Annotated in this window: 48 protein-coding genes and 1 pseudogene (1 of these 49 cut by a window edge); 13 read left to right on the plus strand and 36 right to left on the minus strand. The window is 68.2% G+C overall.

Annotation, left to right across the window (positions count from 1 at the left end):
• From gltB to miaA, 4 genes are all read right to left on the minus strand, one after another.
• Nucleotides 1-3,258 carry the 5' portion of a glutamate synthase large subunit gene (gene gltB, locus QM597_RS03355; protein ID WP_415003457.1) on the minus strand. Its footprint begins 1,284 nt before the window's first position, so 3,258 of the gene's 4,542 nt are visible here — the first part of the coding sequence; the start codon lies at nt 3,256-3,258; its stop codon lies beyond the left edge, outside the window.
• 132 nt (nt 3,259-3,390) lie between these two features.
• Nucleotides 3,391-4,848 (minus strand): GTPase HflX, encoded by a 1,458-nt coding sequence (hflX, locus tag QM597_RS03360; RefSeq protein ID WP_415003458.1) that lies wholly within the window; start codon nt 4,846-4,848, stop codon nt 3,391-3,393.
• On the minus strand, nt 4,770-5,606 hold the full coding sequence (gene dapF / locus QM597_RS03365; protein WP_415003459.1) for a diaminopimelate epimerase: 837 nt from the start codon (nt 5,604-5,606) through the stop codon (nt 4,770-4,772). Before dapF ends, hflX begins: the two co-directional genes overlap by 79 nt.
• A gap of 197 nt (nt 5,607-5,803) precedes the next feature.
• On the minus strand, nt 5,804-6,772 hold the full coding sequence (gene miaA, locus QM597_RS03370; RefSeq protein ID WP_415003460.1) for a tRNA (adenosine(37)-N6)-dimethylallyltransferase MiaA: 969 nt from the start codon (nt 6,770-6,772) through the stop codon (nt 5,804-5,806).
• Nucleotides 6,773-6,824: 52 nt separating this feature from the next.
• On the opposite strand from miaA, the gene QM597_RS03375 reads away from it, so the two are divergent.
• Both QM597_RS03375 and QM597_RS03380 read left to right on the plus strand, forming a co-directional pair.
• Nucleotides 6,825-7,040, plus strand: a complete 216-nt coding sequence (locus QM597_RS03375) for an antitoxin (protein ID WP_415003461.1) — start codon at nt 6,825-6,827, stop codon at nt 7,038-7,040.
• A 262-nt stretch (nt 7,041-7,302) separates the two neighbouring features.
• Complete coding sequence (locus QM597_RS03380) at nt 7,303-7,878, plus strand: hypothetical protein (protein ID WP_415003462.1); 576 nt, start codon at nt 7,303-7,305, stop codon at nt 7,876-7,878.
• 18 nt (nt 7,879-7,896) lie between these two features.
• Here the strand turns inward: QM597_RS03380 and miaB are convergent, their stop codons facing one another.
• The 17 genes from miaB to QM597_RS03465 form a co-directional block, all read right to left on the minus strand.
• Entirely contained in the window at nt 7,897-9,405 is a 1,509-nt protein-coding gene (miaB, locus tag QM597_RS03385; protein WP_415003463.1) for a tRNA (N6-isopentenyl adenosine(37)-C2)-methylthiotransferase MiaB, read from the minus strand.
• A 224-nt stretch (nt 9,406-9,629) separates the two neighbouring features.
• Nucleotides 9,630-10,088 (minus strand): hotdog fold domain-containing protein, encoded by a 459-nt coding sequence (locus QM597_RS03390; RefSeq protein ID WP_415003464.1) that lies wholly within the window; start codon nt 10,086-10,088, stop codon nt 9,630-9,632.
• Nucleotides 10,089-10,378: 290 nt separating this feature from the next.
• On the minus strand, nt 10,379-10,891 hold the full coding sequence (locus QM597_RS03395; RefSeq protein ID WP_415003465.1) for a regulatory protein RecX: 513 nt from the start codon (nt 10,889-10,891) through the stop codon (nt 10,379-10,381).
• Nucleotides 10,892-10,895: 4 nt separating this feature from the next.
• Nucleotides 10,896-11,996 (minus strand): recombinase RecA, encoded by a 1,101-nt coding sequence (recA, locus tag QM597_RS03400; RefSeq protein WP_415003466.1) that lies wholly within the window; start codon nt 11,994-11,996, stop codon nt 10,896-10,898.
• A gap of 168 nt (nt 11,997-12,164) precedes the next feature.
• Entirely contained in the window at nt 12,165-12,359 is a 195-nt protein-coding gene (locus QM597_RS03405; protein ID WP_415003467.1) for a DUF3046 domain-containing protein, read from the minus strand.
• Between the two features lie 173 nt (nt 12,360-12,532).
• On the minus strand, nt 12,533-12,823 hold the full coding sequence (locus tag QM597_RS03410; protein ID WP_415003468.1) for a helix-turn-helix domain-containing protein: 291 nt from the start codon (nt 12,821-12,823) through the stop codon (nt 12,533-12,535).
• Between the two features lie 89 nt (nt 12,824-12,912).
• Nucleotides 12,913-13,407 (minus strand): CinA family protein, encoded by a 495-nt coding sequence (locus QM597_RS03415; protein ID WP_415003469.1) that lies wholly within the window; start codon nt 13,405-13,407, stop codon nt 12,913-12,915.
• Between the two features lie 3 nt (nt 13,408-13,410).
• Nucleotides 13,411-14,070 carry a CDP-alcohol phosphatidyltransferase family protein gene (locus tag QM597_RS03420; RefSeq protein ID WP_415003470.1) on the minus strand — a complete coding sequence of 220 codons (660 nt, stop codon included), beginning with the start codon at nt 14,068-14,070 and terminating at the stop codon, nt 13,411-13,413.
• A 32-nt stretch (nt 14,071-14,102) separates the two neighbouring features.
• Entirely contained in the window at nt 14,103-14,546 is a 444-nt protein-coding gene (locus QM597_RS03425; RefSeq protein ID WP_415003471.1) for a hypothetical protein, read from the minus strand.
• Entirely contained in the window at nt 14,543-16,843 is a 2,301-nt protein-coding gene (locus tag QM597_RS03430) for a DNA translocase FtsK (RefSeq protein ID WP_415003504.1), read from the minus strand. The genes QM597_RS03425 and QM597_RS03430 overlap by 4 nt, the downstream gene beginning before the upstream one ends.
• Nucleotides 16,844-17,067: 224 nt before the next feature.
• Entirely contained in the window at nt 17,068-17,787 is a 720-nt protein-coding gene (locus QM597_RS03435; protein WP_415003472.1) for a sirohydrochlorin chelatase, read from the minus strand.
• 269 nt (nt 17,788-18,056) lie between these two features.
• Nucleotides 18,057-19,580 (minus strand): hypothetical protein, encoded by a 1,524-nt coding sequence (locus QM597_RS03440; RefSeq protein ID WP_415003473.1) that lies wholly within the window; start codon nt 19,578-19,580, stop codon nt 18,057-18,059.
• Nucleotides 19,573-20,268, minus strand: a complete 696-nt coding sequence (locus QM597_RS03445) for a hypothetical protein (RefSeq protein ID WP_415003474.1) — start codon at nt 20,266-20,268, stop codon at nt 19,573-19,575. Before QM597_RS03445 ends, QM597_RS03440 begins: the two co-directional genes overlap by 8 nt.
• Before the next feature lie 512 nt (nt 20,269-20,780).
• A complete protein-coding gene (locus tag QM597_RS03450) occupies nt 20,781-22,460 on the minus strand; it encodes a ribonuclease J (RefSeq protein WP_415003475.1) in 1,680 nt (559 codons plus the stop codon).
• A 13-nt stretch (nt 22,461-22,473) separates the two neighbouring features.
• On the minus strand, nt 22,474-23,379 hold the full coding sequence (gene dapA, locus QM597_RS03455) for a 4-hydroxy-tetrahydrodipicolinate synthase (RefSeq protein WP_415003476.1): 906 nt from the start codon (nt 23,377-23,379) through the stop codon (nt 22,474-22,476).
• A 31-nt stretch (nt 23,380-23,410) separates the two neighbouring features.
• On the minus strand, nt 23,411-23,830 hold the full coding sequence (locus tag QM597_RS03460; protein ID WP_415003477.1) for a type II toxin-antitoxin system VapC family toxin: 420 nt from the start codon (nt 23,828-23,830) through the stop codon (nt 23,411-23,413).
• Nucleotides 23,827-24,084: a FitA-like ribbon-helix-helix domain-containing protein gene (locus QM597_RS03465; protein ID WP_415003478.1), complete on the minus strand. Its 258-nt coding sequence runs from the start codon at nt 24,082-24,084 to the stop codon at nt 23,827-23,829. The genes QM597_RS03460 and QM597_RS03465 overlap by 4 nt, the downstream gene beginning before the upstream one ends.
• A 62-nt stretch (nt 24,085-24,146) precedes the next feature.
• On the opposite strand from QM597_RS03465, the gene QM597_RS03470 reads away from it, so the two are divergent.
• Nucleotides 24,147-24,938, plus strand: coding sequence for a thioesterase family protein (locus QM597_RS03470; protein WP_415003479.1), 792 nt, complete (start codon nt 24,147-24,149; stop codon nt 24,936-24,938).
• A gap of 298 nt (nt 24,939-25,236) precedes the next feature.
• Complete coding sequence (locus QM597_RS03475; protein WP_415003480.1) at nt 25,237-27,873, plus strand: DUF6351 family protein; 2,637 nt, start codon at nt 25,237-25,239, stop codon at nt 27,871-27,873.
• Nucleotides 27,874-28,132: 259 nt separating this feature from the next.
• Here QM597_RS03475 and QM597_RS03480 read toward each other — a convergent pair whose 3' ends face one another.
• Together QM597_RS03480 and QM597_RS03485 are read right to left on the minus strand one after the other, a co-directional pair.
• Nucleotides 28,133-28,645 (minus strand): dihydrofolate reductase, encoded by a 513-nt coding sequence (locus tag QM597_RS03480; RefSeq protein WP_415003481.1) that lies wholly within the window; start codon nt 28,643-28,645, stop codon nt 28,133-28,135.
• Nucleotides 28,642-29,436 carry a thymidylate synthase gene (locus QM597_RS03485; RefSeq protein ID WP_415003482.1) on the minus strand — a complete coding sequence of 265 codons (795 nt, stop codon included), beginning with the start codon at nt 29,434-29,436 and terminating at the stop codon, nt 28,642-28,644. Before QM597_RS03485 ends, QM597_RS03480 begins: the two co-directional genes overlap by 4 nt.
• Before the next feature lie 72 nt (nt 29,437-29,508).
• Between QM597_RS03485 and QM597_RS03490 the strand changes: the two genes are divergently transcribed.
• The 5 genes from QM597_RS03490 (at nt 29,509) to QM597_RS03510 (ending at nt 32,158) form a co-directional block, all read left to right on the plus strand.
• Nucleotides 29,509-30,003: a hypothetical protein gene (locus QM597_RS03490; protein WP_415003483.1), complete on the plus strand. Its 495-nt coding sequence runs from the start codon at nt 29,509-29,511 to the stop codon at nt 30,001-30,003.
• A complete protein-coding gene (locus QM597_RS03495; protein WP_415003484.1) occupies nt 30,000-30,542 on the plus strand; it encodes a GNAT family N-acetyltransferase in 543 nt (180 codons plus the stop codon). Before QM597_RS03490 ends, QM597_RS03495 begins: the two co-directional genes overlap by 4 nt.
• Nucleotides 30,539-31,225, plus strand: coding sequence for an AzlC family ABC transporter permease (locus QM597_RS03500; RefSeq protein WP_415003485.1), 687 nt, complete (start codon nt 30,539-30,541; stop codon nt 31,223-31,225). Before QM597_RS03495 ends, QM597_RS03500 begins: the two co-directional genes overlap by 4 nt.
• On the plus strand, nt 31,218-31,523 hold the full coding sequence (locus tag QM597_RS03505; protein ID WP_415003486.1) for an AzlD domain-containing protein: 306 nt from the start codon (nt 31,218-31,220) through the stop codon (nt 31,521-31,523). Before QM597_RS03500 ends, QM597_RS03505 begins: the two co-directional genes overlap by 8 nt.
• 77 nt (nt 31,524-31,600) lie before the next feature.
• Entirely contained in the window at nt 31,601-32,158 is a 558-nt protein-coding gene (locus tag QM597_RS03510; RefSeq protein WP_415003487.1) for a DUF937 domain-containing protein, read from the plus strand.
• A 67-nt stretch (nt 32,159-32,225) separates the two neighbouring features.
• On the opposite strand, the gene dapB is transcribed toward QM597_RS03510, so the two are convergent.
• From dapB to QM597_RS03550, 8 genes and pseudogenes are all read right to left on the minus strand, one after another.
• Nucleotides 32,226-32,981: a 4-hydroxy-tetrahydrodipicolinate reductase gene (gene dapB, locus QM597_RS03515; RefSeq protein ID WP_415003488.1), complete on the minus strand. Its 756-nt coding sequence runs from the start codon at nt 32,979-32,981 to the stop codon at nt 32,226-32,228.
• A gap of 163 nt (nt 32,982-33,144) precedes the next feature.
• Nucleotides 33,145-33,528: a type II toxin-antitoxin system VapC family toxin gene (locus tag QM597_RS03520; protein ID WP_415003489.1), complete on the minus strand. Its 384-nt coding sequence runs from the start codon at nt 33,526-33,528 to the stop codon at nt 33,145-33,147.
• Entirely contained in the window at nt 33,525-33,791 is a 267-nt protein-coding gene (locus tag QM597_RS03525; RefSeq protein ID WP_415003490.1) for a type II toxin-antitoxin system Phd/YefM family antitoxin, read from the minus strand. The genes QM597_RS03520 and QM597_RS03525 overlap by 4 nt, the downstream gene beginning before the upstream one ends.
• 48 nt (nt 33,792-33,839) lie before the next feature.
• Nucleotides 33,840-34,028: pseudogene (locus QM597_RS03530) on the minus strand (TM2 domain-containing protein); the annotation flags it as partial.
• Entirely contained in the window at nt 33,944-34,663 is a 720-nt protein-coding gene (locus tag QM597_RS03535; protein ID WP_415003491.1) for a DUF4339 domain-containing protein, read from the minus strand. The pseudogene QM597_RS03530 and the gene QM597_RS03535, both read right to left, overlap by 85 nt.
• Before the next feature lie 67 nt (nt 34,664-34,730).
• Nucleotides 34,731-36,947, minus strand: coding sequence for a polyribonucleotide nucleotidyltransferase (locus QM597_RS03540; protein ID WP_415003492.1), 2,217 nt, complete (start codon nt 36,945-36,947; stop codon nt 34,731-34,733).
• Between the two features lie 247 nt (nt 36,948-37,194).
• Nucleotides 37,195-37,485 carry a 30S ribosomal protein S15 gene (rpsO, locus tag QM597_RS03545; protein WP_415003493.1) on the minus strand — a complete coding sequence of 97 codons (291 nt, stop codon included), beginning with the start codon at nt 37,483-37,485 and terminating at the stop codon, nt 37,195-37,197.
• Between the two features lie 118 nt (nt 37,486-37,603).
• Nucleotides 37,604-38,551, minus strand: coding sequence for a bifunctional riboflavin kinase/FAD synthetase (locus tag QM597_RS03550; protein WP_415003494.1), 948 nt, complete (start codon nt 38,549-38,551; stop codon nt 37,604-37,606).
• Between the two features lie 147 nt (nt 38,552-38,698).
• On the opposite strand from QM597_RS03550, the gene QM597_RS03555 reads away from it, so the two are divergent.
• Genes QM597_RS03555 through QM597_RS03565 form a run of 3 tightly spaced genes read left to right on the plus strand, consistent with a single transcriptional unit; the run spans nt 38,699 to nt 41,192 of the window.
• Nucleotides 38,699-39,136 (plus strand): hypothetical protein, encoded by a 438-nt coding sequence (locus QM597_RS03555; RefSeq protein WP_415003495.1) that lies wholly within the window; start codon nt 38,699-38,701, stop codon nt 39,134-39,136.
• Nucleotides 39,137-39,141: 5 nt separating this feature from the next.
• On the plus strand, nt 39,142-40,530 hold the full coding sequence (locus QM597_RS03560; RefSeq protein ID WP_415003496.1) for a sensor histidine kinase: 1,389 nt from the start codon (nt 39,142-39,144) through the stop codon (nt 40,528-40,530).
• Nucleotides 40,527-41,192 carry a response regulator transcription factor gene (locus QM597_RS03565; RefSeq protein WP_415003497.1) on the plus strand — a complete coding sequence of 222 codons (666 nt, stop codon included), beginning with the start codon at nt 40,527-40,529 and terminating at the stop codon, nt 41,190-41,192. Before QM597_RS03560 ends, QM597_RS03565 begins: the two co-directional genes overlap by 4 nt.
• Nucleotides 41,193-41,349: 157 nt before the next feature.
• Here the strand turns inward: QM597_RS03565 and QM597_RS03570 are convergent, their stop codons facing one another.
• Complete coding sequence (locus tag QM597_RS03570; RefSeq protein WP_415003498.1) at nt 41,350-41,793, minus strand: hypothetical protein; 444 nt, start codon at nt 41,791-41,793, stop codon at nt 41,350-41,352.
• A gap of 158 nt (nt 41,794-41,951) precedes the next feature.
• Between QM597_RS03570 and QM597_RS03575 the strand changes: the two genes are divergently transcribed.
• Nucleotides 41,952-42,608: a response regulator transcription factor gene (locus QM597_RS03575; RefSeq protein WP_415003499.1), complete on the plus strand. Its 657-nt coding sequence runs from the start codon at nt 41,952-41,954 to the stop codon at nt 42,606-42,608.
• A 7-nt stretch (nt 42,609-42,615) separates the two neighbouring features.
• On the opposite strand, the gene QM597_RS03580 is transcribed toward QM597_RS03575, so the two are convergent.
• The 4 genes from QM597_RS03580 to infB all read right to left on the minus strand — a co-directional run.
• Nucleotides 42,616-43,854, minus strand: coding sequence for a phospholipase D-like domain-containing protein (locus QM597_RS03580; protein ID WP_415003500.1), 1,239 nt, complete (start codon nt 43,852-43,854; stop codon nt 42,616-42,618).
• Between the two features lie 73 nt (nt 43,855-43,927).
• Nucleotides 43,928-44,821: a tRNA pseudouridine(55) synthase TruB gene (truB, locus tag QM597_RS03585; protein WP_415003501.1), complete on the minus strand. Its 894-nt coding sequence runs from the start codon at nt 44,819-44,821 to the stop codon at nt 43,928-43,930.
• Nucleotides 44,818-45,243, minus strand: a complete 426-nt coding sequence (gene rbfA / locus QM597_RS03590; protein ID WP_415003502.1) for a 30S ribosome-binding factor RbfA — start codon at nt 45,241-45,243, stop codon at nt 44,818-44,820. The genes truB and rbfA overlap by 4 nt, the downstream gene beginning before the upstream one ends.
• A gap of 146 nt (nt 45,244-45,389) precedes the next feature.
• On the minus strand, nt 45,390-47,437 hold a 2,048-nt coding region (gene infB, locus QM597_RS03595), incomplete at its 5' end, for a translation initiation factor IF-2 (RefSeq protein ID WP_415003503.1).

Below are 47,437 nucleotides of genomic sequence, written 5' to 3' on the forward strand. Positions count from 1 at the left end.
GCGGTCGCGCAGCTTGTTGAGCAGCAGCGTCTGCTGGGTCTCGGCCAGACCCAACTCCCACGGGCCGCCGGCGTGCTTGAGCGAGGTGAGCGGCGAGGCCCCCGTGCCGCCGTCGTGGCCGGAGATCAGCACGACGTCGGCCTTGGCCTTCGACACGCCCGCCGCGACCGTGCCCACGCCGACCTCGGAGACGAGCTTGACGTGAATGCGCGCCTGCGGGTTGGCGTTCTTCAGATCATGGATGAGCTGCTTGAGGTCCTCGATCGAGTAGATGTCGTGGTGCGGCGGCGGGCTGATGAGGCCGACGCCGGGCGTCGAGTGCCGCGTCCTGGCGACCCACGGGTACACCTTCGGACCGGGCAGCTGGCCGCCTTCGCCGGGCTTGGCACCCTGGGCCATCTTGATCTGGATGTCGTCGGCGTTGGTCAGGTACTCGCTGGTCACGCCGAAACGGCCGGACGCGACCTGCTTGATCGCCGAGCGGCGCTCGGGGTCGTAGAGACGTTCGGGATCCTCGCCGCCCTCACCGGTGTTCGACTTCGCGCCGAGACGGTTCATCGCGATGGCGAGCGTCTCGTGCGCCTCGGCGCTGATCGAGCCGTAACTCATCGCTCCGGTGGAGAAGCGCTTGACGATCTCGGAGACCGGCTCGACCTCGTCGATCGGCACCGGCCCGCGGTCGCTCTTGAACTGGAACAGGCCGCGCAGGGTCATCAGCTTCTCGGACTGGTCGTCCACGGCCTGCGTGTACTGCTTGAAGATGTCGTAGCGGCCGGTGCGGGTGGAGTGCTGGAGGCGGAAGACCGTCTCGGGGTTGAACAGGTGCTCCGGCCCCTCCCGGCGCCACTGGTACTCGCCGCCGATCTCCAGCTCCCGGGTTGCGCCGACGATGCCGCTGACCGGGTAGGCCAGGTCGTGACGGCTGCGCACCTCGGCGTGCAGCACGTCGAGGCCGACACCGCCGAGCTTGGTGGAGGTGCCGGTGAAGTACCGGTCGACGATCTCGGCCGACAGGCCGACGCACTCGAAGATCTGCGCACCCGTGTAGGAGGCGACGGTCGAGACGCCGATCTTGCTCATCACCTTGAGCACGCCCTTGCCGAGGCCGTAGGCGACGTTGCGCGCGGCCTTGCCCGGCTCGACACCCTCGACATAGACGCCCTGGCGGGCCAGATCCTCGGCGGTCTCCAGCGCGAGGTACGGGTTGACCGCAGTCGCGCCGTAGCCGATGAGCAGTGCCACGTGATGCACCTCGCGCACGTCACCGGCCTCGACGATGAGACCGGCCTGGGTGCGCAACTTCTCGCGGACGAGGTGGTGATGCACCGCCGCAGTGAGCAGCAGCGTCGGGATCGGAGCCAGTTCGATGGTGGTGTGCCGGTCCGACAGCACGATGATCCGCGCGCCGCGGTTCGTGATGGCGTCGGCGACGTCGGCGCAGATCTCGTCGATCTTGGCCTCCATCGCCTCCGCGCCGCCGGCGACGTCGTACAGGCCGCGCACCACGTGGACACTGAAGCCCGGCATGTCGCCGTCGCGGTTCATGTGCCGGATCTTGGCGAGTTCGTCGTTATCGATCACCGGGAACGGCAGTTGCAGCATGCGACAGGACGCCGGCGACGGGTCGAGCAGGTTCTGCTCGGGGCCGATGGTGCTCTGCAGCGAGGTGACGACCTCTTCACGGATGGCGTCCAGCGGCGGGTTGGTGACCTGCGCGAACAACTGGCTGAAGTAGTCGAAGATCATGCGCGGGCGGTCCGAGATCGCCGCGATGGGCGTGTCGGTGCCCATCGAGCCGATGGCCTCCGCGCCGGTGCGCGCCATCGGGGCGATGAGCTTGCGCACCTCCTCGGCGGTGTAGCCGAAAACCTGCTGGCGGCGGGTCACCGAGGCGTGCGTGTGGACGATGTGCTCCAGGTCGGGCAGATCCTCGAAGCGGACCAGGCCGGAGTACAGCCACTCGTCGTAGGGGTGCTCGGCGGCCAGGCGGCCCTTGATCTCGTCGTCTTCGATGACGCGATGCTCGGCCAGGTCGAGCAGGAACATCTTGCCCGGCTCCAGACGGCCCTTGCGCACGATGCTCTTCGGGTCGAGGTCGAGCACGCCGGCCTCGGAGGCCAGCACCACCAGGCCGTCGTCGGTGATCCAGAAGCGGCCGGGGCGCAAGCCGTTACGGTCCAGGACCGCGCCGATCTGCGTGCCGTCGGTGAAGCAGACGCAGGCCGGGCCGTCCCAGGCCTCCATGATCGAGGAGTGGAACTCGTAGAACGCCCGGCGGGCCGGGTCCATGACGGTGTCGTTCTCCCACGCCTCGGGGATCATCATCATCACCGCGTGCGGCAGGGAGCGCCCGCCCAGGTGCAGTAGTTCGAGCACCTCGTCGAGCGAGGCGGTGTCGCTGCCCTCGGGGTCGCAGATCGGGAACAGCCGCGACAGGTCGCCGGGGATCTTGTCGCTGGCCAGCAGCGCCTCGCGCGCCCGCATCCAGTTGCGGTTGCCGCGGGCGGTGTTGATCTCGCCGTTGTGCGCGACGAAGCGGAACGGGTGGGCGAGCGGCCAGCTCGGGAAGGTGTTGGTCGAGAAGCGGCTGTGCACGATGGCCAGCGCCGACTCGATCCGCTCGTCGAGCAGGTCGGGGTAGAAGGCGTCGAGCTGCTCGGTCGTGAGCATGCCCTTGTAGACGAAGGTGCGTGCCGACAGCGACGGGAAGTAGACCTGCACTTCGTGCTCGGCGCGCTTGCGCAGGCCGTAGGCGTGCCGGTCGAGGTCCAGGCCCGTCAGGGAGCCGTCGGGCGAGGTGACGAAGAGCGTCGAGAAACTCGGCATCGCGCCGCGCGCCATCGACCCGAGGATCGACGGGTCGACCGGCACCTCGCGCCAGCCCAGGACGACGAGGTTCTCCTCGGCCGCGATCGCCTCGATGCGCTCCTTGGCCTCGCCGGCCGCGCCCGCCTCGGCGGGCAGGTAGGCGATGCCGGCGGCGTAGTGGCCGGCCTCGGGAAGCGCGAAGTCCGCGACGCCGCGCAGGAAACGGTCCGGGACCTGCAGCAGGATGCCCGCGCCGTCACCGGTGTCCGGTTCGCCGCCCACGGCACCGCGATGGTCGAGGTTGCGCAACGCCGTCAGCCCCTTGGCGACGATGTCGTGGCTCGCCTCACCGGTCAGGGTCGCCACGAAGGCGACACCGCAGGCGTCGTGCTCGTTGGCCGGGTCGTACAGGCCCTGGGCCGCAGGCAGGCTGGAGAACAGAGTGCTCACAGGTTTCCCTTCAGCGTCGTCAACAACAACTCTTCCGAGGACGACGTTGGCCGCGGCAGCGTTCCATCATCGCACGGAGCGGAGTTTCTCTACGAGTCAGGCTTACCTCACCCGGCGGCCCCCTCCCGCCGGTCAGAGGGTGTAGCGCGCGAGTTCGTGGGCGAGCTGGTCGCTCACGTGAGCGATAACGTGCGTGCCGTCCGGCTCATGGCTCAGCGACTCGATGTCACCGGTCGCATGGATCTGGTGCATCAGGTCGCCGCGGTCATACGGGAGCACCGCCGCGATCCGTACCTCCGGGCGCGGCAGGTCGGCCTCGATGGCCGCGAGCAGTTCCTCGATGCCCTCGCCCGTGCGCGCACTGACGACGACCGCGTGCGGCTCGCGCGCCAACAGCCCCGACAGCACGAGAGGGTCGGCCGCGTCGGCCTTGTTGACCACGACGATCTCGGGCACCTCGAGGGCTTCGATGTCGGCGAACACCTCGCGCACGGCGGCCAGCTGACCGGCCGGGGCGGGGTGGGAGCCGTCCACGACGTGCAGCACGAGATCGGACTCGGCCACCTCCTCCAGCGTCGAGCGGAACGCCTCGACCAACTGGTGCGGCAGGTGGCGGACGAAACCGACGGTGTCCGAGAGCGTGTACACCCGGCCGTCGGAGGTCTCGGTGCGCCGCGTCGTCGGATCGAGCGTGGCGAACAGGGCGTCCTCGACGAGGACCCCGGCTCCCGTGAGCCGGTTCAGCAGGCTCGACTTACCCGCGTTGGTGTAGCCGGCGATGGCCACCGACGGGACGGCATTGCGCCGCCGGTTGGCCTTCTTCGTGTCACGGGTCGTGCGCAGGTGGGCCAGCTCGCGCCGCAGTTTCGCCATCTTCGCCTGAATGCGCCTGCGGTCCGTCTCGAGCTTGGTCTCGCCGGGACCGCGCCCGCCGATGCCCTCGCCGCCAGCGGCGCGGCCGCCGGCCTGACGCGACAGGTTGCCGCCCCAGCCGCGCAGGCGCTGGGTCTGGTACTGCAACTGAGCCAGTTCGACCTGCGCCTTGCCCTCGGCGCTCTTGGCGTGCTGGGCGAAGATGTCGAGGATCAGCGCCACCCGGTCCACCACCTTGACCTTCGTGCGGTCCTCCAGGTTGCGCAACTGGCTCGGCGCGAGTTCGCCGTCGCAGATGATCGTGTCGGCACCCGTGGCCCGCACGACCTCGGCCAGTTCCTCGACCTTGCCCCGGCCGATGAAGGTCGCCGGATCGGGCCGGGTGCGCCGCTGGATCATCGCGTCGAGGATCTCCGATCCCGCTGTCTCGGCCAGGAGCTTCAGCTCGGCCAGTGAGTTCTCGGCGTCCTCGGCGGTGCCCTCGGTCCACACGCCGACGAGCACGACGCGCTCCAGGCGCAGCTGGCGGTACTCGACCTCGGTGATGTCGTCGAGTTCGGTGCGCAGCCCCGCGACCCGGCGCAGCGCCTGGCGTTCAGCCAACTGCAGGTCGACGGCGGCGTCGGCGTCGGTGTCGCTCACGCGATCCACTCCATCTCGCCGCGTGCCACGATCACGGCGGGGCCTTCCAAAATGAGGTGGTCGTCGGCGGTCCATTCGACCTGCACCGTGCCGCCGGGTACGTCGACCCGGTAGCGAACCGGCGCATCGGGCGTCGGGCGCACCTCGTCGGCGAGCGCGGTGGCCAGGCCGACCGCGCAGGCACCGGTGCCGCACGAGCGGGTCTCGCCCGACCCGCGCTCGTGGACGCGCATGCCGACGTGACGCTCGCCGCGACGTTCGACGAACTCGACGTTGACCCCCTCGGGGTAGACCGTGCGGTCGAAGCCGGGTGCCTCGGTGAGCGGCCCTGCCTCGTCAACGGAACCCACGAAGACGACCGCGTGCGGATTTCCGGTGTGGACCTCGCGGGCGGGCCAGCGGTGGCCGGGAACCGACACGTCGGAGTGCTCGCCCACGACGAACGTCCCCATGTCGACCCGAAGCCGGTCGCCGGCCTCCTCGATCACCTTCACGCCGTCACGGGTGGCGACGGGAATCGGCGCGGAGGCATCGACCAGCCCTTCGTCGATCAGGTGCCGGACGAAGACCCGGATGCCGTTGCCGCACATCTCGCTGAGCGAGCCGTCAGCATTGCGGTAGTCCATGAACCATTCGGCCTCACCGGCATCGGTGATGCCCGCCGCGTCGGCCCGGATGACGCGCATGACGCCGTCGGCGCCGATCCCCCGCCGCCGATGGCACAGCACCGCCACGAAGCCCGGGTCGAGGTCGCCGTGTACCCGGCCGTCGTGGTCGGGCAGCAGCACGAAGTCGTTCTCCGTGCCGTGCCCCTTGAGCCAGGTGAAAGTCATGCGGCAAGTCTAGGGAAGTGCTGATTTTATCGGTCGATACCGCTCATTGTCCCCCGCAAGCGGGAGGTGCCCCCAGTGCGTAGCGAGGAACGAGCGGAGCCTCGAAATACGCTACGGTTCGAGTCCCTTCGCCCTTCGAGGCTCGTCGCAAGCTCCTCGCACCTCAGGGACCGGCCACGGCACAGAACCCGAAGAGATCAGCACTTCCCCCAGGAGGTTCCGGCTGCGGGGATGCTGGTTGATACGCCCGAGCAGGGTTCCGCGATCACCGCGAGCGCGCGGCCCGTGAGGTCGGGGGCGTCATGGTCGAGCCAGACGATCCTCGGGTCCTTGCCGAACAGGCGCATCTGCCGGCGGGCGAACTGTTGCGTAGTCGAGATCGTCTGCGCCTTCGCCTCGTCCTCGGTGAGCCGGCCGGCCAGGAAGTCGAGCACCTGGGCGTAACCGAGGGCCCGCGATGCCGTGGGTGCCTCGGCCAGCCCCCGGCCCGCCAGCGCGCGTACCTCGTCGACGAAACCCGCCTGCCACATGGCCTCGACGCGCGTCGCGAGCCGGGTATCCAATCTCTCGCGGTCGACGCGCAGGCCGATCATCGCAACGGGGCCGACCACCGACTCGTGCGGCGGCATCGTCGCGCGAAACGGCCTGCCGGTCAGCTCGATAACCTCCAGGGCGCGTACGATCCGCCGTCCGTTCGAGGGCAGGATGTGGCCGGCCGCCTCGGGGTCGCGGGCCGCCAGCTCGGCGTGCAGCGCCTCGGTGCCGATCTCCTCCAGACGGGCCGCCCATCGGGCGCGCACCTGCGGCTCCGTGCCGGGGAAGTCCAGGTCGTCGATGACCGCGCGGACGTACAGAGAGGAACCGCCCACCACCACGGGCACCACGCCACGGGCACGGCAATCGGTTAGCGCCGCACGCGCGTCCGCCTGGAACTGCGCCACCGAAGCGGTCTGGCCGAGGTCGAGCACGTCGATCAGGTGGTGCGCCACGCCCCGCCGGTCGGCCTCGGGCGTCTTCGCGGTGCCGATGTCCATGCCGCGATAGATCTGGTAGGCGTCGGTGCTGACGATCTCCCCACCGAGACGCTCCGCCACCGCGACGGCGAGGTCGGACTTGCCCACCCCCGTCGGGCCTACGATGACCACGAGACGATCACCGGCTGCCATAAGCCACATTCTCGCATTAGGCTCGACCTCACTGCCCACACTAGGAGGACATATGAGCCTGTTCGACAAGCTGAAGAAGAGCACCCCCGAGGTCAAGGAGAAGGTCTCCGACCTCGCCGCCGAGCACGGCGACAAGATCGATGACGCCATCGACAAGGCGGCCGATCTGGCCGACAAGGCGACCGGCGGCAAGCACACCGACAAGATCGAGGGTGTTGCCGACAAGGCCAAGGACGCCGCCGGCAAGCTCGCCGGCGACAGCGAGTAAGAGGTTCCGCCTCCGGTCCCTGAGGTGCGAGCTTGCGAGCCTCGAAGGGACCCCCACCATCGCAGGGTTCGCCCTTCGAGGCCCCTCCTTCGTCGGGGCACCTCAGGATCCGGCTCGCTCGTTCCTCGCGGTCCCTGGGGTGTGCCGAGGCACGTCAGTCCTCGTCGCATCCCAGGGACCGCAGGCTATCGCGATCCCTGGGGTGTGACGACCCTCGGGACGCTTCACCCCGCGCTCGCCGACTGCGTGCCACGATGGAGCGGTGACCGACCCCCTGCCCCCGTATCCGCCGCGCGAAGACGCCTGGAGGTTCCCCCCTCCCCCGGTCTCGCCGCGCTGGCTCTGGGTGGCCATCGGAGCCGTCGTCACGACCGCCGTCACCCTCATCGCGCTCGTGGTGACACTCGTGACGATCTCCCTGCGAGACCTGCCCGCCTCGGTCGACGACTTCGAGTTGGTCGACGCCATCTCCGAGGGCTGCGATGCGCTGTACGACGGGGTCGAGTCCGTCGAGGTCAACAGCATCGGCATCGACCGCATCGACCGGCTGGAGCACCAGAACTCCGTCCTGCAGCAGGTGCTCGCCGACTGGCTGGCGCTCGACTCGGACCTGCGGGCCTCCGACGAGCCGTTCGACGAGTGGCTGGGCGACTGGCAGCTCCTCCTCGACGCACGCACCGCCTACATCGAGGAACTGCGGGGCAATCCGAGCGCCACCTTCGCCGAGCCGAAGGACGGCGACACCGTGATCGCCGAGCGCATGGACCGGGTCTCCACCGGATGCCTCGTGCCCGACTCGCTCCTGCACCCCGACAAGGGCATCGTCGCCCCGGCCTGAGGCATCGCCGAGGGACCTCTACGAGACTGCGGAGCAGGACGGTGCCGGGGGCAGCGGTGCCGGAACACCGATCAACGGCATCCCCAAACCGACGCTGCCAGGACGCACCTCGGTCCGGCCCTGGCGCGCCTCCCAGGCATCACCGGCGGCCGTGCGGCGCACCGACAGCGGCTCGGCGTCGCTGACCAGATGGTGTGGTGCGGCCTGCGTGACTTCGACCTCCACGACGTCGCCGGGGCGGACAGCCGCACCATGCGCGACACTCTGCCCCCGTTCGCCTGTGACAAAGTGGACGAGCCGATTGTCGCGGGCGCGGCCGGTCAGTCGCTCGGTCGTGTGGTCCTTCTTGCCGCTACTGTCGGAGACCAGCAGCTCAACCCGGCGACCGACGAGCGCGCGGTTCTCCGCCCAGGCGATGTCCTCCACTTCGGCGACGAGCCGCTGATAGCGGTCCTTGACGACGTCCGGCGGAATCTGATCGTCCAGGTCGGCCGCCGGCGTACCGGGGCGAGGCGAGTACTGGAAGGTGAAAGCGCTGCTGAACCGAGCCGCGCGCACGACCTCGAGGGTCTGCTCGAAGTCGGCTTCGGTCTCCCCGGGGAAGCCGACGATGATGTCGGTGGTGATGGCCGCCTCCGGCATCGCGGCGCGCACCCGGTCGATGATGCCGAGGTACTTCTCCCGGCGGTAGGAGCGGCGCATGCGCTTGAGCACGTCGTCGGAGCCGGACTGCAGGGGCATGTGCAACTGCGGCATGACGTTGGGCGTCTCGGCCATCGCGGCGATGACGTCGTCGGTGAAGTCCTTGGGATGCGGGCTGGTGAAACGCACCCGCTCCAGGCCCTCGATCTGCCCGCAGGCACGCAGCAGCTTGCCGAACGCCTGCCGGTCGCCGAACTCGACACCGTAGGAGTTGACGTTCTGACCCAGCAGGGTCACCTCGACCACGCCGTCGGCGACCAGCGCCTCGATCTCGGCGAGGATGTCGCCGGGGCGTCGGTCCTTCTCCTTGCCGCGCAGGCTGGGGACGATGCAGAAGGTGCAGGTGTTGTTGCAGCCGACGCTGATCGAGACCCACGCGGCGAACACCGAGTCGCGTTTAGTCGGCAGCGTCGACGGGAAGGTCTCCAGCGATTCGAGGATCTCGACCTGGGCCTCGGACTGGACGCGGGCGCGTTCGAGCAGCACCGGCAGCGAGCCGACGTTGTGGGTGCCGAAGACGACGTCGACCCACGGCGCGCGGTCGGTGATCGTGGCGCGGTCCTTCTGGGCCAGGCAACCGCCGACGGCGATCTGCATGCCGGGGTGCTCGGCCTTGAGTTTGGCGACGTGACCGAGGTTGCCGTAGAGCTTGTTGTCGGCGTTCTCGCGCACCGCACAGGTGTTGAAGACGACGAGATCCGGCGTGGCTGCGCTGGCTGGATCGGCGGGGCAGTAGCCGGCCGTCTCCAGCAGGCCGCTGATCCGCTCCGAATCGTGCACGTTCATCTGGCACCCGTAGGTGCGCACTTCGTACGTCTTGGTCATAGCCGCCTCAGGATACGGTCCTTGCTCCCGCCCGACCGCCCTGCCTTAGGGAGGCGCTGATTTATTCGGGTTACGTACCGCCGGCCGGTCATTGAGGTGCGTCCTTCGAGGCCGCTCGTTCCTCACGGGTCCTGAGGTACGAGAAGCGGTCCCTGAGGTGCGAGGCCGCTTGCGGCCGAGCCTCGAAGGGCACACTTCAGCCAGCGGGACTCTCCGTGAACCCCCTACTTCTTCGCGGTGACCCAGAGGTGGATGGTGCCCTGGACGACCACGGTGCCGTCCTCGCGGGTGGCGGTCACCGTGACCGGGACGTCCGGGCCGTTCTCCCACGCCTCGGGGGTCGACTCGGCCGTGCAGGTGATCGCAGAGGTGGACTTGGCGAGGTACTCGACCTCCATCCCCTTGGGCAGCCAACGCGAGTCCTTCGGGCAGGTGGCCTCGGCGAGCAGGCCCATCGCGGCCTCCAAACCATTGCACACCGCGATGGCGTGGACGGTGCCGATGTGGTTCTTCACGCCACGGCGCTTCGGGATCACCAACTGGCCGTAGTGCGGCTTCATCTCACGGACCTGCATGTGGATCGTGGAGAAGTACGGTGCCGCCTGGCCGTAGGCGAGGGAGAACAGACGCTTGCCCTGCGGCAGGCCGGCGGTCTTCGTGTACAGGTCGTGGAGCTTCGACATGCGCCAAGGCTACCAACGGGTAATAGGTCGGCACGGACGGTGACGACGTGACACAGGTCCCGGTCTACCTGGAGATGCCTTCGCGATATCACCGCTCAGCACCTATTGGCAGAATCTCTATAAGAGGTTCCGCAGATAGGCGGAGCCGGTCATTGAGGTGCGCCCTTCGAGGCCCCTCCTTCGTCGGGGCACCCCAGGATCCGCGCAGCACACCTCGAAATGACCCGCCACCACAGGCTTCGTTCCTCGCGGGTTCTAAAGTCTCGTAGCAGTTACCTATCTCGACCGTGCTACATCGACTCGAGGGGTTCGGCGTCGGTGCCGAGTTCGGTGCGAACCACCTCGTAGGCCAGACCGGGTGGGTAGCCCTTGCGCGCGAGCAGGCCGACGAGGCGACGGGTCTGGACCTGCTCGCCCAGGCCGCGCATCGAACGCAGCTTGCGCTGGACCAGCTCATGCGCGGCCTGCCGTTCGGCGTCGGGGTCGATCTCGGCCAGCGCGCGGCGCGCAACCTCGTCGTCGACGCCCTTGCTACGCAACTCCGCAGCCAACGCTCGTGACGCCAGCCCTTTGCCGCGCTGCCGACCTTCGATCCACGACCGGGCGAAGACCTCGTCATCGACCAACCCGGCAGCCTCGAAACGGTCCAGGACCGCCGCCGCCATCTCGGCGGGCACTCGCCGCTTGGCCAGTGCCCGCTCGAGATCGGCGCGGCTGTGCGAACGTTCGGCCAGACGGTCGTACACGACCTTCTTCGCCAGCACGTACGCCTGCTCCGGATCGAGTTCGGCGGCCTCGTCCATCGGCCTAGAAGTCGACTTCCGTGACCGTGCCACCCTCGTCGGGCTGCTCCTCGGCGGCATCGACACCCACGCCCAGATGCTCCTTGATGCGGGTCTCGATCTCCACGGCAAGGTCGGGGTTGTCCCGCAGGAAGTTGCGGGCGTTCTCCTTGCCCTGCCCGAGCTGATCGCCCTCGTAGGTGTACCAGGCACCCGCCTTGCGGATCAGGCCCGCGTCGACACCGACGTCGATCAGGCTGCCCTCACGGCTGATGCCCTGGCCGTACATGATGTCGAACTCGCAGACCTTGAACGGCGGGGCGAGCTTGTTCTTGACGATCTTGACCTTGGTGCGGTTGCCGACCATGTCGGTACCGTCCTTCAGGGTCTCGATCCGGCGCACGTCCAGGCGCACCGAGGCGTAGAACTTGAGCGCCTTGCCGCCCGTGGTGGTCTCGGGCGAGCCGAACATAACGCCGATCTTCTCGCGCAACTGGTTGATGAAGATCGCCGTGGTGCCCGAGCCGTTGATGGCACCGGTCATCTTGCGCAACGCCTGGCTCATCAGGCGGGCCTGCAGGCCGACGTGGCTGTCGCCCATCTCGCCGTCGATCTCGGCACGCGGCACCAGGGCGGCGACCGAGTCGATGACGATGATGTCGAGTGCGCCGGAACGGATCAGCATGTCGGCGATCTCGAGGGCCTGCTCGCCGGAGTCGGGCTGGGACACCAACAGCGCGTCGGTGTCGACGCCCAGCTTGCGCGCGTACTCCGGATCGAGGGCGTGCTCGGCGTCGATGAAGGCCGCGACGCCGCCGTTCTTCTGGGCGTTGGCCACCGCATGCAGGGCGACCGTGGTCTTACCCGAGGACTCCGGGCCGTAGATCTCGACGATGCGCCCGCGCGGCAGGCCGCCGATGCCGAGGGCGACGTCGAGGGCGGTGGCACCGGTGGGGATGACGTCGATCTTGGCGCGCCCGCGCTCACCGAGGCGCATGACGGCACCCTTGCCGTGGGCGCGGTCGATCTGAGCGATGGCGTTGTCGATGGCTTTGGCCCGCTGGTCGGCCGAAGAACCCTCGCCGGTCAGGCGGGTCACGGGAGCGGTGGCTGTCTTGGGAGGCATCAGAAGTCCGTTCTGTCGTAGGTGGCCAGGCATCTTCGACGCTACGAGAGACCACGGACATTTTCGGACCTCATCGATCCGCCTGTGGACAAGTTTCTCTCGCGGGCGTCAACCTGTGGACAAACCTACAGCGAACATCCGTTCGATTACTGGCGACACGCCGGGGCCTCAGCGCTCGGACGCGGGCAGCTGAAGTCGCTCGTGGACCGCACGCCACACCTGCTTGGGTGCCACGCCGGCGTCGAGCGCCTCGGACGGGGTGCGGTGATCGAGCACGTCGATAACCTGCGTGTCGGCCCAGAGCCGGGCGTAGGCCGCGCCGAGATGCAGGTCCATCCGCTCCCAGAACTCGCTGTGCCGCATGCGCTCAGCATCGCACGTCACCCCAGCCGGGCGCAGCAGACGTGACCCTCACGTGACGTGAGGCTCCAGAGTCGTGCCCAGCCCACCCGAGGACGGAGGACCCACATGAGCCAATAGGCGCATACCGTCAGCGAGCCAGCTCACAGTAACCTGAGGGATTGCGTCACGCCAGGTCAGGCGGCGGAGACCCGCACCTCGTCGGAACTGATCGGCGAGACGCTGGCCAGGCGCGAGCCGACCTCGTGGATCTCCAACTGATCGGCGACATCGCGCAGCAGGCCCGACAGGGGAACGTCGAGCGCCTCGGCCAGGGCGGCGAGCAACTCCGAACTCGCCTCCTTCTGGCCGCGCTCGACCTCGGAGATATACCCCAGGCTGACCCGTGCCCGACCCGACACCTCGCGCAGTGTAAGGCCCTGCTCGGCCCGGCGGGCACGCAACGCCTCGCCCACCAACTGTCGCATCGGGGTCATCGTCCAGGTCACCTCCTCGGGTGGCTCGCCTACGGTCGCTCCGGGACGCTTACGAGACACAACCCCGGCCGCACCGGGAATCATCCCCCGTGAGGGTGCCCTTCGTGGGCCAGCGTAGCGAGTGCATACGACAACACCGCATCGACCGCCCCCCGGCGTATCTGCCCGCGGTCGCCGACCAGGTCCAACTCCCAGTCCCGCGTGCCCGCCGGAGCCGCGACGGCGATGTGAACCCGGCCCACCGGCTTGCCCTCCGACGGCTCCGGTCCGGCGTTGCCGGTCGTCGACAGCCCGAGGTCGGCCCCGAGCCGCGCACGCACCCCCTCGGCCATCGCGCGAGCCACCTGCGCGTCCACCGTGCCGACCCGCTCGATCAGCGACCCCGGCACGCCCAGCACCCGCTCCTTGACCTCCGCCGCGTAGGCCACGACGCCCCCGCGGACCACGGCCGAGGCCCCCGGCACGTCGACCAGCGCGCTGCACAGCAGTCCCCCGGTCAGCGACTCGGCGGTCGCCACGCTCAGCCCGCGACCGGCCAACTCCTCGACGAGCGCCACCGCGCCCGCAGCCCCCACGGCCTAGGAGTTCTCGCTCGCGCTGCGGGGCGTCGACAGCCATTCGGCCCGCAGCGCGCGCGCGTCGAGGATGTACTGCACCCCCGTGACCATCGTGATGACGAAGGCGACGGCGAGAAAGACGCCCGCCAGCCAGAAGGCGACCGTGCTGGCCGTGGTGTCCCAGATCTCCAGCGGCAACGAGTACAAGCCCAGCGCCCCGGCTTGCAGGGTCGTCTTGATCCTGCCGCCCTGGCTCGCCGGCATGACGCCGTACTTCGTGATGAACAGCCGCATGACCGTGATGCCCCACTCGCGCACCAGCGTCAGGATCGCCACGGCCCAGAACAGCCAATGGTCGAAGATGATCGCCAGGCCGATGAAGGCCATGCCGGTCAGCGCCTTGTCGGCGATGGGATCGGCGAGCTTGCCGAAATCGGTGACCAGGTTGCGGCTGCGGGCGAGATCGCCGTCGATCCGGTCGGTAATCATCAACAAGGCGAAGGCGACGAACGCCCACACCCGCATGGCGGTGTCGCCACCGGCCGTCTCGGTGACACCGGAAGTCAGCAGCAGCCAGCCGTACAGGGGAACCCCGGCGATGCGCAGGACGGTCAGCGCGTTGGCGATATTCAGGTTGCTCGGCGGTGCCGACGTTGCCGGATCGTGACTCTGCTCGGGCATGGGGGCCTTTCAGGCGGCGGGGGTTGCGAGTTTCAGTATGGGGCCACACCGCGACGTCGTGCCAACTCGGCCGCCGCCTTGTCGAAGGCGACGTTCGTCGCCAGGCCGACCGGCGTCGAGTAGATCCGGTCCCCGTCCAGGCTGCTGACCCTGATCCGGGCGTCGCGGCACAGTCCCGACCGCGGCTCCACGCGGATCCCGCCCATCTCCTCCCAAAGCAGCCCGACCCAGCCGTGCTCGGTCTGCTGGCGCACCCCGTGGTCATCGGCGACGAACAGCGGCGTGCGCGGATCGACGGTGCCGCGCAGCAGGGTCAGGGCGAGGACGACCAGCACCGCCACCGCGATCCACAGCAGCTGCTCGGGCCGGGCGAGCGCGTACCACGCGAAGCCTGCGGCCACGGCCAGGCAGGACAGCGCCAAGATCGCATAGAGGCCGACGCGACGGTGGATCTCGAAGGGCGCTTCCTCGTTCATCCTTCGCTTCCGATCGTCGCCAGCACCTGTTCGAGTTCGTCGGGCTTGACCAGGACGTCACGCGCCTTGGATCCCTCGCTCGGGCCGACGATCCCGCGACTCTCCATGATGTCCATAAGCCGCCCGGCCTTGGCGAAGCCGACCCGCAGCTTGCGCTGCAGCATCGAGGTCGAGCCGAACTGGGTCGTGACAACCAACTCGACGGCCTGGATGACCAGATCGAGATCGTCGCCGATGTCGTCGTCGAGTTCACGCTTGTTCTGCGCCGGTGCCGTGACGTCCTCGCGGTAGACCGGTTCCAGTTGCCCCTTGCAGTGCGTGACGACTGCGGCGATCTCCGCCTCGGTGATCCAGGCACCCTGCATGCGCATCGCCTTGCTGTGCCCCATCGGCAGGAACAGGCCGTCGCCCTGGCCGACCAGCTTCTCGGCACCCGGCTGGTCGAGGATGACCCGGCTGTCGGCCAGCGAACTGGTGGCGAACGCCAGGCGGCTGGGCACATTGGCCTTGATGAGGCCGGTGACGACATCGACCGACGGCCGCTGCGTCGCCAGCACCAGGTGTATGCCGGCGGCGCGCGCCAGCTGGGTGATGCGCACGACCGAATCCTCGACGTCGCGCGGGGCGACCATCATCAGGTCGGCCAGCTCGTCGACCACGACCAGCAGGTACGGATACGGGGCTAGGACCCGTTCGCTGCCCGGAAGGGGCTTGACCGCGCCGGTGCGGACGGCCTTGTTGAAGTCGTCGACGTGGCGGAAGCCGTACGCGGCCAGGTCGTCGTAACGCAACTCCATCTCGCGCACGACCCACTGCAGCGCCTCGGCGGCCTTCTTCGGGTTGGTGATGATCGGCGTGATGAGGTGCGGGATGCCCTCATAGGCGGTCAGCTCGACCCGCTTCGGGTCGACCAGGATCATGCGCACCTCGTCGGGCGTCGACCGCATGAGCACCGAGGAGATCATCGAGTTAACGAAGCTCGACTTGCCCGAACCGGTGGCACCGGCCACCAGCAGGTGCGGCATCTTGGCCAGGTTCGCCACGACGTAGCCGCCCTCGACATCCTTGCCCAGGCCGATCACCATCGGGTGATGGTCGCCGCGCGCCTTCGCCGAGCGCAGCACGTCACCGAGGCTGACCATCTCCTTGTCGGCATTGGGGATCTCAACGCCGATGGCGGACTTGCCGGGGATCGGGCTGAGGATGCGGACCTCGTTGGAGGCCACGGCGTAGGCGATGTTCTTGCCGAGCGCGGTGACCTTCTCGACCTTGACCGCCGGGCCGAGTTCGACCTCGTAGCGGGTCACCGTCGGGCCACGGGTGTAGCCGGTGACCCGCGCGTCGATCTTGAACTGCTCCAGGACTTCCGTCAGCCGGTCGACGACCTCGTCGGAGGCCTTGCTGCGGGCCTTGTGCGGCGTGCCCTCGCGCAGGACCGTGCTGTCGGGCAGCGAGTAGACGATGTCGCCGGCGAGTTCGAGCTGCTCGGCGCGGGCCGGCAGCGGCTCCATCGGCGGCACCTCGGCGGGTGCCTCGTCGGCGAGGTCGGGGCGACGATGGGTGTCCGGTTCGACGACCGGCTCGATGTCGTCGGGACCGTCGACCAGCGGGTCCTCGAACGGCTCGTCGGCCGGCACCGGCGCGGTCCGCGGATGACGACGCGGCGCGGGCTGCTTGACCGGCCGTTCCGCAGCGGGCCGGCGACCGCCCAGCAGCCGGTCGCGGACCTCACGCAACCGTCCGGGGATGGCGTAGACGGGCGTGTTGGCCAGGATCAGCGCACCGAAGGCCACCAGCAGGGCCAGCAGCGGGGCCGCGACGTACGGCGAGCGCAACAGGTCGACCAGCACCGCCGAGAACAAGAATCCCAGGGCACCGCCGGCTTCGCGGACCGCAGTCATGTCGTCGGGTCGCGGGACGCCGTGGGCCAGGTGCACTAGGCCCAGCACGCCGCCACTGACGGCGCTCCAGGCGATCACCTGGCGGCCCGCGGGACCTTGGGCCTCGGGGTGACGCAGCGTCCGCCAGGCGATCACGGCGAACACGACGGGGACGGCCCCGGCCAGCACACCGACGCTGCTCTCACAGATCTGGCGGACCGTCTGGCCGACCGGACCCGGGATACGCCACCACGTCGAGGCCGCCGTGACGATAGCGACCGCAACGATCAGCAGGCCGACGCCGTCGCGCCGGTGGGCCGGGTCGAGGTCGCGGGCACCGCGCCCGATGGAGCGGACGACGGCACCGACCACTGCGGCAATACCGAGCCAGATCGCCCGCAGCGCGCGACCGATCATCGTCACCACGGCAGGCGAGGAACCCCCCGCAGTCTTCGCGGAGGCCGGTCTGCGTTTAGCTGGCGTTCGGGCCGGGCTCTTGTTGCCGGAGGTACGGCTACGGGCCTGGGAACCGGACGGCCGCTTGCGCGGCGGGGAAGTCGTTCGGGTCGCCATGTCGGAAGCCTAAAGCAAAAGTGGAGGCTTAGAGTGCATTGGGGCGCGGGGCACCGGGCGCGTCGTCCTCATCGGTGGACCACTGGCCGGTCGTCGTCGACGCCGCCCGCCGACCGGGTGCGCGCCCGCTGCAGGACCAGGGCGACAAGCCGGGGATCAGGGGCACCGTCGGGCACAAGCGGTGCGGTGACCACATCGGCTCCGCAAGCGCTGATCCGGTCGTAGGCGGACCCGGCGGTCAGCACATAGGAACTGACCACGACACGTTTGCCGTAAGCGCGAGCAATGTCGACGGCGTCGGCCAGCGAGGTATCGAGGCCGGACAGCGCACCAACGTGCACCCGTCCGCCCCACACCGCGCTGAGCAGCCGGGCCGCCTGGCTGACGTCGTCCAGTGCTGCGGCGTCCCGCACCGACCCGGCGGCCAGGACGAGGGAGTCCCCCGGCCGCGCACCTGCTTCGATGAGCCGCTGCACGCCGATCTCGGCGAGCACCCAGTCAGGCCCGATGGGCGCGGTCAGCCCGATGGACGGATCAGGTCGCGCCGCAGCTGCGAGAGCGTGCAGCAGGCGCGCGTCACGGGTGAGGAACAGCGGTACCACCGCCCGCGGTCCTGCGCTGGTACGCACGACATCGGCCACGCTCGGCGACTGCTGCTCGACGTAGGCGTCCAGCACGTCCAAGCCGTGCGCCTCGCGCCGGATCGCGTTGACCAGCCGGGAGATGCCCGCGCGGCCCACCGCATGCTGCGTGCCCGGCGCGGCCACGATCAACGCTCGACTCGCCACGACTCCCCCTGCACCCGGCCTGCCGCATCCACTGTTCCAGCCTCGGCACCCCGTGTTTCGCGGCGATGTCCCGATGAGGTCGAGACCGTGACAATGTGCAGGCGGTGGCCCTGCGGCGCACGAGCCGCCCGGCCGCACGTTCGCGACCTATCGGGAGTGTTTGCCGCTGGCCGAGGTGCGCCCTTCGAGGAACGAACGGGCCTCCGAAGCTTGCAATGGCGGGTTCCCTCAAGGCAGCACTACTGATTCGCTCTTGGGCGATGTTCGGCTCAGAAGAGCGCAAGTTCCCGCTGCGGGGTCGACAGAGGACCGAAGTTGGACAACACGTTCTTCGCTCGAAACTCGTCGAACGGGATGCGCGCAGCGGCCGCGATCCTTGCGGCGTCGGCGCAGACCGCTACAGAGTCCACCGGAAGTTGGCCGAGGTCGATGCGCGCGAGAAGTTTCTTGGTCAGGGGCCTCTTCGAGTCCCAAAAGACGAGTGACTGAATCAGCGCCGCGCATTCCGGGCTACCCATAGTGGCGGCAACGACTGCGGCCTCCGTCGGGTCATCAAACGGTATGAAGTAGCAGGTGTCATCCAACACGACGGGCCTGCCCTCCAGCGGGGTCACGAGGCGAAACACCGGCTCCTTGTGCAATCCCGACACGGCGACCTTGTACGGCGCGTACGTGTATTCACCGTGGCCGAACACGGAAAAACGCGGCCTGTTTCGATAGATCGAGGACTTGCGGCCATCCAGCGCGGGCGCATTCTCGGTGAGGTAGGCCCACAGACGAGGAGCGACGTGCTGCAGCGACGTGGTCTCGGCACCGAACGTCTTCTGTGGCACGATCACCCATTTGCTCAACTCTTGGTGCCGTCCGCGGAAGATGTCTGTGCTCTTCAAGAAGGGAAGAACGTAGTCCATCTCAAGATCAAGCCGCCGGCCCGACTTGGTTGTTGGACTAGGTGTAGCGATCAACTCGAAGACGCCTGACGCATCGTGTTTGAGTCCAGACCGCCACTCGTAGGGACACACCCCGTCGGCCCGACGGACGACAAGGTAGGCGTCCACGTCGGATACAAGCAGGCCGTCGACAACGCCGAAGCGGGATTCCGTCACACGCGGCTCGAACACGTCCGAATGCACTTCGCAGGTGTAATCGCAGGGTTCGGCGGGGTCAACAGAAACGACGAACCAGCAGGCGTCGACCCCGGCCTCGAACCACTTCATCGCGTCGATGCGGTAGATGTGGGATTCGGTGATGGGGATTTTGGCCGCTGCCGCGTACTCCACCACGTTGCGTGCCACTTGTGTCTTGCACAGCATCCCCAGCGTGAACTGCTCGCTCCTGCACTCGTTGATGGTCTTCAAGATGATGTACTCACACACATCAAAGTTGGATGAACCCAGCATCGCGTCGAGACCCTTCGCGCCCTTGAAGTTCTCCTTGGGCGGGAGGTTGTCGGAGTCCAAGCGGTTGAGTTCCGCCGACGTGACCCAGGGAGGATTCCCGATGACGAATAGGGGCGTTTCCGAATCCCAACTGACGGTTGTCGAAAGGTCGGTCTCGAAGATGTTGCCGACCTGCACCCTGCCCCACTTCGATGCGAGTTCTGCGTGTTGTGACTGAATCTCGATTCCAACGCGCTCTGAGCCTGGGCTTAAGAGTGCGGCCGCCTGAAGGAAACTCCCGGTCCCGCAAGTTGGTTCAAGCACCCGAGCCGAGTCAGGCAGCTCGAGAAGCCGCAAACATTGCTCGGCTAGTGCGATCGGAGTCTGGAAGTCACCGAACTCCTTGTTAGGCACGCAGGTCCACCACCTCGGGAGAGTTAGATCCGGCGGCCGCCGTGCTGATGGCCCGACCGTACTGAAGTCGCCACTGCCAAGCATTCGAGATCGTCAGGACGCCCTGCTCGGGAGGCTCGTCAACGAGACGCTCTGCGAGCCGACGACGACTGACTTCGTCCAGAGGAACGTTCTTGTCTTGGAGCAGGGCGTCGAGATCTTCGATCGCAATTTCACGCCCACCGACCTCCGATCCCATCGCATGAACGATCTCGCGAATTTGTTTGGTTAGCGTGAAGTCACTGGTCCTCGATTGGTCGATGTAGATGACGTGCTGGATGTCCAGATACGCGGCACGCTCCGAGGCGTTGTCGGACTTCACATAGACCACAACCAACAGGTTGTACCCGAGTCCGTAGATCTTCTGAGTGGCTGCCTTGAAGGGGCAGGACGATTGAGGCTGCCTGAGAGACGTCACCTTCAAGTCCGTGTTGAGGGAGGGGAAGTCAAGGCCCTTTGCTGCGTTCCCCACCTCGATCTGGAACCGCGCCTGCAGGTACTCCTTGAACATTGCTTCGACCTTCGTCCCGACAGCCTTACCATCCGTTACGGCATAGAGGTCAGGTAAGGGGGTGGCTGCGAGTTCGGTTGCGAAGGACGTGGCTGCCCCGTGGAAGAGATCGAGTGTCAGGGGGGACAGTGAGGGCATTAGTTCTCCAGGTCGGTGGCCGTCCGTGCCGCTCTCAGGCTATCGGCCGGGTCCGACATCACCGCGTCCCACACCGAACTGATCGCAAATCGGGTTCACACGGTCCATGCGCAACGACGCGCCGCCGTGACGAAAGGATCTTGTCGTAGGGATCTGCTGATTTTAGGTCGAGGCCGCTCATTGTCCCCCGCAAGCGGGAGGTACCCCCAGTGCGCAGCGAGGAACGAGCGGTGCCTCGAAGGGTGCACCTCAGCGACCGGCAGGCGGCACGCTGCCCGAACTCGCCCACGTCGACGGTCGTCGTTGAATGTCGTCAACTCCGCGAATCTTCCAGCAGTGAACCCGAGGGCGTTGTCGCGCGGCCGCTGTCAAATGCGATCTGGCGACGGCGACGGCAATCGAGATCAGGACCCGATTGACCTTGACTCCGAACCCGGACCCGTCACTGCCGGTCGGCTCCATCCCCCGTGGCAGTTCCATGACCGCCCCCTCGTGTCACCCCGACCAGCCGGTCAGGCCTCCACGACGATAGGAACGATCATCGGGCGTCGTCGCAGCCGGCGGCCCGCGAACGAGCCGAGCGTGCGGCGCACCACCTGCTGCAACTGGCGCGTATCACGGGTACCGTCGGCCAGGGCGTCCTCCAGCGCACCGACGATCTTCGGCACGATGGCGTCGAAGACGCTGTCGTCCTCGGCCAGGCCGCGCGCGTGGATCTCCGGACCCGAGACGATGGTGCCGCGCGTGGAGTCGATCACCACGACCGCCGAGATGAACCCCTCCTCGCCGAGAACCCGGCGGTCTTTGAGGTCCGAATCGGAGATGTCGCCGACCGATGAGCCGTCGACGTACACATAGCCGCAGTCGTAGGCGCCGGTGATCTCGGCGTGGCCGTCGATGAGGTCGATGACATAGCCGTCCTCGGCCAGCAGCACGTTCGGCACGCCGGTCTTGCGCGCGAGCGCCCCGTTGGCGTGCAGATGACGGATCTCGCCGTGTACCGGCATGACATTGGTCGGCTTGACGATGTTGTAGCAGTACAGCAGCTCCCCGGCCGAGGCGTGACCCGAGACGTGTACCAGCGCGTTGCCCTTGTGAACGACGTTGGCACCGAGCTTGGTCAGGCCGTCGATGACCCGGTAGACGGCGTTCTCGTTGCCCGGGATCAGCGAGGACGCGAGCAGCACGGTGTCACCCGGCTCCAACTGCACCTGCTGGTGACTGCGATTGGCCATGCGCGACAGCGCGGCCATCGGCTCGCCCTGGGAGCCGGTCGACATCAGGACCATCTTCTCCGGCGGCGCGGCGTCGATCTTGTCGACCACGACGCCGTCGGGCACCTTGAGGTAGCCCAGATCGCGCGCGATCTGCATGTTGCGCACCATCGAACGCCCGACGTAGGCGACCTTCCGGCCGTGCTTGGCGGCCGCGTCGAGCACCTGCTGGACACGATGCACGTGCGAGGCGAAGGAGGCCACGATGATGCGCTGGGTGCTGCGCGCGAAGACCGCGTCGATGGCCGGGGTGATGTCGCGCTCGGGGGTCGTGAAGCCGGGAACGTCGGCATTGGTCGAGTCGGTGAGGAACAGGTCGACGCCGGCCTCGCCGAGCCGCGCGAAGGCCCGCAGGTCGGTGATGCGCCCGTCGAGCGGCAACTGGTCCATCTTGAAGTCGCCGGTGTGCAGCGCGACGCCCGCCGGGGTCGTGACCGCCACCGCCAGAGCGTCGGGGATCGAGTGGTTGACCGCGACGAACTCGCACGAGAACGGCCCGAGGTCGAGGACGTCGCCCTCGCTGACGATGTGCTTGGGCACCTCTTTGAGCTTGTGCTCGCGCAGTTTCGGATCGACCAGCGCCAGCGTCAGCCGGGACCCGACGACCGGGATCGTGTCGCGCTCGCGCAGCAGGTACGGCACCGCGCCGATGTGGTCCTCGTGCCCGTGCGTCAGCACGACCGCGACGATGTCGTCGAGACGGTCACGGATCGGGCCGAAGTCCGGCAGGATCAGGTCGACGCCGGGGTGGTGCTCGTCGGGGAACAGCACGCCGCAGTCGATGACGAGCAGTTTGCCGCCGAACTCGAACACGGTCATGTTGCGGCCGACCTCGCCGAGGCCGCCGAGGGCGAAGACGCGCAGTGCTCCCTCGGGCAGCGGCGGGGGGGCGGGCAGGTCCAGATGCAGGTGGCTCATGTGTTCCCCCGTCTCAGAGCAGACCGGCCGCAGCCAGGCCCGCGCGGACCGCCTCGACCTCGTCGGGCGTGGCCGGCACGAGCGGCGAGCGGACCGTGTCGTGCTCCAGCACCCCGAGCAGCTTCAACGCGACCTTCGAGGTGATGGCGCCCTGGGTGACGCCGAGTCCGGCGAGCACCGGCAGGAGCCGCGTGCTCAGGTCGCGTGCCGCAACGAGGTCGCCGGCGTCGACCGCCCGGATCATGTCGGCGTACTCCCGTGCCACGGCGTGCGACGCGACGCTGACGACGCCGACGGCGCCGAGGGCGAACCAGGGCAGGCAGATCGAGTCGTCGCCGGAGTAGACCGCGTAGCGCGTCTGGCCGATCAGCCTGGCCCCGCGCTCCAGGTCGCCGGTGGCGTCCTTGATCGCGAGGAAACGCTCGTCGCCTTCGAGTTCCAGATACGTCTCGTAGGCGATCTGCAGGCCCGTGCGGTGAGGCACGTCGTAGAGCATGATCGGCACGTCACCGGCGGCGTCGGCGACGGTTCTCGCATGGGCGATGATGCCCGCCTGCGGCGGCTTGTTGTAGTACGGCGTCACCAGCAGCAGGCCGTGTGCGCCGACCTTGACGGCCTGCTCGGTCAACTCGACGCTGTGCCGGGTGTCGTTGGTGCCGACGCCCGCGATGACCGTGGCGTCGTCGCCGACCGCCTCCAGGACGGCAGCCAGCGTGCGGCCGTCCTCCTCGCCGGTGGTGGTGGCCGACTCGCCCGTGGTGCCGCTGACGACGATGCCGTCGCTGCCGGAGTCGACCAGATGCCGCGCAAGCTTCTGCACCGCCTCCAGGTCGACCTGGCCGTCGGAGGTGAACGGCGTGACCATAGCGGTGAGCACGCGCCCGAACGGCGCGGCCTCGGTGGCAAGGGGCGAAGTCATAACCCTCAGGCTATCGCGCGAGAGACGCGACTCAGCGGCGCCACGGATCGACCAGGCCGATCCCCGCGCCTTCGAAGTCATCAATGTTCCTGGTCGCCAACGGCACGGCATGAGAACGGCAGGTCGCGGCGATCAACGCATCCATCGTGGGCATGCTCCGGCCCCGCTGCTCGGCCTCGGCCATGACGATGCCGAACGCCACTGCGGCAGGCGGATCGAATGCCAACAGGTGACGGTCGTCGATCCGGTCCAGGAAGGCGTCCAGTGCGCACTCCAGGCGTTGACGACGCGCTCCGGCCGCAAGCCTGTGCAAGCCCCGGAATATCTCGGCCAGCACCGGAGCCGGAACCGCAAGGTCTCGGTCGTCCAGGCCCCTCGCCCAGGCGATGACTCGCTGGTCCGGCTCGACACGCATCAGTTCGGAGATGACGTTGGTGTCGAGAGCGATCAACCGAAAGCCTCCTCTGCGAAGTCGACACGGGGTGCCTCGACCGAACGCACCGGCAGATCGACCTCCATACCGCTTCGGCTCTCCCAGTACAGATCCATCAAGGCGTTCCGGCCGCGCGGGCGCCCCTCCCCGGCGACTGCGGCCGTGAGGATCGCGCGGACCTCGGCCTCCATCGAATGCCCGCGCCCTGCGGCACGGATCCGAAGCCTCGCCCGCACCTCATCATCGAGATGACGCACCGTAATCGTCGCCATTGACAGCACCTCCTGATATCAATGCTAGCATGCGCGTCGGTGGCTAGTGGCAGCATGGGGGCATGGACTACGAACTCGACCGCGCCACCGCGTCGTCCCCAGTCTCGCCCGGCGTGCGCGCCCTCGACGTGAACTCCGACTGGAACACCCCGGCGGGCACGGCCAACGGCGGCTATCTGCTGGCGATCCTGTTGCGCGCCGCACTGGAGGAGTCCGCCAAGCCCGACCCACTGTCGGTGGCGGTCACCTATCTCGCCACGACGCGGCCCGGACCGGCGACGATCACCGTCACCCCGCTGCGCGAGGGACGGCTCGTCAGCAGCTACACGGTGGCGCTGCACCAGGGCGAACGGGCCATCGCCCACGCGACGATCAGCCTGCACGACGCCGCGGCCGCTCCCGCCTCCGACCTGCGCGAGCCGTTGCCGGGCGATGCCGTCGGCACTCCCGAGACCGGAGTCGACCCCCTCGCCGACTGGCCGGTCGGCACGATCCCCATTGCCGACCGTTACACCACGCGCCACGTGGGGACACCCGGCTGGATGGCCGGCGACCCGTCCGGCCTGCCGGAGGCCGCGTTCTGGATCCGTCCCGCCGACGGCCGTCCGATCGACTCCCTCGCTGCGGGTGCCATCGTCGACGCCTATCCCCCGGTCGTCGCCGAACTCGGGCACATCGCCTCCTCGACGATTCAGCTCACGGTGCATTTCTGGCGGCACTGCTCGACCGACTGGGCGCTCATGGAGGTCGTCACCTCGCAGGTCATCGACGGATTCCACGACGAGGACGTCCACCTGTGGGACCGCGATCTCAACCTCGTCGCCACGAGCCGCCAGATCGCGGTCCTGTCCTGATCTCGCGGCGGAGGAGTCCCCTCAACTCAGGGATTCCGCCAGTAGGCGGACCCGGTCATTGAGGTGCGAGCTTGCGAGCCGGGTCCTGAGGTGCTGCGACGAAGGAGCAGCCTCGAAGGGCGAAATGACCCACCGCAGCAGGCTTCGAGGCTCGCACGCTCCTGGGACCGGGTTCGTCCACCGCCGCTTCAAAGTTGGATGTTTGACCAAGTTCGCTTGACGCTGACGAGGCCGCCGGATACCGTGATGTGGCCTCGGTCACATCAAAGTCGAGGCGCGACCCTCAGAAGGACATCCCATGTCGTCACATGCCCCTCGCCGGTCCCGCCTCTTCCTGACGCTACTGGCCGTCGTCACCCTGTCCGGCACAATGCTGCCGACCGGAGCCGCGATGGCCGCCCCGTCGACGGACGTCATCACGATGGAGACGCTGTCGAACCGCGCCGATCTCGTCTTCGACGGCAACGCCCTGGTTCGCATCACACTGCCGAGCGATGCCGATGTCGCCGACCTGCGGGTCTGGCTGGCCCCCGACCGCCACAAGGACCCCGGCGACGGCGACCGCGACGTCACCTCGGCCTTCGCGGTGCGGCCCAATGGCCAGATCGAAGGCGTCGTCACCGGCCTGGCGCTCGGGTCCAACGAACTCACCGCCCGACTGCCCGACGGCCGCGGTGCCTGGCTGACCATCACCAACCACCCGCGCGGCGGGCCGATCTTCGCCGGACCCCAACTGGAGCCGTGGGCCTGCCAGGACGGAGCCGTCGACGAGGACTGCAACACCGAGCCGCAGATCACCTGGCAGTACAAGTCGACCGACCCGTCCAAGGACGGCCTGCAGGACTACGACCCCTCCGCCCCGCCCACCGACATCGCCACCACCACGACCGACGAAGGCGTCACCGTCCCATTCATCGTCCGCGTGGAGACCGGCTACCAGGACCGCGACCAGTACCGCATCGCGATGCTCTGGCAGCCCGACCAGGAGTGGGAGCGCTGGAACCCGCAGGAGCAATGGAACGGCAAACTGTTCATCCCGCACGGCGGCAACTGCGGCGTCGCCCACCGTACGGGCCTGGCACCCACGGAGGACTACTCCGGCACTTTGACCTTCTTCCTCCCCGACGGCCTGGCCGATGCCGTCGGCGACAGCCCGACCGTCGCCCTCTCGCGGGGCTTCGCCATGATGTCGACGGCGCTGTCCAACACCGGCCACAACTGCAGCGTGGCGTCCGGAGCCGAATCGCTGATGATGGCCAAGGAACACTTCATCGAGACGTACGGATCAGTGCGCTACACCATCGGCAGCGGCTGCTCGGGCGGATCGATCGCCCAACAGACCATCGCCAACGCCTATCCGGGCATCTACCAGGGCCTCATCACCACCTGTTCCTTCCCTGACGCGCTGACCCCCGGCCTGGAGTTCACCGACACCCACTTGCTGCGGCTGTACTTCGAGGGCAGCGAAGGAATGTCGGCGGGCTTCACCCCTCCGCAGTGGGCTGCGGTCGAAGGGCATCTGTCCCATCTCAACGCGATCATGGCTGACGAGTTGCTGTACAAGGAGGCCACCGATCCCACGACGCTCTGCCCCGGCATCGACGAGAGCACCGTGTATAACCCCCAGACCAATCCGGCCGGTGTGCGCTGCTCGATCATCGACGGCTCGATCAACATCTTCGGCCCGCGCGATGCGAGCATGTGGACCGCGCAGGAGCAGCAGGCCGGCCGTGGCTTCGCCGCCCTACCCTTCGGCAACGTCGGCGTCCAGTACGGACTCAATGCCCTCAAAGAGGGCCTCATCACCGCCGAGCAGTTCGTCAGCCTCAACGAGGACATTGGCGGCCTGACGATCGACATCCAGCCGCAGGCCGAACGGACCGAGGCGGACCCGACAGCGGTGATGAACGCCTACCGCAGCGGCATGCTCAACACCGCTTCCAACCTGTCCGAGGTCGCGATCATCGACCACCGCGGCCCCGACCCGGGCGTCGCGCACGACGCACGGTTCTCGTGGGTCACCCGCGACCGCCTGATCCGCGAACAGGGAAACGCCGACAACCAGGTCATCTGGTACGGCGCGTTTCCGCTCATCGGCGATCCGGGCTACAGCACGCAGGCCCTCCTGGAGATGGACCGCTGGCTGAGCGCCGTCGAGGCCGACGAGCGCGACGTCCCCCTGTCGCAGAAGATCGTTCAGGCCCGCGAGGCCGAGAACATCCAGGACCGGTGTAGCAACCTGAGCGGCACCTCCGACGAGGACGGCATCTTCCTACCGCTGACCGATCCGGCCGTCACCGATCTGACCGGCGGGGCCATCGATCTGGCCGACGGCCTGCGCCCGGCCCTGGACCCGGCCTCCCACCTCATCGTCGATCCGGTCTCCGAGACGCTGTGCGGACTCGGCCCTGGCACCGACCTGTACCAGACCAAGTTCGACAGTCCGCGCATCGTGGCCGGTGACGGCAACTATTCGGACAACTCCGACTGCGTCTTGCGGCCCTTCGATCCGGCCGACTACGCGCCCCAGACGTTGAGCGAAGAGCAGGTGACGCGCCTGCAGGCGGTCTTCCCCGACGGCGTGTGCGACTACAGCCAGCCGAGTTCGAACTTCGCCCAGACCGTGCCGTGGATGACCTATCAGGCCGCCGACGGCTCGGTGATCTACGGCGGGGAGCCGCTGCCCGCCGCACCGGTGTCGACCCCGTTCACCGGCAGCACGATTGCCTCCGACCCACCGGGATCGACCGGCGATCCGAGCGGCACCCTGCTCACCGGCGGTGGAGGCTACGTCGGCGCGTCCGCCGACGCCCTACCCGGCACCGGAGCGCCGTGGACGCTCATCTATGCGCTCGCCGCAGGCTTCGCCCTCGCCCAGGCCGGCCTCGTCCTGACGCTGCGACGGCGCAGCGAGGAGTTCAGAGCGCGCCGATAGACGGACCTCGAGAACCGCTGATGTATCGGGGTTGTGTGCCGTGGCCGGTCCCTGAGGTGCGAGGAGCTTGCGACGAGCCTCGAAGGGCGAAGGGATCGCCCGCAGCTCATTTCGAGGCTCCGCTCGTTCCTCGCTACGCACCTCAATGAGCGGCATCGACCGATAAAAACCGGCGAATCCCTCGAGGATGCCGGTCCCTGAGGTGCGTAGGCCGCCTGCGGCCGAAGCCTCGAAGGGACCCCGGCCACGACCCGCGTTCTCAAGCCGCTTCGTAGGTGACGATCTCGAAGGCGACGCGCTCGCCGGACAGTTCGCCCTCGCCGGGGATCGAAGCGACCTCGGTCCAGGCGCTCCAGTCGATTCGCGGGAAGAACGTGTCGCCCTCGGGTGAGGCGGCGACCCGCGTCACGACCAGGCGGTCGACCAGGCCCGCCTCCACGGCTGCGGCATAGATCTGCGCGCCTCCGGCGATGAACACCTCCTCGCCGAGGTCGCGCCCGAGCGCCACCGCCTCGGCGACGTCGTGCGCCACGCGGACCGACGCATGCCCGGCGCGCCACTGGCGGTCGCGAGTCACGACAATCGTCGTACGCCCCGGCAGCGGACGGCCGATGGAGTCGTAGGTCGCGCGGCCCATGACGAGCACGTGGCCGAGGGTCAGCCGCTTGAAGTGCACCAGGTCCTCCGGCAGGTGCCACGGCAGGCCGCCATCGGCCCCGATGACCCGGTTCGCCCCCATCGCAACGACCAGTGTCGCCCCCCGAGCGCTCATACGGCGATCGGTGCCTTGATGAGGGGATGCGGGTCGTACCCGGTGACCCGGATCGAGTCGAAGCCGAAGCCGTCGATGTCGGTGACGCTCTGGTCCAGCTCCAGCAGGGGCAGCGGACGCGGGTCGCGGGTCAGCTGCTCGCGCGCCTGGTCGAGATGGTTGAGGTACAGGTGGGCGTCGCCGAGGGTGTGGACGAAGTCGCCCACCTCCAACCCGGCGACCTGCGCGACCATGTGCGTCAGCAGGGCATAGGAGGCGATGTTGAACGGCACGCCCAAGAAGACGTCGGCCGAGCGCTGGTACAGCTGGCAGGAGAGCCGCCCGTTCGCCACATAGAACTGGAAGAACGCATGACACGGTGCCAGCGCCATACGGTCCAGGTCGGCGACGTTCCACGCGCTGACGATGTGCCGGCGCGAGTCCGGATCGGATCTCAGCGCCTCGATCACGCCGCGCAACTGGTCGACACTCTCTCCCGAGGGGGTCGGCCACGAACGCCACTGATGCCCGTAGACCGGGCCGAGTTCGCCGTTGGCGTCCGCCCATTCGTCCCAGATGGAGATGCCGTGCTCCTGCAACCAGCGCACATTCGTCTCACCGGAGATGAACCACAGCAACTCACCGACCACCGACTTGAGATGGATCTTCTTGGTCGTGACGAGCGGGAATCCCTGCGTCAGATCGAAGCGCATCTGGTAGCCGAAGACGCTGCGCGTGCCGGTGCCGGTACGGTCACCTTTCTCGGCTCCCGTCTCGAGAATGTGACGGACGAGATCGAGGTAGGCCTGCATGGCCCCGAGGCTACCGCCTGCGACCCGGACCCCTGCCCGACGACGCTGGTTTTCTATGCGAAGATCGGCGTTATGGCCAATAGCGAATACGACGCCACCCCCCGCGAGTTGCGCAGTTTCGCGCTGCTGCAGATTCTGTTGACGGCCGGCTTCCTCGCGGCCCTGTTCTGGATGCTGGGAGCGACCGACGCCGACCTGCCCGGCTGGCCGATCTGGGTCGGCCTGCTGGCTGCGGTCGCCATCGGTGCCTTCCTGGCCGAGCGTGTGTGGCTGTCGGCGATCCCCCTGAATCCGGCCGACGACCCCGACGACAACCGCAGCACCGCCGTCAGCGTGTACGCGGCCCAGACGATCCGCAAGCTCACCTTCTGCGAGGTGCCGATGCTGCTGGCGGTGCTGGTGTCGTTCGTCGCCGACGCGGGCGGATGGCCCATCCTCATCGCGGGCGTGCCCGGCATGGCCGTGCTGGCCTTCGAGGTGTGGCCGTCGCTGCGCAACGTGTCGATGACCGCGACGATGCTGGACGCCAACGGCGCCAAGTCCGAGCTCATCGAATCCTTCGTGTGAGTCCGTCGGCGGGCACCGACAGCGTTCGGCTGGCCTGGCCGAGCGATGCGCGAGACCTCGCCGAGGTCCAGCGGCGGGTGTGGCTCGACGCCCAGGTGACGGCGTCCGCGCTGGAGGAGTCTTTCGGCGACCTCGACGAGCACGCAGGCCGCTGGGCCGCGACGCTCGGACGCTCACCCGAGGCCCGGTTCCGGGTCCTCGTGGCCGTTCGCGCCGCCGGGGAGGTCGTCGGGTACGCCATCGTGCATCCGGGGGCCGATCCCGATGCCGATCCGGTCCGCGATGCCGAACTCGGCGACCTCGCCGTCGATCCTCGGGCGCGGCGCGGCGGGCACGCCTCCCGGCTGCTCCAGGCCGGCATCGACACCGCGAAGGCCGACGGCTTCAGCCTCGCGCGCACCTGGATCGCCTCCGGTGACGACGCCGGGCGCACGCTCCTGGTCTCGGCCGGCTGGGCACCCGACGGCGCTCACCGCGAGCTGGAGGCCTCCGACGGCCGGCGTATCCGGCAGGTGCGCCTGCACACGCAGATCGCATGACCGCCGCGCTGTCGCCCGACGAGCGCGGGGTCGTCCGCGACTCCCTCGGCGTCGGCATCGGGGTGGGGCTGTACGGCGTCACCTTCGGCGCGCTGGGGCCGGCCGCCGGGCTGAGCGTCTGGCAGACCAGCGCGCTGTCGCTGCTGGCCTTCACCGGGGCCTCCCAGTTCGCCTTCCTCGGCGTGATCGGCTCCGGCGGCTCCCCGCTGGCCGGGGCGATCACCTCGGTGCTGCTGGGCGGGCGTAACGCCTTCTACGGCATCAGCCTGGCCCACCGCCTCAGGGTGCGCGGGGGGCGACGCCTGGCGACGGCGCACCTGGTCATCGACGAGTCCACCGCGATGGCGATCACCCGGCCCACGGATCGCCTGGCGCGGCTGGGGTTCTACTGGACGGGCCTGACGATCTTCCTCGTCTGGAACCTCACCACCGCCGCCGGCGCGGTGGCCGGCACCTCCATCGGGGACCCGGAGGCCATCGGCCTGGACGGTGCCGTAGTGGCGGCCTTCCTCGGGCTGCTGTGGCCGCGCCTGGACTCGGCTGGTGCCCGCCTCCTGGGAGTGACCGCCGCCGCCCTGGCGCTGCTGCTCGTACCGTTCACCGCGCCGGGGCTGCCGATCATGCTCGGCGGACTGAGCGCGGTCGCCCTCGCGTTCGTCTGGGGAGGCGGCCACGATGACTGACCTGTGGTGGGCGGTCCTGCTCGTGTGCGGCGGCTGCTATCTGTTGAAGCTCGCCGGTCTCAGCATGCCGCAGGCGGTCCTGGAGCACCCCGTCACCGCGCGAATCACCGCGCTGATACCCATCGGGCTGCTGGCCGCGCTCGTCGCCGTACAGGCCGCCGCGGGCGAGCGCGAGGTGGTCGCCGACGCCCGGCTCGCGGGGCTGGCAGTCGCCGTGGCCTGCCTGGTGGCGCGTGTGCCGTTCCTGGTCATGCTGATCCTGGCCGCTGCGGCGACGGCGGCCATCCGGCTGCTCTGAGACCGGTCGCGGCGGCGTATCGGAGGGGGGTCTACGCTCGCACCGACGTCTCCATCTCTTTCTCGCAGAGGATCCCCATGTCTGATCTCGACGACCTGATCGCGTCCATTCCCGTCGGCCAGATCGCCGACCAACTCGGGGTCGACCGCGCCGCCGCGCAGAAGGCGGTCACCGGTGCCGTGGAGGCCCTGACCGGCGGCCTCCAGGTGAATGCGTCCAAGGACGGGGGTGCCCAGTCGCTGGTCGATGCCCTGTCGACCAAGGACCTCGGCTTCCTCGACGGTCTCTCGCTGGACCAGATCGACCTGGCCGACGGCCAGAAGATCCTCGGCCACATCTTCGGCGACAAAACCGACAGCATCGCCGCAGCGCTGAGCGGTTCGACCGATGCCCAGCACGCCGCCGCCCCCGGAGCCGGATCCGGGTCGGGCCTCATCCAGAAGGTGCTGCCGCTGATCGCGCCCATCGTGCTGGCCTGGCTCGCCAAGAAGACCGCCGGCCAGAGCGGCGGCGCGGTGAGCAAGGACAGCGGCGGCATCGTGCAGGACATCCTCGGTCAGTTGACCGGTGGCGGCAGCGCGGGCGCCGGTGGCGGCATCGGCGACCTGCTCGGCCAGATCCTCAAGGGCCGCTGACTTGGAGCATGCTCGGATAGGCGAGAACCTGGCCCCTGAAGTGCGAGCTTGCGAGCCTCGAAGGGACCTACTGGTGCCTTGACAGGCCAAGGGCTGCGTCGAGTCCCACGGTGACGCCGGGGTGCTCGGAGACCCAGCGCAGCGCGGCGAGCACGCCGGGCATGAAGGACTCCCGGCTCGACGAGTCGTGGCGGATGCTGAAGATCTCTCCCGGATCGCCCAGCACGACCTCCTGCGAGGCGATGAAGCCGCGCGCCCGCAGGGCGTGGACCGGAATACCGGCGACCCGTGCGCCGCGAGCGCCGTCGGGGTCGGTGGTCGTCGCGTCGGGCAGGGGGGCCGATCCGGCCTGTTCGCGTGCTGCGGCGATCAGTTCGGCGGTCCGGGTCGCCGTGCCCGAGGGGGCGTCGATCTTGTCGGGGTGATGCATCTCGATCACTTCGACCGACTCGAAGAACGGGGCCGCGAGTGCCGCGAAACGCATCATCAGCACCGCACCGATGGAGAAGTTCGGCACGATCAGCACGCCGACGCCGGGGTGCTCGTCGCTGAGCGCTCGCAGCGAGGCGATGCGGTCGTCGCCGAACCCGGAGGTGCCGACCACCGTGTGTACGCCGTGCTCGACGCACCAACGCACATGGTCGAGGGCGACGTCGGGGGTGGAGAACACCAGCGCCGCGTGGGCACCCGCCTCGGTGATGGCGGACAGGTCGTCGCCGACATCGATCTTCGCCACGACCTCCAAGTCGCCGCTGGCCTCGATGGCCTGCACCGAGGTCGATCCCATCCGTCCGTTCGCGCCGATCACGGCCACATGCGTCATGGCGACCAGCGTAGTCGGCGGCGGTGACCTGCCCGATGCTTGGACGCATCTCTCACCCTTGGTGATTCCGCCAGTAGGTCCCGCTGGCTGAGGTGCGAGCGAGGAACGAGTGAGCCTCGAAGCCTGCGATGGTGGGTTCCTTCGAGGACCGCAAGCTCGAACCTCAGGCGGCGGCGTTGACGATCCAGTCGCGCTTCAGGGCCAGGATTCGGCGATCTGCGGTCAGGAACATCAGGCCTTCGGCGGCGGCCTGCGCCACCAGGGCGCGGTCGAAGGGGTCGTGATCGGACAACTCTGGGAACTCCCGCAGCACCTCGGCATGCTCGGCCACGAAGGGCATCTGCCGCAGGCCCAGGCCGTCGAGTATCGAGGACAATCCCTCGGGCATCCGTAACTTGCCCTTCATCGACTTGATCGTCATCTCCAGCAGGCTCATCGAGGAGTAATTGATCGGATGACACGACCCGATCAGCTCGCGGGCCTCACCGCCCATTTTCGAATCACCGTGGGTGAGCCAGATGATGAGGCTGGTGTCGATCAGAATCATGGCTGCTGACCGCCGAAAAGTTCTTCGTGATCGTCGAACATCGCGCGGACCTCGGCATCGGCCTCCTCGGTGAAGGCCTGTTCCCAATCGTCGCCGAACAGATCGGGCATCGATCCGAAGATCGGCTTGCGCGGGCGGACCGGCGTCCAGCACATGATCGGCTCACCCGCACGGGCCACGATGACCGTCTTGCCCCGCTCGACCTCGCGGGCGAGCTTGGACATCTGGGTCTTGGCTTCGTGGATGTTGACGGTGATCGGCATACGGGCAGATTAGTCCAGTGGACCAACCTAGTCCATCCGTACGCCCGGTCAGCGGCGCAACGGGGTGCCGTCGGCGGCGGGGAGTTTGCCGGTGGCGATGAGGATGACATCGACGAGCGACCAGACACCGAGACCGCCACAGGTCAACAGTTTCACGATCCCCAGGCCCGTGTAGCCGAGGTAGAAACGGTCGACACCCCACCCGCCGATGAGGATCGACAACACCAACGCCGTCGTGAACTGCTTCCCCCCGGCCCGGCGAACAACCCCGGCACCTCAGCCGCTGGAAACCACGCTCCGCCGTTACGCGAGACCTGCGACTGACGATGCACCACCCCCTCGGCCGCCTTCGCCCGCACACCAGCCGCGTCCAACGGCCCCACCGGCTCCCCCATCACCGCGACGAAGTACTCGCCCTCGGGGATGGGAACAACGACCGCAGGGAGACGCTTCGGCATGGAACTCAGCCACGTCACGATCATCAAGACAAGACCCGCGAGAAAGATCAATGGTACGAAGTACGTCCCGAACCAACCGGTCAAATAAATCCGCCCTATGAAATCCCCAACCCCAACACCTGGGACCACGGCGACAGCAATCCACCACAACCCCGTCAATGGAAGTAACGACGCCGCGAGCCGGTGACGGCGGAACCTCGAGAGGATAACGACGACCACCCCCAAAACACTCAATAGCAACGACCACATGAGAGCAAAAGCTCCCTCCAGCAGCGCCCACCCGAGGCTGAGCGCCAACAACGCGGCGAGGACCTGCGTCGGGATTCGCACCCACGACGGCACATCAGGTCGGACGGGGACAGTCTCGCTGCTCGGTTCAGTCACGCCCCAAATGCTCTCCCCCCGCTTTGTCATACCGGAACGACGAAGGGGCCGCCGATGTTGTCACACCGGCGGCCCCTTCGGTCAAGGCTGCGTCAGATCACTCAGCGGCAGCCGCCTCGTCCTGGGCGGCCTTCTCCTCGTCGGTCGAGGCGACGATGAGCGACAGCTTGCCGCGGTCGCCGACCTCGGCGATCTCGACCTGGATCTTCTGGCCGACGCTGACGACGTCCTCGACGTTGTTGACCCGCTGACCGCCGTTCAGCTCGCGTAGCTTGCTGATGTGCAGCAGGCCGTCCTTGCCCGGCAGCAGCGAGACGAACGCACCGAAGTCGACCGTCTTGACGACCGTGCCCAGGTAACGCTCGCCGACCTCGGGCATCGTCGGGTTGGCGATCGAGTTGATCGCCGAGCGGGCGGCCTCGGCCGCATCGCCGTTGTCGGCGCCCACGTAGACGGTGCCGTCGTCGTCGATGGAGATCTTCGCGCCGGTGTCGTCCTGGATCTGGTTGATCATCTTGCCCTTGGGGCCGATGACCTCGCCGATCTTGTCGACCGGGATCTTGATGGTGATGATGCGCGGCGCGTACGGGCTCATCTCGTCCGGCTCGCTGATCGCCTCGGCCATCACGTCGAGGATCGTCAGGCGGGCGTCGCGCGCCTGCGTGAGCGCGTCGGCGAGCACGTCGGCCGGGATGCCGTCGAGCTTGGTGTCGAGCTGCAGCGCCGTGACGAACTCGCGCGTGCCGGCGACCTTGAAGTCCATGTCACCGAAGGCGTCCTCGGCACCGAGGATGTCGGTCAGCGTGACGTACTCGGTCTGGCCGTCGACCTCACCGGAGATCAGGCCCATCGCAATGCCGGCGACCGGCGCGCGCAGCGGCACACCGGCGTTGAGCAGGCCGAGGGTCGAGGCGCACACCGAACCCATCGAGGTCGAGCCGTTCGAGCCGAGCGCCTCGGAGACCTGACGAATCGCGTAGGGGAACTCCTCGCGCGTCGGCAGCACCGGCAGCAGCGCGCGGCCGGCGAGCGCGCCGTGACCGATCTCGCGGCGCTTCGGCGAACCGACGCGGCCCGTCTCGCCGGTCGAGAACGGCGGGAAGTTGTAGTTGTGCAGGTAGCGGCGGCTCGTCTCGGGGCTGAGCGTGTCGAGCTTCTGCTCCATGTCGAGCATGTTGAGCGTCGTGATGCCCATGATCTGCGTCTCGCCGCGCTGGAACAGCGCCGAGCCGTGCACGCGCGGCACCACGCCGACCTCGGCCGACAGCTCGCGGATGTCGGCCAGGCCGCGGCCGTCGATGCGGACCTTGTCGCGCAGCACGCGCTCGCGCACCAGGTTCTTGGTCAGCGAGCGCAGCGCGGCACCGAGTTCCTTCTCACGGCCGGCGAAGTCCTCGCCGATCTTGTCGAGCACGTCGGCCTTGATCTCGGCCTCACGGGCCTCGCGGTCGGCCTTGGACACGATCGTCAGCGCCTCGGCGAGGTCATCGCTGGCGATCTTCGCCACGGCCTCGTAGGCGTCGTCCTCGTAGTCGAGGAAAACCGGGAACTCCTGGACCGGCTTGGCGGCGCTGGCGGCCAGCTCGGCCTGCGCCTCGCACAGCTGGCGGATGAAGCCCTTGGCGGCCTCCAGGCCGCCGGCGACGATCTCCTCGGTGGGCGCCTGCACGCCGCTCTGCACGAGGTTCCAGGTGGCATCGGTCGACTCGGCCTCGACCATCATAATCGCGACGTCATCGCCTGCGACCCGGCCGGCGACGACCATGTCGAACACGGCGTCCTCCAGCTGGCTGTGCGTCGGGAAGGCGACCCACTGGCCGTCGATCAGGGCGACGCGGGTCGCGCCGATGGGACCGGAGAACGGCAGCCCGGAGATCTGCGTCGAGGCCGAGGCCGCGTTGATCGCCAGCACGTCGTACGGGGTGTCGGGGTTGAGTGCCAAGACGGTGATGACGACCTGGACCTCGTTGCGCAGGCCCTTCTTGAAGGTCGGGCGCAGCGGCCGGTCGATCAGGCGGCAGGTGAGGATCGCGTCCTCGCTGGGGCGGCCCTCACGACGGAAGAACGAACCGGGAATGCGGCCCGCAGCGTACATGCGCTCCTCGACGTCGACGGTCAGCGGGAAGAAGTCGAAGTGGTCCTTGGGCTGCTTGCTGGCCGTGGTGGCCGACAGCAGCATGGTGTCCTCGTCGAGGAACGCCGAGACGCTGCCGGCGGCCTGGCGGGCCAGCTGACCGGTCTCGAAGCGGACCGTGCGGGTGCCGAAGCGGCCGTTGTCAATGACGGCTTCGACGGTGTGGATGGAATCAGACATAGATGTCCCTTCCGTGAGCCGACGGCTCACTGATGAGGGACGAGACGAGGAGCCTGCCGGTCTTCGATCGAGGCCCGCGGCGCTCCGCTCGCAAGGAGGGGTCCGAAGGCCACTACCGAGGACCGAGCCGTGGCGACTCGCGTCTCGTCCGTGTGGGTGATGATTGTTCAGTTGTGCATGAGCGTGAAGCCCGCGCCCATGATGCACCGCGGGCGGCCGCCGGTGAAGGACGACCGCCCGTGGCGTGTCAGCGGCGCAGGCCGAGGCGCTCGATGAGCGAGCGGTAGCGCTCGATGTCGGTGTTCTGCACGTAGTTGAGCAGGCGACGACGCTGACCGACGAGCAGCAGCAGGCCACGACGGCTGTGGTGGTCGTGCTTGTGCTCCTTGAGGTGCTCGGTCAGGTGAGCGATGCGCTGGGTCAGGACCGCGATCTGGACCTCCGGAGAACCGGTGTCGCCCTCATGCGTCGCGTACTGCGCGATGATCTCGGACTTGGACAGGCCCGCCACGGTGGGCGCAGCAGTCTTCTTCGACATTCGTTCTCCTCGTAGGTCGTAGCGCGGCGCACCCGGGCATGTTCACCGGAGCACTGGAAACCGCGGCCGATACACGGCACTGCGCCCAGGGTATCAGCGCGGACACCCGCCCGGCGAATCAGGCGGGCGGCAGTCCCAGGGCGCGGCGGGCGGCCGCGACGTCGGCGTGCATCTGCTCGACGAGGGCCTCGACTGAGCCGAAGGCCTCCATGCCGCGCAGCCGCTGGACGAACTCGACGCGGATCTCCTGGTCGTACAGGTCGAGGTCGGTGCGGTCCAGCACGTAGGCCTCGACCCGCCGCTCGGTACCGTCGAAGGTCGGGTTGTCACCCACCGAGACCGCGGCCGGCCAGCGCTGCCCGGCGTCCTGCGACAACGGCACCACCCAGGCGGCGTACACGCCGTCGCCGGGCACCGCGAAGCCGGACGCCACCGGCACGTTCGCCGTGGGGAAGCCGAGGTCGCGCCCGCGCTGGTCACCGCGGGTGACCACGCCGCTGACCTCGGCCGGCCGGCCGAGGATCCGTGCCGCTGCGGCGACGTCGCCGCCGGCGACCAGCCGCCGCACCAGCGACGAGGAGTATTCCTGGGCATCGCCGGCCAACGGGAGCGCATCGACGGCGAAGCCGTGCTCCGCGCCGAACCGGGTCAAGGTGGCGACATCGCCGGAGGCCTTGGACCCGTAGGTGAAGTTCTCGCCCACGACCACGTGGGCGGCCCGCAGGTCCTCGATGAGGACACGCCGCACGAACTCTTCGGGCGACCACACCGCCATCTCGCGACTGAAAGCGAGCACCCGCACCTCGCCGGCACCCTCGGCCCGCAGCAGCTCGACCCGCCGTTCGATGCCGGTCAGCAGCGCCGGGACGCGGTCCGGGGCGAAGACCGCCACCGGATGCGGATCGAAGGTCACCGCGACGATCGGCCGCTCCTCGGCCACCTCGCACGCGCGTGCGAGCAGACTCTGGTGCCCCAGGTGCACTCCGTCGAAGGTCCCGATGGTCACAACGGTCGGTTCAGCGAACGGAGCCGTATCCGCTCCGTCCACCTCACGCCAGATCGCCACGGAAGAACTCTGCCACAGCATGCATGGGTGGTTCCGCCGACAGGCGGAGCAGTTATTGCCACCATCGCCATGAGCCGCCCCGCGATTCGAAAGAGTGAGGGACCGGGTTCGCCGCGTCGCGACCCTCGGACCCCTTACCATGTGTCTATGGGCAGGATCAGAAGTACGGCGCTCATCAGCCTCGGCCTTGCCTGCGTCACCGCATTGGGATTCATCATCGCGGGGCGACTGGTACTGCCGCCGATCGCTGCCCCAGACACTGCCTCGATCCTGCGCTCCGAATCAGTGCTACCCGCCTCGCCGCCTGACACCGTGCTCGATGACGTGGTCGTCACACCCCTGACGGGTCCAGACGACGGCACGACGCCTGCGGACGAGCCGATCAGGTCCGACGACAACGATTCCGACCCGACCGATCCGATATCGACGGATCCGGCAGTACAGACGACCGGCGACACCTCAGCGCCCTCGACCGTTCAGGTCTCCGGCGAACCCGACCAGGTCGCCGAGAACGCCGCACGTGACGATCCGACCGGAATCGGGCCGTCTACTCGACAAAGCGACCATCGCCAGCACCGCCGCTGAGTCGCGTGTCGACACTCTTCGACCGCGTGTCGGTCCGTTCGCGGCTCGCCTTCGCCGTGACCTCGTGGACGCTTCTCGCGCTCATGGTGACCGGCTACGCAATCCTGCGCGTCGCCGAGCATCGCGCACTGAATGATGCTGCCGCCGATGCCGATGCCGTCATGAGTCACTTCCGACAGCACGAGGAAGATCATCCGACGGCCACAGCCGCCGACCTGCTCGGCGACTTCGCCGCCAACGCCGTCGTCCCGCCGCGTCAGTCGGTGGTGGCGGTGATCGACGGGTCCACCCTCGACAATGGCGAAACCCCGGCAGAGCGAATCGACGGCGCACTGCAGGCGGCACGCGATCTGCCCGAAGGGGGGTCTCGCATCGTCGCTTCCGGCGACGCGACCCTGGCCTACGCCGTTCTCGAAGTTCACGACGGCTCTACGACCGGGCACCTGGTGGTCGTGAGCGACCTCAGCACGACGATGCACAGCATCGACGACCTGGCGACCACCTTCATGCTGATCTGCCTCGCCGTGGTCATCGTGACGGGCATGTCGGCATGGTTCATCGCCGGACGGGTGCTCACCCCCCTACGCCGACTCCAACGCACCGCCGCGTCGATCACCGCCGGCGACCTCGACCAACGCATCACCGTCACCGGCCAGGACGACCTGAGCCGACTGCAACGCACCGTGAACTCCATGCTCGACGCCTTGCAGTCGGCCGTCACCACGCAACGAGACCTGCTCGACGACGTTGGCCACGAGTTACGCACGCCGCTGACCATCATGCGGGGACACCTCGAAACCGCGACCCTCACTGACCCCGTATCCGTCGGGCAAACCCACGAAATCGTCCTTGAAGAGATCGACCGCGTCACCCGTCTCGTCTCCGATCTCCTGGTCCTCGCCGACGCCCACAGCCCGGACTTCCTCCGAAGCGTCCCGACTGACATCGACACGCTCGTTCAACGCATCGCCACCAAAGTCAGACCCTTGGCACCTCGCGACTGGCACGTCGTCACGCGAACCGGAGCGACGATCAGCCTCGACCCTGATCGCATCACCCAGGCCGTCATGGCGCTCGTGGACAATGCCATCGGCCATACCCAGGCCGGTGATCTCATCGGTATCTGCGCCACGCATTCCGGCGGCGAACTGCGGCTCCTCGTCGGCGACTCCGGCCCCGGGGTGCCAGCCCAGGACCGTGAGCGCGTCTTTGATCGATTCGGTCGCGGCCGGGCCGACCAGCGTCGCAGCGACAGTCATGGACTCGGCCTCGCCATCACCTCGGCCATCGCCGAGGCCCACGGAGGGAAGGTACATCTGCTCGATCCCGCCCAGCAGGGTGCCTTCCCCGGTGCCACCTTCGAGATCGTCATTCCTCTACCGGAGGAGCAATGAGCCAGATTCTTGTCGTCGAAGACGAGCCGCGCATTTCGTCCTTCCTGGTCGGCGGCCTGAGATCGGCCGGCTTCGTCGTCCGGGCCGTGTCTAACGGCGGCGACGCGGTCGCCGAACTCACCAAGGCCCCTGCCGACCTGGTGCTGCTCGACCTTGGCCTACCCGATATCGACGGCCATGAGGTGCTCGCCTATCTGAGAAAGTGGCATCCCGCCCTGGCCGTCATCGTGCTCACCGCCCGCACCAGCCAGCGTGACACTCTGGCCGCTCTCGAAGGCGGTGCTGTCGATTACGTCACCAAACCGTTTCGGCTCGCCGAACTGGTCGCCCGCGTGCGTCTGCGTCTCGGGTCCTCGGCCACTCCGACGCCGACGACCGACGTGCTCGCCCTGGGACCTGTCACCATCGATATCGGTGCGCGACGGTGCTACCTCGAAGACACCGAGGTGGAACTGTCGCCGCGGGAGTTCGATCTGATCACCGCCTTCGCACGGCATCGCGGGCAGGCGCTATCTCGCGATCAGTTGCGTCGCCAGGCGTGGGGTGAGGAATCCCAGGGCGAGGGTTCGAATATCGTCGACGTCCACGTTGCGTCGTTACGGCGCAAACTCGGACCCGGCATCGTCGCCACCGTGCGCGGGGTGGGCTATCGAAGCATCTGAGGCATCCGGCGCGTAGGTGAGGACCCAGGCTCTCCGGCTTTTCGTCCGTCTGCGGAATCTGTCAGACACCGGGAGCGCCCGAAGGCCCGGAGTCCATCGACTCCGGGCCTTCGTGGTCCTCTTCGTGAGCAGGACCGATTGCAACTGTCCTATCAGCTCAACGGGGCTGGCCGGGGCCGGCCGGCGGCTGACCCGGACCCGCCGGCGGCGGACCCTGAGGCCGCTCTCCCAGTCCGGCCTGCTGCCCACCCGAGGCAGCGGGGGCAGGCTGCTGGCCCTGGCCCTGGCCCTGGCCAGCAGCCAGGCCGGCACCCTCGCAGTCCTCACGCGCCTGCTCCTCATCGGCGGCGTCGGAATCCGTGGTGTCGTCAGTCTCCGTACTGTCGTCGGTCTCCGTGCTGTCGCCCGTCTCCGTGGTCTCCTCGCTCGAGTCCTCCGTCGTCTCCTCGCTGGAAGAATCGGTGGTCTCCTCACTCGAGGAGTCCGTCGTGGAGGTGTCGTCCTCGGCATGGGAGGCGGAGGCCAGGCCGACGACCCCCGCCGCGAGCGTCACAGCGGCCAGACCCGTTCCGAGGCGGCGGCGGATTCCGGTAGTCATCATCAATTCACTCCTTTGTGATGGGGGTAGTGCTTCGGATACCAACCATGCTGGTCGGCAATGATGAAGCCTCGATGAAGGCACCGTGAGACCCCTGACGTGACGTACCCCGAGGACGGCGTTCGCCTCATCTGGTCACGTCATCTGACAAGGTTCGTCCCATGCGCATCCTGATCGTCGAGGACAAGCCGACCGACTCCCCCCTCGCCGAAAAGCTCACGTCCCACGGCTTCGACACGGTCCGTCTCACTGACCTCGATACCCACCTCAGCGATGCGCTGACGGGACGTGACATCGACCTGGTGATTCTCGATCTCGATATTCCTGAAGCCATCTCTTCGGGTCGCCTGAACGACCACCTGATCGCCGAGCTTCACCGCCTGCCTCTGATCGTGATGTCCGACCACGAGACCACACCCGACCCGATCGGTACTCACTGCGGCACCACCGTCGATCATCTGGTGAAGCCTTTCGGCTTCGACGAACTCCTCGCGCGCGTCCGGCTCCGGTTGCAACGTCCCACAACCCTGCCGAGCGCCGTCGCCGACCCGCCGAAGGTGCTGCTCGACCCCCACAGTCGCACTGCCAGCGTGGATCGCACCGAGGTCGAACTCTCCGACCAGGAGTTCGATCTCTTGGACGTGCTGATGCGTCACCGTGGCCGGGTCCTGTCACGACAATTTCTTCTCTCCCACGTGTGGGGCTACGACTTCGATCCCGGATCGAATGTCGTCGACGTCTACATCGGCTATTTACGCAAGAAACTGGGAAAAGACATCATCCGCACCGTCCGCGGCGCCGGATACCGCTTCGACTGAGGAGCGGTCACAACAGCGGGCGCAAGGGACTCAGCAGCAACTCGCAGATGCGCGAGACGAACCAGCGGCGCTCCCAGTCCGCCGGGGTCAGCTCGGCGCAGTTCGTCAGGTCCCGCGCGAAGACTGCCTCCAGGTGCGCCGCCAACGCCGGGTCCACCACCTCGACGTTGATCTCGTAGTTGCCCGACAGGCTCAGCCGGTCGATGTTGGCGGTGCCGATGGTGGTCCACTCCCCGTCGATGGTGCAGGTCTTGGCATGCACCATGTGGTCGCGGTAGCGGTGGATGCGCACGCCCGCCTCCAGCAGCCGGCCGTAGAAGCCACGCGAGAGCCAGTCGGTCACGACGTGGTTGGAGATCTCCGGAACGATGATGTCGATCTCGACACCGCGGGCACGCGCCTCGAGCAGGGCACCGAGGATGTCGCTGTCGGGGATGAAATAGGCCGCAGTGATCTTGATACGCCGCGTCGCCCGGTCGATGGCCTCCAGATACATGTTGCGGATCGGGAAGACCAACTGACGCGGGATGTTGCGATGGATGCGCACCCGCGGGTCCCAGTCCGTCGAACCGGTGCCGACGATGGCCTCGCCGGGGCGCAGTGTGTTCCAGAAATCGATGAAGGCGTTCGCGAGGTCCCACACCGCCGAGCCGGTGATCCGGACGTGGGTGTCGCGCCACTGGGTCGCATAGGTCGAGCCGATGTTGTAGCCGCCGACGAAGCCCACGGTGTCGTCGACCACGAGGATCTTACGGTGGTCGCGCCCCCAGCGCCGGGGAGTGAAGGGCTTGAGACCGGCGTTGTAGATGGGATAGCGCAGCACGTGAACGCCGGGGGCAAAGCGGTAGAAACTCGGCCGCACCACGAGGTTGGCGAATCCGTCGTAGACCACGTACACCTGGACGCCGCGCGCGGCGGCCGCCTGCAGCGCGGCCTTGAAGCGACGGCCCTCGGCGTCGCCCTTGACGATGAAGGACTCGAAGAACACCCGGTGTTCGGCCGCCTCGATAGCCGAGATCATGTCGTCGAACAGGTCGTCGCCGTAGGTGTAGGTCGTGGCGGCACCGCGCGAGGTCTGGACGCTCTGCGGGGCGGTCACCGGGAAGCCGTGCGCACGCTGCCCGCGCAGCACCTTGCGGACCTTGGTCGTCGTCATAATGCCCACGACCGTCAGCGTCACCGCGATGAGCCAGGCTTTGACGACCTCCCACACGATCCGTCGGGGAGAGGGCATCGAGTTCAACATGCCGCCACTGTAGGACCGACTCGCCCGCCCGCACGGCACCCTCGCCGTACGGGAGCCGGGGAACGGGAAGCGGTCAGGCGAAGACGGCGACGGGGACCGCATCGGAGCCGCGCCGGGCGTAGAGGGCGAGGAAGGTCCCGTCCGGCGCGAACACCGCCACCGGCCCCTCGACCCCGAGGTCCAGACCCGGCAACCGGCGTCCGTACCGGACCTCGACGGCCTGGGCGTCGGACAGCTCGAACGAAGGGAACGCCAGGCGCGTCGCCTCATCCAGGCCGAGCACCCGCCACTCCCGCGCGAGGTCGTCGAGCGTCGCGGCGTGTTCCAAGGAGAACGGCCCGACCCGCGTGCGGCGCAGCATCGTCAGATGCCCGCCCACCCCGAGCGCGGCCCCCAGGTCACGGGCCAACGCCCGGACGTACGTGCCGGTCGAGCAGGCCACATGGACATCGACGTCCACGACCTCCTCACCGCAGCGCAGGTCCAGGATCGAGAAATCGCTCACCGTCACCGGCCGGGCCGCCAGCGCGACCTCTTCGCCGGCGCGCACCCGCGCATAGGAGCGCTGCCCGTCGACCTTGATCGCCGACACCGACGACGGCACCTGGTCGATGCGCCCGCGCAAGGGTGCCATCGCCACCTCGATCCGGGCCAGGTCCAGATGCGCGGCAGGTGCCGAGGAGACGACCTCGCCTTCGGCGTCGTCGGTCACCGTGGACTGCCCCAGCCGGATCGTCGCCAGGTATTCCTTGTCGGTCAGCTGCACCTGGCCCAGCAGGCGCGTGGCCCGGCCGATGCCGAGCACGAGCACCCCGGTCGCCATCGGGTCGAGCGTGCCGGCGTGACCGACCTTGCCGGTTCCGGCGAGCCTCCGGCAGCGGCCGACGACATCGTGCGAGGTCCAGCCGGTCGGCTTGTCGACGACGACCAGACCGGGGAACGGCTCGGGGCGCTCGGCCTTCGTCACTGCTCCTCGTCGTGATGCTTGTACGGATCGGCCTCGCCTGCATACCGCGCGCCCTCGGCCTGGGCGGCCACCTCGGCGTCCGATGCCTTGGCCTGTGCCAGCAAGTCCTCGATGTGCCGGGCCGACTCCGGCACCGCGTCGAGGAAGAACTCCAGCGACGGCGTGTGCCGCAGGCCGAGGCGCTTGCCGACCTCCGAGCGCAGCATGCCGGTCGCACTGCGCAGGGCCGCACCGCTGCCCTCGATGGCGTCGGCGTCGCCGAGGACGGTGTAGAAGACCGAGGCGTGCTGATGATCGCCGGTCACCCGGACGTCGGTGATCGTCACGAAGCCGAGTCGCGGGTCCTTCAGCCGCCGCTCGACGAGTTCGGCCACGATGACCTTGATACGGTCGGCGATCTGGTTCTGGCGCTGTCCGGCCATGATGGATGCTCCTCTACTCGTCGATCCCTGAGGTGCGAGCGAGGAACGAGCGATCCTCGAAGGGACGAACACCATCCACGTGGTCTCCGGCCCTTCGAGGCTCAGGCGCGGGACGCCTTCGCACCTCAGGGGTCGAGGGGTGTTGCTTACGCGCGCGGCTTCTCGCGCAACTCGAAGGTCTCGACCACATCGTCGATCTTGATGTCGCCGTAGCCCTTGAGCACCAGGCCGCACTCGAAGCCCTCGCGGACCTCGCTGACGTCGTCCTTCTCCCGCCGCAGGCTGGCGAAGTCGAGGTTGTCGGCGACCACGGCACCGTCACGCAGCAACCGGGCTTTCGCATTGCGCTTGATAACGCCGCCGGTGACCATACAACCGGCGATGTTGCCGATCTTGGACGAACGGAAGATCTCGCGGATCTGCGCCGTGCCGAGCTGGTGCTCCTCGAACTCCGGCTTGAGCATGCCCTTGAGCGCGGCCTCGATCTCCTCGATGGCCTGGTAGATGACCGAGTAGTACTTGATCTCGACACCCTCGCGGTCGGCCAGTTCGGTCGCCTTGCCCTGCGGGCGGACGTTGAAGCCGATGATGACGGCGTTCGACGCGGCGGCGAGGTTGACGTCGGTCTCGGTGATCGCGCCGACACCGCGGTCGATGACCCGCAGCGCGACGTCCTCGCCCACCTCGATCTGCGCCAGCGAGTCCTCCAGGGCCTCGACCGAGCCGGAACCCTCGCCCTTGAGGATCAACAGCAACTCGTCGGTCTCGCCCTTCTCCATGCTCGACATGAAATCCTCGAGCGTGCGGCGGCCGCTGCGCTTGGCCAGCAGCGCGTTGCGCTCACGGGCCTCGCGCCGCTCGGCGATCTGGCGGGCCACCCGGTCGTCGTCGACGACCATGAAGTTGTCGCCGGCACCGGGCACCGAGGTCAGGCCCAGCACCAGGGCCGGGCGCGACGGCGGGGCCTCCGTGATGTTCTCGCCGAACTCGTCGAGCAGGGCGCGCACACGGCCGAACGCCGAACCGGCGACCAGCGTGTCTCCCACGCGCAGCGTGCCGCGATGCACCAGGACCGTCGCGACCGGGCCGCGACCGCGATCCAGGTGAGCCTCGATGGCCAGGCCCTCGGCGTTCTGGTCCGGGTTGGCCCGCAGGTCCAGCGATGCATCCGCAGTCAGCACGACCGCCGCGAGCAGGTCCTCCAGGCCGGTGCCGGCCTTGGCCGAGACGTCGACGAACATCGTGTCGCCGCCGTACTCCTCGGGCACGAGGCCGTATTCGGTGAGCTGGCCGCGCACCTTGGACGGATCGGCACCCGGCTTGTCGACCTTGTTGACCGCGACGACGATCGGCAGGCTCGCGGCCTTGGCGTGGTTCAACGCCTCCACCGTCTGCGGCATCACGCCGTCGTCGGCCGCGACCACGAGGATCGCGATATCGGTCGCCTGGGCACCGCGCGCACGCATGGCGGTGAACGCCTCGTGACCGGGGGTGTCGATGAAGGTGATCGCGCGCTCGGTGCCGTCGACCTCGGTAGCGACCTGATAGGCACCGATGGTCTGGGTGATACCGCCGGCCTCCTTGGCCACGACATTGGAGTTGCGGATCGCATCGAGCAGTTTGGTCTTGCCGTGGTCGACGTGACCCATGACGGTGACGACCGGCGGACGGGCCGCCAGATCGGCGTCGTCGCCCTCGTCCTCGCCGAACTCCAGGCTGAACGACTCCAGCAGTTCGCGGTCCTCGTCCTCGGGCGAGACGACCTGCACGTCGTAGTTCAGTTCCTCGCCCAGCAGCTGCAGGGTGTCGTCGTTGACCGACTGGGTCGCGGTGACCATCTCGCCCAGGTGGAACAGCACCTGCACGAGCGAGGCCGCGTCGACACCGATCTTCTCGGCAAAGTCGGTCAGCGAAGCACCCCGTGCCAGGCGCACGGTCTCGCCATTGCCCTTACGGAGGCGCACCCCGCCGATGGCGGGTGCCTGCATCTGGTCGAACTCTTGACGCTTCGCACGCTTGCTCTTGCGGCCACGGCGGACGGGGCCACCGGCACGGCCGAAGGCACCCTGGGTGCCGCCACGACCGCCGCGACCCGCAGGACCGCCACCGCCGGGACGACCGGCGAATCCACCGCCGCCACCGCCGCCGCCGGGACGACCGGCGAAACCGCCGCCGCCACCGCCGGGACGACCAC

This window comes from Aeromicrobium sp. (assembly GCF_047607065.1).
Taxonomy (GTDB): domain Bacteria; phylum Actinomycetota; class Actinomycetes; order Propionibacteriales; family Nocardioidaceae; genus Aeromicrobium.

Excerpts from the sequence above, each read along its gene's own strand:
- hflX (WP_415003458.1), bottom strand. The coding sequence starts at position 4,848 with ATGGACCGCCGACGACCACCTCATTTTGGAAGGCCCCGCCGTGATCGT.
- dapF (WP_415003459.1), bottom strand. The coding sequence starts at position 5,606 with ATGACTTTCACCTGGCTCAAGGGGCACGGCACGGAGAACGACTTCGTG.
- miaA (WP_415003460.1), bottom strand. The coding sequence starts at position 6,772 with ATGGCAGCCGGTGATCGTCTCGTGGTCATCGTAGGCCCGACGGGGGTG.
- QM597_RS03375 (WP_415003461.1), top strand. The coding sequence starts at position 6,825 with ATGAGCCTGTTCGACAAGCTGAAGAAGAGCACCCCCGAGGTCAAGGAG.
- miaB (WP_415003463.1), bottom strand. The coding sequence starts at position 9,405 with ATGACCAAGACGTACGAAGTGCGCACCTACGGGTGCCAGATGAACGTG.
- QM597_RS03390 (WP_415003464.1), bottom strand. The coding sequence starts at position 10,088 with ATGTCGAAGCTCCACGACCTGTACACGAAGACCGCCGGCCTGCCGCAG.
- QM597_RS03395 (WP_415003465.1), bottom strand. The coding sequence starts at position 10,891 with ATGGACGAGGCCGCCGAACTCGATCCGGAGCAGGCGTACGTGCTGGCG.
- recA (WP_415003466.1), bottom strand. The coding sequence starts at position 11,996 with ATGCCTCCCAAGACAGCCACCGCTCCCGTGACCCGCCTGACCGGCGAG.
- QM597_RS03405 (WP_415003467.1), bottom strand. The coding sequence starts at position 12,359 with ATGCGGCACAGCGAGTTCTGGGAGCGGATGGACCTGCATCTCGGCGCG.
- QM597_RS03410 (WP_415003468.1), bottom strand. The coding sequence starts at position 12,823 with ATGCGACAGTTGGTGGGCGAGGCGTTGCGTGCCCGCCGGGCCGAGCAG.
- QM597_RS03420 (WP_415003470.1), bottom strand. The coding sequence starts at position 14,070 with ATGCCCGAGCAGAGTCACGATCCGGCAACGTCGGCACCGCCGAGCAAC.
- QM597_RS03425 (WP_415003471.1), bottom strand. The coding sequence starts at position 14,546 with ATGAACGAGGAAGCGCCCTTCGAGATCCACCGTCGCGTCGGCCTCTAT.
- QM597_RS03430 (WP_415003504.1), bottom strand. The coding sequence starts at position 16,843 with ATGATCGGTCGCGCGCTGCGGGCGATCTGGCTCGGTATTGCCGCAGTG.
- QM597_RS03445 (WP_415003474.1), bottom strand. The coding sequence starts at position 20,268 with ATGCCCTCACTGTCCCCCCTGACACTCGATCTCTTCCACGGGGCAGCC.
- QM597_RS03450 (WP_415003475.1), bottom strand. The coding sequence starts at position 22,460 with ATGAGCCACCTGCATCTGGACCTGCCCGCCCCCCCGCCGCTGCCCGAG.
- dapA (WP_415003476.1), bottom strand. The coding sequence starts at position 23,379 with ATGACTTCGCCCCTTGCCACCGAGGCCGCGCCGTTCGGGCGCGTGCTC.
- QM597_RS03465 (WP_415003478.1), bottom strand. The coding sequence starts at position 24,084 with ATGGCGACGATTACGGTGCGTCATCTCGATGATGAGGTGCGGGCGAGG.
- QM597_RS03470 (WP_415003479.1), top strand. The coding sequence starts at position 24,147 with ATGGACTACGAACTCGACCGCGCCACCGCGTCGTCCCCAGTCTCGCCC.
- QM597_RS03475 (WP_415003480.1), top strand. The coding sequence starts at position 25,237 with ATGTCGTCACATGCCCCTCGCCGGTCCCGCCTCTTCCTGACGCTACTG.
- QM597_RS03480 (WP_415003481.1), bottom strand. The coding sequence starts at position 28,645 with ATGAGCGCTCGGGGGGCGACACTGGTCGTTGCGATGGGGGCGAACCGG.
- QM597_RS03485 (WP_415003482.1), bottom strand. The coding sequence starts at position 29,436 with ATGCAGGCCTACCTCGATCTCGTCCGTCACATTCTCGAGACGGGAGCC.
- QM597_RS03490 (WP_415003483.1), top strand. The coding sequence starts at position 29,509 with ATGGCCAATAGCGAATACGACGCCACCCCCCGCGAGTTGCGCAGTTTC.
- QM597_RS03500 (WP_415003485.1), top strand. The coding sequence starts at position 30,539 with ATGACCGCCGCGCTGTCGCCCGACGAGCGCGGGGTCGTCCGCGACTCC.
- QM597_RS03505 (WP_415003486.1), top strand. The coding sequence starts at position 31,218 with ATGACTGACCTGTGGTGGGCGGTCCTGCTCGTGTGCGGCGGCTGCTAT.
- QM597_RS03510 (WP_415003487.1), top strand. The coding sequence starts at position 31,601 with ATGTCTGATCTCGACGACCTGATCGCGTCCATTCCCGTCGGCCAGATC.
- dapB (WP_415003488.1), bottom strand. The coding sequence starts at position 32,981 with ATGACGCATGTGGCCGTGATCGGCGCGAACGGACGGATGGGATCGACC.
- QM597_RS03520 (WP_415003489.1), bottom strand. The coding sequence starts at position 33,528 with ATGATTCTGATCGACACCAGCCTCATCATCTGGCTCACCCACGGTGAT.
- QM597_RS03525 (WP_415003490.1), bottom strand. The coding sequence starts at position 33,791 with ATGCCGATCACCGTCAACATCCACGAAGCCAAGACCCAGATGTCCAAG.
- QM597_RS03535 (WP_415003491.1), bottom strand. The coding sequence starts at position 34,663 with ATGACAAAGCGGGGGGAGAGCATTTGGGGCGTGACTGAACCGAGCAGC.
- QM597_RS03540 (WP_415003492.1), bottom strand. The coding sequence starts at position 36,947 with ATGTCTGATTCCATCCACACCGTCGAAGCCGTCATTGACAACGGCCGC.
- rpsO (WP_415003493.1), bottom strand. The coding sequence starts at position 37,485 with ATGTCGAAGAAGACTGCTGCGCCCACCGTGGCGGGCCTGTCCAAGTCC.
- QM597_RS03555 (WP_415003495.1), top strand. The coding sequence starts at position 38,699 with ATGGGCAGGATCAGAAGTACGGCGCTCATCAGCCTCGGCCTTGCCTGC.
- QM597_RS03565 (WP_415003497.1), top strand. The coding sequence starts at position 40,527 with ATGAGCCAGATTCTTGTCGTCGAAGACGAGCCGCGCATTTCGTCCTTC.
- QM597_RS03570 (WP_415003498.1), bottom strand. The coding sequence starts at position 41,793 with ATGATGACTACCGGAATCCGCCGCCGCCTCGGAACGGGTCTGGCCGCT.
- QM597_RS03575 (WP_415003499.1), top strand. The coding sequence starts at position 41,952 with ATGCGCATCCTGATCGTCGAGGACAAGCCGACCGACTCCCCCCTCGCC.
- QM597_RS03580 (WP_415003500.1), bottom strand. The coding sequence starts at position 43,854 with ATGTTGAACTCGATGCCCTCTCCCCGACGGATCGTGTGGGAGGTCGTC.
- rbfA (WP_415003502.1), bottom strand. The coding sequence starts at position 45,243 with ATGGCCGGACAGCGCCAGAACCAGATCGCCGACCGTATCAAGGTCATC.